The sequence below is a fragment of the Haloechinothrix sp. LS1_15 genome (assembly GCF_033042135.1).
Taxonomy (GTDB): Bacteria; Actinomycetota; Actinomycetes; order Mycobacteriales; family Pseudonocardiaceae; genus Haloechinothrix.
Genome location: NZ_WBXM01000018.1, coordinates 1 through 40,446, shown reverse-complemented (window position 1 = coordinate 40,446; position 40,446 = coordinate 1). Strand labels below are relative to the sequence as shown.

43 protein-coding genes, 1 pseudogene and 1 riboswitch are annotated in these 40,446 nt (G+C 69.1%); of the genes and pseudogenes, 23 read left to right on the top strand and 21 right to left on the bottom strand.

Annotated features, from left to right (window positions below; all coding sequences use genetic code 11):
- Both F8178_RS19515 and F8178_RS19510 read left to right on the top strand, forming a co-directional pair.
- On the top strand, nt 1-196 hold a 196-nt coding region (locus tag F8178_RS19515; protein ID WP_317496308.1), incomplete at its 5' end, for a L,D-transpeptidase.
- A gap of 24 nt (nt 197-220) precedes the next feature.
- Nucleotides 221-1,021 (top strand): hypothetical protein, encoded by an 801-nt coding sequence (locus tag F8178_RS19510; protein WP_317496307.1) that lies wholly within the window; start codon nt 221-223, stop codon nt 1,019-1,021.
- Between the two features lie 261 nt (nt 1,022-1,282).
- Here the strand turns inward: F8178_RS19510 and F8178_RS19505 are convergent, their stop codons facing one another.
- Nucleotides 1,283-2,200 (bottom strand): LysR substrate-binding domain-containing protein, encoded by a 918-nt coding sequence (locus F8178_RS19505; protein WP_317496306.1) that lies wholly within the window; start codon nt 2,198-2,200, stop codon nt 1,283-1,285.
- Between the two features lie 298 nt (nt 2,201-2,498).
- Here F8178_RS19505 and F8178_RS19500 point away from each other — a divergent pair, with 298 nt between their 5' ends.
- The 6 genes from F8178_RS19500 (at nt 2,499) to F8178_RS19475 (ending at nt 8,802) form a co-directional block, all read left to right on the top strand.
- Nucleotides 2,499-3,686 (top strand): Glu/Leu/Phe/Val dehydrogenase dimerization domain-containing protein, encoded by a 1,188-nt coding sequence (locus F8178_RS19500; RefSeq protein WP_317496305.1) that lies wholly within the window; start codon nt 2,499-2,501, stop codon nt 3,684-3,686.
- Between the two features lie 144 nt (nt 3,687-3,830).
- A complete protein-coding gene (locus F8178_RS19495; protein WP_317496304.1) occupies nt 3,831-4,412 on the top strand; it encodes a helix-turn-helix domain-containing protein in 582 nt (193 codons plus the stop codon).
- A gap of 300 nt (nt 4,413-4,712) precedes the next feature.
- The gene (locus tag F8178_RS19490) at nt 4,713-6,056 is read left to right on the top strand and encodes a hemolysin family protein (protein WP_317496303.1); all 1,344 of its coding nucleotides are present in this window, start codon (nt 4,713-4,715) and stop codon (nt 6,054-6,056) included.
- Nucleotides 6,053-7,096, top strand: a complete 1,044-nt coding sequence (locus F8178_RS19485; RefSeq protein WP_317496302.1) for a hemolysin family protein — start codon at nt 6,053-6,055, stop codon at nt 7,094-7,096. Before F8178_RS19490 ends, F8178_RS19485 begins: the two co-directional genes overlap by 4 nt.
- 4 nt (nt 7,097-7,100) lie before the next feature.
- Nucleotides 7,101-8,024, top strand: coding sequence for a 3-methyladenine DNA glycosylase (locus F8178_RS19480; protein ID WP_317496301.1), 924 nt, complete (start codon nt 7,101-7,103; stop codon nt 8,022-8,024).
- A 118-nt stretch (nt 8,025-8,142) separates the two neighbouring features.
- Nucleotides 8,143-8,802: a hypothetical protein gene (locus tag F8178_RS19475; protein WP_317496300.1), complete on the top strand. Its 660-nt coding sequence runs from the start codon at nt 8,143-8,145 to the stop codon at nt 8,800-8,802.
- Between the two features lie 53 nt (nt 8,803-8,855).
- Here the strand turns inward: F8178_RS19475 and F8178_RS19470 are convergent, their stop codons facing one another.
- Nucleotides 8,856-9,689: an aldo/keto reductase gene (locus tag F8178_RS19470; RefSeq protein ID WP_317496299.1), complete on the bottom strand. Its 834-nt coding sequence runs from the start codon at nt 9,687-9,689 to the stop codon at nt 8,856-8,858.
- Nucleotides 9,690-9,841: 152 nt separating this feature from the next.
- Here F8178_RS19470 and F8178_RS19465 point away from each other — a divergent pair, with 152 nt between their 5' ends.
- Nucleotides 9,842-11,095 carry an MFS transporter gene (locus F8178_RS19465; protein WP_317496298.1) on the top strand — a complete coding sequence of 418 codons (1,254 nt, stop codon included), beginning with the start codon at nt 9,842-9,844 and terminating at the stop codon, nt 11,093-11,095.
- 60 nt (nt 11,096-11,155) lie between these two features.
- On the opposite strand, the gene gcvP is transcribed toward F8178_RS19465, so the two are convergent.
- The 8 genes from gcvP to F8178_RS19425 form a co-directional block, all read right to left on the bottom strand.
- Nucleotides 11,156-14,065 carry an aminomethyl-transferring glycine dehydrogenase gene (gene gcvP, locus F8178_RS19460; protein WP_317496297.1) on the bottom strand — a complete coding sequence of 970 codons (2,910 nt, stop codon included), beginning with the start codon at nt 14,063-14,065 and terminating at the stop codon, nt 11,156-11,158.
- Nucleotides 14,066-14,236: 171 nt separating this feature from the next.
- A riboswitch (glycine riboswitch) is annotated at nt 14,237-14,335 on the bottom strand.
- A gap of 48 nt (nt 14,336-14,383) precedes the next feature.
- Nucleotides 14,384-14,950 carry a MerR family transcriptional regulator gene (locus F8178_RS19455; RefSeq protein ID WP_317496296.1) on the bottom strand — a complete coding sequence of 189 codons (567 nt, stop codon included), beginning with the start codon at nt 14,948-14,950 and terminating at the stop codon, nt 14,384-14,386.
- 232 nt (nt 14,951-15,182) lie between these two features.
- A complete protein-coding gene (locus F8178_RS19450) occupies nt 15,183-15,656 on the bottom strand; it encodes a bifunctional nuclease family protein (protein WP_317496295.1) in 474 nt (157 codons plus the stop codon).
- A 261-nt stretch (nt 15,657-15,917) separates the two neighbouring features.
- Nucleotides 15,918-16,658, bottom strand: coding sequence for a MerR family transcriptional regulator (locus F8178_RS19445; protein ID WP_317496294.1), 741 nt, complete (start codon nt 16,656-16,658; stop codon nt 15,918-15,920).
- A 37-nt stretch (nt 16,659-16,695) separates the two neighbouring features.
- Nucleotides 16,696-17,163 carry a glycogen accumulation regulator GarA gene (gene garA / locus F8178_RS19440; protein ID WP_317496293.1) on the bottom strand — a complete coding sequence of 156 codons (468 nt, stop codon included), beginning with the start codon at nt 17,161-17,163 and terminating at the stop codon, nt 16,696-16,698.
- Between the two features lie 260 nt (nt 17,164-17,423).
- A complete protein-coding gene (gcvH, locus tag F8178_RS19435; RefSeq protein ID WP_317496292.1) occupies nt 17,424-17,807 on the bottom strand; it encodes a glycine cleavage system protein GcvH in 384 nt (127 codons plus the stop codon).
- Entirely contained in the window at nt 17,794-18,483 is a 690-nt protein-coding gene (locus F8178_RS19430) for a CDP-alcohol phosphatidyltransferase family protein (RefSeq protein ID WP_317496291.1), read from the bottom strand. Before F8178_RS19430 ends, gcvH begins: the two co-directional genes overlap by 14 nt.
- Before the next feature lie 117 nt (nt 18,484-18,600).
- On the bottom strand, nt 18,601-19,443 hold the full coding sequence (locus tag F8178_RS19425; RefSeq protein ID WP_317496290.1) for a crotonase/enoyl-CoA hydratase family protein: 843 nt from the start codon (nt 19,441-19,443) through the stop codon (nt 18,601-18,603).
- 98 nt (nt 19,444-19,541) lie between these two features.
- Here F8178_RS19425 and F8178_RS19420 point away from each other — a divergent pair, with 98 nt between their 5' ends.
- On the top strand, nt 19,542-20,435 hold the full coding sequence (locus F8178_RS19420) for an alpha/beta fold hydrolase (RefSeq protein ID WP_317496289.1): 894 nt from the start codon (nt 19,542-19,544) through the stop codon (nt 20,433-20,435).
- Here F8178_RS19420 and cobA read toward each other — a convergent pair.
- The 5 genes from cobA to rpmB all read right to left on the bottom strand — a co-directional run bounded on the left by cobA (nt 20,402) and on the right by rpmB (nt 22,712).
- Nucleotides 20,402-21,640: a uroporphyrinogen-III C-methyltransferase gene (gene cobA / locus F8178_RS19415; protein ID WP_317496288.1), complete on the bottom strand. Its 1,239-nt coding sequence runs from the start codon at nt 21,638-21,640 to the stop codon at nt 20,402-20,404. The genes F8178_RS19420 and cobA overlap by 34 nt on opposite strands.
- Before the next feature lie 69 nt (nt 21,641-21,709).
- Nucleotides 21,710-21,961 carry a 30S ribosomal protein S18 gene (gene rpsR / locus F8178_RS19410; protein ID WP_317496287.1) on the bottom strand — a complete coding sequence of 84 codons (252 nt, stop codon included), beginning with the start codon at nt 21,959-21,961 and terminating at the stop codon, nt 21,710-21,712.
- A 44-nt stretch (nt 21,962-22,005) separates the two neighbouring features.
- Complete coding sequence (rpsN, locus tag F8178_RS19405) at nt 22,006-22,311, bottom strand: 30S ribosomal protein S14 (protein WP_317496286.1); 306 nt, start codon at nt 22,309-22,311, stop codon at nt 22,006-22,008.
- A complete protein-coding gene (rpmG, locus tag F8178_RS19400) occupies nt 22,311-22,475 on the bottom strand; it encodes a 50S ribosomal protein L33 (protein ID WP_317496285.1) in 165 nt (54 codons plus the stop codon). Before rpmG ends, rpsN begins: the two co-directional genes overlap by 1 nt.
- On the bottom strand, nt 22,476-22,712 hold the full coding sequence (gene rpmB, locus F8178_RS19395; protein ID WP_317496284.1) for a 50S ribosomal protein L28: 237 nt from the start codon (nt 22,710-22,712) through the stop codon (nt 22,476-22,478). It abuts the gene before it with no gap.
- Nucleotides 22,713-22,845: 133 nt separating this feature from the next.
- On the opposite strand from rpmB, the gene mrf reads away from it, so the two are divergent.
- Genes mrf through F8178_RS19370 form a run of 5 tightly spaced genes read left to right on the top strand, consistent with a single transcriptional unit; the run spans nt 22,846 to nt 26,632 of the window.
- Nucleotides 22,846-24,093 carry a ribosome hibernation factor-recruiting GTPase MRF gene (gene mrf, locus F8178_RS19390; RefSeq protein ID WP_317496283.1) on the top strand — a complete coding sequence of 416 codons (1,248 nt, stop codon included), beginning with the start codon at nt 22,846-22,848 and terminating at the stop codon, nt 24,091-24,093.
- A 26-nt stretch (nt 24,094-24,119) separates the two neighbouring features.
- Nucleotides 24,120-24,380, top strand: a complete 261-nt coding sequence (locus F8178_RS19385) for a type B 50S ribosomal protein L31 (RefSeq protein WP_317496310.1) — start codon at nt 24,120-24,122, stop codon at nt 24,378-24,380.
- 2 nt (nt 24,381-24,382) lie between these two features.
- Nucleotides 24,383-24,547 carry a 50S ribosomal protein L32 gene (rpmF, locus tag F8178_RS19380; RefSeq protein ID WP_317496282.1) on the top strand — a complete coding sequence of 55 codons (165 nt, stop codon included), beginning with the start codon at nt 24,383-24,385 and terminating at the stop codon, nt 24,545-24,547.
- The gene (locus tag F8178_RS19375) at nt 24,544-25,353 is read left to right on the top strand and encodes a class I SAM-dependent methyltransferase (protein ID WP_317496281.1); all 810 of its coding nucleotides are present in this window, start codon (nt 24,544-24,546) and stop codon (nt 25,351-25,353) included. The genes rpmF and F8178_RS19375 overlap by 4 nt, the downstream gene beginning before the upstream one ends.
- Before the next feature lie 19 nt (nt 25,354-25,372).
- Nucleotides 25,373-26,632 carry a GTP-binding protein gene (locus F8178_RS19370; RefSeq protein WP_317496280.1) on the top strand — a complete coding sequence of 420 codons (1,260 nt, stop codon included), beginning with the start codon at nt 25,373-25,375 and terminating at the stop codon, nt 26,630-26,632.
- Nucleotides 26,633-26,715: 83 nt separating this feature from the next.
- On the opposite strand, the gene F8178_RS19365 is transcribed toward F8178_RS19370, so the two are convergent.
- The 3 genes from F8178_RS19365 to F8178_RS19355 form a co-directional block, all read right to left on the bottom strand.
- Nucleotides 26,716-27,630, bottom strand: a complete 915-nt coding sequence (locus tag F8178_RS19365; protein WP_317496279.1) for a cation transporter — start codon at nt 27,628-27,630, stop codon at nt 26,716-26,718.
- Nucleotides 27,631-27,699: 69 nt separating this feature from the next.
- A complete protein-coding gene (locus F8178_RS19360; RefSeq protein ID WP_317496278.1) occupies nt 27,700-28,725 on the bottom strand; it encodes an LLM class F420-dependent oxidoreductase in 1,026 nt (341 codons plus the stop codon).
- Nucleotides 28,726-28,848: 123 nt separating this feature from the next.
- Nucleotides 28,849-29,901: an oxygenase MpaB family protein gene (locus F8178_RS19355; protein WP_317496277.1), complete on the bottom strand. Its 1,053-nt coding sequence runs from the start codon at nt 29,899-29,901 to the stop codon at nt 28,849-28,851.
- A gap of 120 nt (nt 29,902-30,021) precedes the next feature.
- Between F8178_RS19355 and F8178_RS19350 the strand changes: the two genes are divergently transcribed.
- The 8 genes from F8178_RS19350 (at nt 30,022) to F8178_RS19315 (ending at nt 37,838) form a co-directional block, all read left to right on the top strand.
- Nucleotides 30,022-30,657 (top strand): TetR family transcriptional regulator, encoded by a 636-nt coding sequence (locus F8178_RS19350; RefSeq protein ID WP_317496276.1) that lies wholly within the window; start codon nt 30,022-30,024, stop codon nt 30,655-30,657.
- A 376-nt stretch (nt 30,658-31,033) separates the two neighbouring features.
- Complete coding sequence (locus tag F8178_RS19345; RefSeq protein ID WP_317496275.1) at nt 31,034-32,161, top strand: hypothetical protein; 1,128 nt, start codon at nt 31,034-31,036, stop codon at nt 32,159-32,161.
- Nucleotides 32,149-32,418, top strand: coding sequence for a hypothetical protein (locus F8178_RS19340; RefSeq protein ID WP_317496274.1), 270 nt, complete (start codon nt 32,149-32,151; stop codon nt 32,416-32,418). Before F8178_RS19345 ends, F8178_RS19340 begins: the two co-directional genes overlap by 13 nt.
- Nucleotides 32,415-32,855, top strand: a complete 441-nt coding sequence (locus F8178_RS19335) for a hypothetical protein (protein WP_317496273.1) — start codon at nt 32,415-32,417, stop codon at nt 32,853-32,855. The genes F8178_RS19340 and F8178_RS19335 overlap by 4 nt, the downstream gene beginning before the upstream one ends.
- Entirely contained in the window at nt 32,852-34,822 is a 1,971-nt protein-coding gene (locus F8178_RS19330; protein ID WP_317496272.1) for an ABC transporter permease, read from the top strand. The genes F8178_RS19335 and F8178_RS19330 overlap by 4 nt, the downstream gene beginning before the upstream one ends.
- Entirely contained in the window at nt 34,819-35,616 is a 798-nt protein-coding gene (locus tag F8178_RS19325; RefSeq protein ID WP_317496271.1) for an ABC transporter ATP-binding protein, read from the top strand. The genes F8178_RS19330 and F8178_RS19325 overlap by 4 nt, the downstream gene beginning before the upstream one ends.
- Nucleotides 35,616-36,317: an ABC transporter ATP-binding protein gene (locus F8178_RS19320; protein WP_317496309.1), complete on the top strand. Its 702-nt coding sequence runs from the start codon at nt 35,616-35,618 to the stop codon at nt 36,315-36,317. Before F8178_RS19325 ends, F8178_RS19320 begins: the two co-directional genes overlap by 1 nt.
- Before the next feature lie 171 nt (nt 36,318-36,488).
- Nucleotides 36,489-37,838, top strand: coding sequence for an ABC transporter substrate-binding protein (locus F8178_RS19315; protein ID WP_317496270.1), 1,350 nt, complete (start codon nt 36,489-36,491; stop codon nt 37,836-37,838).
- 10 nt (nt 37,839-37,848) lie between these two features.
- Here the strand turns inward: F8178_RS19315 and F8178_RS19310 are convergent, their stop codons facing one another.
- The 3 genes and pseudogenes from F8178_RS19310 to F8178_RS19300 form a co-directional block, all read right to left on the bottom strand.
- On the bottom strand, nt 37,849-38,943 hold the full coding sequence (locus F8178_RS19310) for a PDR/VanB family oxidoreductase (protein ID WP_317496269.1): 1,095 nt from the start codon (nt 38,941-38,943) through the stop codon (nt 37,849-37,851).
- A gap of 17 nt (nt 38,944-38,960) precedes the next feature.
- Nucleotides 38,961-39,854, bottom strand: coding sequence for a metal-dependent hydrolase (locus F8178_RS19305; RefSeq protein ID WP_317496268.1), 894 nt, complete (start codon nt 39,852-39,854; stop codon nt 38,961-38,963).
- Nucleotides 39,855-39,869: 15 nt separating this feature from the next.
- Nucleotides 39,870-40,446 (bottom strand): annotated as a pseudogene (locus F8178_RS19300) (4-hydroxyacetophenone monooxygenase); the annotation flags it as partial.

The window sequence follows — 40,446 nt, the reverse complement described above, 5'->3', positions numbered from 1 at the left end:
TCTCCCGCTGGGATCGCACAGTGACACGCTGGACGATTTCGGCGGTGGGCCGGGGACCGTGGCGATCCACACCTGGCCGACCGAAGACGTCCTCGGGACCGCTACCAGCCACGGCTGCATTCGCGTGCCGCAGGACGCGCTGGAACGCCTCACCGAGGTACCACTCGGGACTGTAGTCCTGGTGGATGAGCAGTAAACACAGAAAGGGACCTAACCAGAGATGAGAAGACGAGCAATAGCCGGTAGCGGTGTTGCGGTCGGTGCGCTGACCGCCGCCACCGCACTCGTGCTCGGCTCCGTGACCGGGCACGCCCAGACCGGAACCTCGGAAGCCTTCGGAATCGAGGGCGAAGGACTTCTCGACTTCGGCCCCACTCCACACGTCGTGTCGGAAGACGGCGAAGAGGTCACGGACAGCACCATCAGCCTGCCCGAAGAGCTCGAAGACCTCATCGAGCTCGACGTTCAGCACGTCATGGCTGGCGACAACGTGGCCGAGGTCAAGCAGGTCGACACCACGATCGTGCGCGACCAGCTCGAACTCGAGGCGACCGTCGAGAACCTCAGGTGTGAAGGCAACTCCAGTACGCTGGATCACGTGTTCGTCGGCCTGGGCGGTGACGAGGTCGTCAACATCCCCGGCCCCGACGAGACCGAGGAGCACGGTATCCCGGGCGTCCTTGAGGTCACTGTCCATCAGCAGGGCACGACCGATGACGGCGACTACACCGCCCAGGGCCTTGTCATCGAGGTTCTCGGTGGAGCCGACGGCGCGATCGAGGATGGTCTCCTGCCGCCGGAGCTGGCCGAGCCGCTGAACGAGCTGGCTGGCCAGACCATCACCATCGGCTCCGTCACCTGCGGTGGCCCGGCGGACGAGCCGAAGGACCCCGAGGACCCGAAGGACCCCGAGGATCCTGAGGATCCTGAGGACCCCGAGGACCCTGAGGACCCCGAGGACCCGAAGCCCACGGCTCCGAAGCCTGACCCGGTCGAGGACGACCTGCCGGTGACCGGCTGAGACTCGCCTCTGGCTGAGTGACGAACACAGTGGCCCCGCCGGGTTCTCCCGGCGGGGCCACTGTTGTCCGGTGACGAAGTCGACTTCACACCTTGGGGCGGTATATGACGGGCGCAGCCACGGTAACGGCTGCGAACTCCCCTGCTACGGACCCATGCCGGCACCGATCGCCAGCGAGTTCATGGCCAACCCTGCCAACAGCCAACCCACCACCCGACGACGGACCACCCTTCAAGCCAGCCGGTGCCCCTCCCCCACTGCTCAAGGGTTGGCCACGGAAAGCCCGAGTTCGACTGCCGTTGCGCGCACGACGTCGATGACGAGATTGAGCGCGGGACGGCGCAACGCGGTGCTACGGTACACAATGGACACCGTGCGGGTGATGGGTACGGTGAGCGCGAGCGCGTCCATGCCAGGCGGTCGTAGCTGTAAGCCCAGATCCGAGACCAGGGTGATCCCCATCCCGGAGGCCACCATGGACATCGCGGTGGCCTGCTCGTCGACCTCGTGAGTGATCGTCAGGTCGAATCCGGCGCGCTGGCAAGCAGCTCGAACCGCCGCACCGAAATGGCTCTTCGGTCCTGACAGGATCCAGGTCTGTTCGGCCAGATCGGACAGTGCGACCGGACCGGCACCGAGGGATCCTGCGGGGACCGCGACATGCAGCCGCTCCACGGCGATCTGCGAGCCGAGTAGGCTGGGGTCGCGCTGCATCGGTGCATCCGGGTAATCGATCACGAAAGCCAGGTCGAGCTCGCCTTCCCGGACGGCCAGCGCGGTCGCCTCCGGTGGCAGCTCCCGCGTCCGCAACTGGAGTCCCGGGTGCCTGCCAGCCAGCGTATCCATCGCGCGCGGCAGCAGACCCGCCGCCACCGTGGCGAACACCCCGGCGCGCAGCCGCACGGTGGCTGCCTCCTGGGCCTCTTCGAGGGCGAGGCTCGCCCGGTCGACCGCGCCCAGGATCTCCTCGGCGTGCTCGGCCAGCAGGCTGCCAAGATCCGTCAGCTGCACTCGTCGACCGATCCGTTCGAACAATCGCGCGCCGACATCGCGCTCCAGCTGCGCGAGCTGTTGCGACACCGCAGAGGCCGTGTAATGCAGCGCCGTCGCGGCTGCCGTCACGGTCCCCCTCCGGTGGAGTTCCCGCAGCATCCTCAGCCGGTGCAGGGAGAGATCCATGAACGAACCATAAACAGCGCACTCCACGATCTCTAACTGGACGCGCGCAACAGACGGCGAGCATGCTGGAAAGTGCGATCGCTCCGTCTGCCCGCGTACAACCTCAGCGTCTCGCCCCCTGCCGAAGGCGGTCCTTCCGAGCCGCCGGGTTCGTGCTGTCCTCATGACGGCACACGTTCGTGCAGTCGAGTGATCCGTACGAGATGTGAGGGCCCGTGCTCGGACGGCTCGGAACTCCTTCGCGGCCGTTCCGATGCACGGTGCTTGGCCGGTGAGTGTGTTTGGAGGTGGTGGACCGATGACCACGCGTGACCCGATGGTTCAGGTGACCTGGACCGATCCGGTGACCGGTAAGCGCGGCTACGTAGTCGTACACAGCCTGGTGTCCGGTCTGGCCACCGGTGGCACACGCATGCGTGCCGGCTGCACCCAGTCCGAAGTCGCGGACCTGGCGCGCGGCATGGACCTCAAGACCGCGGCGTTCAACCTCCCCGTCGGAGGTGCCAAGGGCGGCATCGACTGTGACCCGAAGGACCCCGAGGCACGTGGCGTGCTGGAGCGTTTCTGCCGGGCCATGCGGCCGTGGTTCGACGACCACTGGGTGACCGCCGAGGACCTCGGCGTTCCGCAGCACCTCATCGACGACGTCTTCGCCTCTATCGGACTGGACCAGTCCTACCACGCGGCCATCACGCGCGCTCCGGACCCGCAACGCACCCTGCAGCGCGTGCACGCCGGTCTGCACACACCGGTACCAGGGGGTCTGGCTCTAGGTGACGTCGTCGGCGGTTACGGCGTCGCGCAGGCCTGCCTTGGCGTGGCGAGCGCCTGGGGCTGGGCCGAGCACGAGACCGGGGTCGCCATCCAGGGTGTGGGGACCATGGGAGGAGGTGCCGCCTGGTACCTGCACGAGGCCGGTGTGCCGATCGTGGCCGTGGCCGATGCCGCAGGCACGCTCCACGATCCGGACGGCCTCGACATCCCTCTGCTCCTCGAACTCCGCGACTGCTACGGGGAGATCGACCGGGACAGGGTCCCCTCGCGGGTACGCAGGCTCCCGAGGGAAGCGATCACCTCGATCGCCGCCGACATCCTGGTGCCTGCCGCGATCTCGTATGCGATCACCGAGCGCAACGCCGACGACGTCGCCGCCAAGGTCGTGGTCGAGGCGGCCAACGCTGCCACCACACCGGACGCGGAGGCACACCTCACCGCACGGGACATCCCGGTGATCCCGGACTTCATCGCCAACGCGGGCGCGGCGGCCTGGGCATGGTGGCTGCTGCTGGGCGAGGTCGGCGCCGAGCCCGCCGACTCCTTCCTGCGGCTGCGTAGCGAGATGCAGTCCCGTATCGGGTTGCTGCTGGCCGACTGGGACGCCACACGGGTCTCCCCGAGGCGGACCGGCGTCGCGCTGGCCGAGCGCAACCGGGCGCAGCGTATCGAGGCCGAGGCCAGCGGCGAGGCCACGCTCGCCATCCCGTGACCGGGCACGTGGTGCCGGGCGTTCGGGCGTCCGGCACCACGCAAGACCCGCAACGGTCACCCGGTCGGGCGGCATAGACCAGTACAGATCACAGTACGTACGTACGGATTGCACGAAGACTACCCGTGGTGACAGGATCGCAGGGTGCCACGGGTAAGTCAGGATCATCTCGACGCGCGTCGCAGGCAGATACTGGACGGTGCGCGGGTGTGTTTTGCCCGCTACGGCTACGAAGCGGCGACCGTGCGTCGGCTCGAGGAGACCATCGGCTTGTCCCGTGGTGCCATCTTCCACCATTTCAAGGACAAGGAATCGCTCTTCCTCGCACTGGCAGAGGACGACGCTGCCCGGATGGCTGATGTGGTGGCCGAGCAGGGCCTGGTCCAGGTCATGCGTGACCTGCTCGCCGGTGACAGCGCCCACCCGCCGGACTGGCTCGGTACCCGTCTGGAGGTCTCCCGCAGGCTGCGGACCGATCCGGACTTCCGCGCGCGTTGGGCCGAGCGATCCCGCCAGCTGACCACGGCCACCCGCCAGCGCCTCCTACGGCAGCGGCAGGCGGGCAAGCTCCGCGACGACATCGATGTGGACGTGCTCACTTCTTTCCTCGAGCTGGTGCTGGAAGGACTCGTGTCGCACCTGGCGATGGGCCTCCCGGCGGATGACCTCGGCCCTGTCCTCGACCTCGTCGAGGAAACGGTGCGCAGGCGTCACACCGCCGCCTGACTACTCGCCCCGGCGGCCGGTAGGCGGGTAACCAACGCCACGCGGGCGACCGGCACGCTGACCGCACCGAACTATTCTTGTGACCTGCCGTTCGGGCTATCATCGAAACGTCTACACTTCACTATTCCGCCCTATTGACGCCGTGGACCTGCTACCGAACCACCGCAAGGAGTGACAACACCTCGTGCGCGATGCGCCGTCAGCCGGGGACAGTGAGTTATCCGGCGCACGTCACCGCCCGGGCGCCGCAGACGGGAGCGGAACGGTAGACCGTGACAGTGTCGGACGGGGCGGCCGCTGATGGACGTGTTGCTCACCGTAGGCGGCGTACTGTTCTTCCTGCTACTCACCGTAGGGACCGGGCTCGCGGTGGCCGCGGAGTTCTCGCTGACGGCCCTGGAACGCAGCACCATCGAGACCAACATCCAGCAGCGCGGTGACCGCCGCTCGCGTACCGTGCTGAAGGCGCACCGGACACTGTCGTTCCAGCTCTCCGGAGCCCAGGTAGCCATCACCATCACCACGCTGGTCAGCGGGTTCCTCGCCGAGCCGATCATCGGTGGGCTCGTCCGGCCGGTGTTCGAGTCGCTGGGCGCCACCGAGCGAGCGGCTGGAGCGCTTTCCCTGGCCACCGCCCTGTTCCTGGCCACGGCTCTGTCGATGGTGATCGGTGAGATGGTGCCGAAGAACCTCGCCATCGCTCGCCCGATGGGCACGGCTCGTTTCGTGGCCGGCTACCACTCCACTTTCTCCGCGCTGTTCGCGTGGCTGATTCGGATGCTGAACAACGGCGCGAACCGGATCGTCCAGTCCTTCGGTATCGAACCGCAGGAGGAGTTGCGCTCCGCCCGGTCCCCGCAGGAACTCGGTTCGATCGTGCGGTCGAGCGCGGAACGCGGCACGTTGACCGCCACCACCGCGGAGCTGCTCGGCAGGTCGTTGCGGTTCGGCAACCGCACGGCAGGCGAATTGATGACCCCCCGCATCCGCATCCAGGCGCTGCTCAGTCACCAATCGATCAATGATCTGCTCGCCCTCGCCCGCCACACCGGGTACTCCCGGTTCCCGGTGTGCCACGACGACCTGGACGGTGTGATCGGGGCGGTACACATCAAGCAGGCGTTCACCGTGCCTGCCACCGACCGAGGTTCGGTGCAGGTCCTGTCACTGACCCGCCCGATCCCGACCGTTCCGGAATCCCTCCAGGGAGACGCCCTGCTCAACCGCCTCCGCGAGTCCGGGCTGCAGCTGGCCATCATCGTCGACGAGTACGGCGGCACCGCAGGTCTGGTCACCCTGGAGGACGTGGTCGAAGAGATCATCGGTGACGTACGCGACGAGCACGACCAGGGTGAGGAGCCCGCTGCCCAACGTACCGGCACGCACAGCTGGTTGGTCTCCGGCCAGCTCCGCGGCGACGAGCTCGCCGAGATCACCGGTTTCGTGATGCCGGAAGGGGACTACGAAACCGTCGCCGGGCTCGTGCTCGCCACCCTCGGGGAGATCCCGGAGACCGGCGAATCGATCGTCGTCGACGGGTGGGAGCTCACCGTCACACAGCTCGACCGCCACCGCATCGCCGAGCTCAGTGTGCGGAAGTTGGCGGCTCACGAGAGCGACGATCGCGGTGAGGTGAGGTCATGAACGACTGGCTCGCCCCAGCACTCGTGGTGCTGCTGTTGCTCGCCAACGCTTTCTTCGTCGGCGCGGAGTTCGCCCTCATCTCATCCCGCCGCGACCGGCTGGAGGCGCTACTCGAACAGGGCAAGGCGCGCGCCCGCATCGTGATCAACGCCAGCAAGAACGTCTCGCTGATGCTGGCAGGCGCACAGCTGGGTATCACCATCTGCTCGCTGCTGCTCGGCAGGCTCGGCGAACCCGCCGTGGCCCGGCAGCTCGCCATGCTGCTCGGCGTCACCGAGCTACCCGGCTACATCACCCACGGCATCGCCTTCGCGATCGCCCTCGCGCTGATCACCGTCGCCCACGTGCTGGTCGGTGAGATGGTGCCGAAGAACCTCGCCATCGCCGAGCCCGAACGGCTCGCGCTGTGGCTGGTGCCGGTGCACGTGGTGTGGGTGCGGTTCGCCACCCCGTTCATCTGGACGCTCAACGTGGCGGCGAACCTGATCCTGCGTGCCTTCCGGGTCGTCCCGAAGGACGCGCTGGAGACCGCCTACACGTCACGGGAGCTCGCCGAGCTGTTGAGCCAGTCCCGCAGGGAAGGGCTCATCAAGCACGCCGAGCACCGCAGGCTCAGCCAAACCCTGTCCTCGGTCAACAAGACCGTCGCCGACGTGCTCGTTCCCTCCTCGGCTTTGACCACGCTGCACCAGAAGGCCACCGTCGGTGACGTCGAGCGCGCCGTCGCCGCCACGGGGTTCTCTCGCTTCCCGGTACGCACAGAGGCCGGCGACCTTTCCGGCTACATCCACCTCAAGGACGTGCTCGACCAGATCAACCAGGAAGCCGACACCCCCGTCCCCGCGGCGAAGCTACGCCGCCTCACCCGGCTACCGGCCAACGCCCGGCTCGACGAGGCGCTGACGGCCATGCGGCAGGACGGCAGCCACCTGGCGTGCGCCATCGGCGACGACGGTGCCACACTCGGCGTCGTGGCGCTCGAAGACCTTGTCGAGGAGTACGTCGGAACCGTACGTGACGGCACGCACGTCGGGAGCTGAGCCGATGCGCGAACCGGTAGGCCCCACCGGGGGCGCCGAGGTGCTACCCGAGGAGACCTGGCAGGAGCGCGAGCGCGCCCACGCCGCTCGGATGCGCGAGTGGACGGTGCCCCACCAGCGGCGGCAGCAGCGGGGCGAGCCCCACCCGGTGTGGGACTTCCTGTTCACCTACTACTCGCACCGCCCGTCCCGGCTGCAACGCTGGCAGCCCGGTCCCGGAGTGGTGCTTTCCGGTGTCGACGCGCGACGGTTCCTGGAGCGCACCGGTTACCGCGAGGTGCCAGGCGGCGTCACCCTCGACATGGCCGGGTTCACCCACCGCAGGCAACACACCGCCCGGTTCGTCCTGTCGCTGCTCGAAGCGACACAGTCGCGCACAGCCCGGCTGGACTGCTTCGGCCTGCACGAGTGGGCGATGGTCTACCGCGAGACCGGGGACGGCATCCGGCACTCCCACCTCCCGCTACGTCTCGGTGCGCGCGGTACCGACGCGGCCGTGGAGTCGCTGGACCTGCGCTGCACCCACTACGACGCCTACCGTTTCTTCGCCGAGCCCGCCAAGCCGCGCAACGCCACCGAGCTCAGCCGCGACACGCAGCTCGACACCGAGCAACCGGGTTGCCTCCACGCGAACATGGACTTGTTCAAGTGGGCGTACAAGCTCGATCCGTTCGTTCCCGCCGAACTGCTGGGTGACGCGTTCGAGCTGGCCGCGCACGTCCGCGAGCTGGACATGCGCGCCAGTCCCTATGACCTCAGTGGCTACGGCTTCACCCCCGTGCCGATCGAGACGCCGCACGGGCGCGCCGAGTACGCCCGGGCGCAGGCCGGGCTCGCGCGGCGCGCGGCGTCGATACGCTCGCGCCTGATCGACCACTGCCGGTGGCTGCTGGCGGCCACGCAACACTGCTCCATACGGGCGAAGTGACGGTGCCGGCTCCGGTGGGCGATCACGTTTCGCTCATGGCCACCACGTGGTGGCCTGATAGCATCGAGCGCGGCACACCGTCAGGTATCGATACGGTCACGAAAGGGTCACAGTAACGATGGGGCGACACAGCAAGGTTCGGCCCCGTGCATCCGCCCGTTCCCGGCGCCGCGGTTCCGACGGTCTCGACGCTCCAGACAGCTCCGGCGGCAGCCACCGCAGCGGCGATGGACGTCGGGGCATCGCCGGGTGGGCGATCGCAGGCATGGTGGCGGCGGCGCTCGTCGCGCTGGGCGGCGCTGGCTGGGTCTGGGGCACCAACGTGCTCAACAGCCAGGCCGAGGCGCAGTCGCAGGATTGCGACGCGCACACCACGCTGCACGTTCTGGTGGCAGAATCGCTCGCCGAACCCGCCTCGGGCGTCGCCGAGTCGTGGAACGACACCGACCCGGTGGTGCGTGGCCACTGTCTTACGGCTCAGGTCTCCTCGGCCGACTCCGCGATCGCGGCGGAGTCCCTCGCCGAACCCGACACGGACCGGGATATCCCGGCGATCTGGATTCCTGACTCGGCCGCGCGATACGAGCAACTCGCCGAAGCCAGGCAGGACCGGGTCGCGAACGACCCGACCTCGGTGGTCGACCCCGAGGCCGACAGCTACCCGCTGGTGCGCATCACGGGTCCCGGTGTCGACGACATGCAGCAACGGGCCGCCCAGCAGTTCCAGCAGTTCGCCCTCGACGCCGAACGGCGAACCGCGTGGGAGCCAACGGACTGAATCCGCGACGCTCCCTGTGCCCTGCCGGGCGGAACCCGCCGCCGCGATGACCGTCACAGCCGGTTGAACGTATCCGGATCCGGTCCGATGCGGGCGCCGCTATCCAGCGCGTCGATCCGGGCGAGCTCCTCGGCGGACAGCGCGAAGTCGAACACGTCGATGTTCTCCACGATGCGCTGCCTGGTCACCGACTTCGGGATGACCACGTTGCCGAGCTGGATGTGCCACCGCAGCACGACCTGGGCCGGGGTCTTACCGTGCTGCTGCGCCAGATCCGTCACGACCGGGTCACCGAGCAGGCCACCCTGCGCCAGCGGGCTCCAGGCCTCGGTCACGATGCCGTGCTCGGCGTGGAACTCGCGGAGCCCGCGCTGAGCCAGGTTCGGATGCAGTTCGATCTGGTTCACCGCGGGTACGACCTGGGTCTCGTCCATCAGCCGCTGCAGGTGAGAGATGTGGAAGTTCGACACACCGATCGCCCGCACGCGCCCATCCGCGTGCAGCCGCTCCATCGCGCGCCACGTCGCCACGTAGCGGTCGTGCGCCGGTACCGGCCAGTGAATCAGGTACAGGTCCACGTAGTCGGTGCCGAGTGCGGCGAGGCTGGCGTCGAAGGCGGCCAACGTCGCGTCGTATCCCTGGTCAGCGTTCCACAGCTTGGTGGTGATGAACAGCTCGCCCCGGTCGATGCCGCGTCCCTGCACCGCCTGTACCGCCTTGCCGACCTCGGCTTCGTTACCGTAGATCGCGGCTGTGTCGATGCTGCGGTAACCGGCCTCCAGTGCGGCCTCCACGCAGGGAGCCGTCTCCTCGGCCGCGATCTGGAAGACCCCGTACCCGAGTTGCGGCATCGACACCCCCGGTCGGAGGGTCACCTGTGGAATCATTCGCGCTCCTTTCCCGCAGGCCACATGTGGCGTGACCGACCACACCGAAACTACCGGGGGTCGCGGGTCGTTCGCTTGTCTCACGAGACGATCGGGATTGTGAGCACTCCCACCATGCCGATCCGTCCCCGAACCGCCGAACAACGGGGCTGATGGGATCAGCAGCCGGAACCCACCCGCGGGCGCGCTGGACACCGTTCACCGCGCTGGCACTGCTGCTGTTGGGCACACTCGCGGTGCACGTGGCCATGTTCCTCAACCGGCCAGCGGCCTCGTACCGCGTGCTCGCGCTGGGTGGCGACGCCAACGCCGTCGGCCTGGTCGCCGCCTCCAGCGCGTTGCTGCCCATCTTCCTGGCCATCCCGATGGGTCGCTGGTCGGATCGCGGACGCGCCCCGCTACTACTGCTCGGCGGGGGCATCGTGATGGCCGCCGCTTCCGCCCTGCTGGCACACGCCGGCTCGGTGCTCGCGATGGCGCTGTTCAACGCGGCCCTCGGCATCGGGCAGCTCGCGCTCATGGTCGCCGCGCAGTCCGTGGTGACCGACCTGTCACGGCCTGGGGAGCACGACCGCAACTTCGGGTTGTTCACCGCGGCGGCCTCACTCGGCCAGTTGATCGGGCCGCTACTGGGAGGCTGGGTCATCGACGGCCGCGACAGCGAACTGCTGCGCACCACCACCGGCGCGTTCTGGGTCGGTGCCGGGATCTCCGTGCTGATCGTGCTGTTCTACGGGCTGATGGTGGCTGCCTTGCGGGATCGGACGTTCGGCTCGGCGGATGAGCAGGGCACAACCTCGCAAGCCGGGCGAGGCTCGGCACTTGGCATGCTCGGCAACCCCCAGCTCTCGGTAGCCATCTTCGTCAGCTTCAGCGTGATGGCCACGGTCGACCTGCTGGTCGCCTACATGCCGGTGGTCGGCGAGCACCACGGTCTCTCCCCCACCGTCGTCGGGGCGCTGCTCGCCACCCGCGCGGGATTCTCGTTCCTGTCCCGACTGCTCATCCCGGTACTGCTCCGGCATATCGAACGGTTGCTGCTGCTGACCGTGAACGCCGCCGTCAGCGCCCTGGTGGTGCTCGGCATCGTGGTGATCGGCGATCCCGTCGTGCTGGCCCTGCTGATGACGGTGCTCGGCATGACCCTCGGGCTCGGCCAACCACTGACCATGACTTGGGTCGTGCAGCAGGCACCGAGCACGCTGCGCTCCACCGCGCTCGCGCTGCGCATCACCGGTAACCGCATCGCGCAGGGCGCGGCCCCAGCCGCGGCAGGTGGTCTGTCCGCCGTTGTCGGCATCTCGGGCCCGTTCCTGCTGATGACCACCCTGCTCGCCGCCTCAGCGGTGGCGATCGTACCGCTGCGCGCCAGGCGACGGCGGCACCTACCGGGGGCGGGCACCTGACAGTGCACCCTGACAGAGCCCGGGGTCCCCGCCCCGACCGCGCGGACCCCGGGCCGGGGGCTAGCTCGAGTAAGCCTCGATCGGCGGGCAGGAACACACCAGGTTCCGGTCGCCGCCTGCCTGGTCGATCCTGCGAACCGGTGGCCACACCTTGTGCGCCGGGTTACCCGCGGGGAACACCGCCTCCTCACGGGTGTACGGCCGGTCCCACTCGCCCGCGATGCACCGCGCCGTATGCGGGGCGTTGCGCAACGGGCTGTCGTCGAGCGGCCACTCACCCGAGGCCACCCGATCGATCTCGCCCCGAATGGCGATCATGGCTTCGCAGAATCGGTCCAGCTCCGCGAGGTCCTCGCTCTCGGTTGGCTCGACCATGAGCGTTCCGGCCACCGGGAACGACATGGTCGGCGCGTGCAGCCCGTAGTCGGCGAGCCGCTTGGCGACGTCGTCCACCGTGACACCGGTGTTCTTGCTGATGCCACGCAGATCCAGGATGCACTCGTGGGCGACCAACCCGTCGTTGCCCGAGTACAGCACCGGGTAGTACTCGTGCAGCCTGCGGGCGACGTAGTTCGCCGCGGCCACCGCGGTCAGCGTGGCCTTGGTCAGCCCTTCCCTGCCCATCATGCGGACATACGCCCACGAGATCGGCAGGATCGACGCGCTACCCCAGGGTGCGGCACTGATCGGGCCCACCCCGGTGGCGGGACCGGCCGTTGGCTGCAGCGGGTGGTTAGGCAGGAACGGCGCCAGGTGCGCGCGCACGCCGATCGGGCCGACGCCGGGTCCGCCACCGCCGTGCGGGATGCAGAAGGTTTTGTGCAGGTTCAGGTGGGACACGTCGGCACCGAACTTGCCGAAGCGTGCCAGCCCGATCAGTGCGTTCAGGTTGGCGCCGTCGACGTACACCTGGCCACCCGCGTCGTGCACGATGCCGCACACCTGCTGCACGGTGTCCTCGTACACCCCGTGGGTGGACGGGTAGGTGATCATGATCGCGGCGAGGTCGTCTCGGTGGTCCTCCGCGACCTTACGCAGGTGGTCCAGGTCGATGTTGCCCTGCTCGTCGCACTTGACCACGACCACGCGCATCCCAGCCATCACCGCGCTGGCGGCGTTCGTACCGTGCGCACTCGACGGGATGAGGCACACGTCCCTACCGGGCTCGCCACGCTCGCGGTGGTAAGCACGAATGGCCAGCAATCCGGCGAACTCGCCCTGACTACCGGCGTTCGGCTGCAGTGACACCGCGTCGTAGCCGGTGATCTGTGCCAGCCAGCGCTCCAGGTCCGCGATCACGCGCAGGATGCCCGCCGCGTCCTCGACCGGCGCGAACGGGTGCAACTCGGCGAACTCCGGCCATGTGATCGGTTCCATCTCGGCGGTGGCGTTGAGTTTCATCGTGCACGATCCCAGCGGGATCATGCTGCGATCGAGCGCCACATCCGCATCGGCCAGCCTGCGCAGGTAACGCAGCAGCGCCGTTTCCGAACGGTAGGTGGAAAACACCGGGTGGGTGAGGAACTCGCTGGTGCGTTCCAGCTCGCCGGGCAGCGCGTTGGCGGTTTCCGCGTCCAGCGTGTCCATGTCCGACACCGACAGGCCGAACGCCTTCCACACCAGCGACAGATGGTCGCGGGTGGTGGTCTCGTCGCAGGTGATGCCGACGTGGTCGTCGTCAACCTGCAGGAGGTTGATGCCGAGCCCCCGTGCCGCCTCGACGACCGAGGCCGCTCGACCGGGCACCTTGGCACGCACCGTGTCGAAGAACCGCTGGTGCACCACCTCTACGCCCGCCTCGGTCAGGCCCGCGGCCAGCACGGTGGACATCCGATGCACCCGCGTCGCGATGGCGCGCAGTCCTTCGGGGCCGTGGTACACGGCATAGGCCGAAGCGATCACCGCGAGCAGCACCTGCGCGGTGCAGATGTTGGAGGTGGCCTTCTCCCGCCGGATGTGTTGCTCGCGCGTCTGCAGCGCGAGCCGGTACGCCCGCGAGCCGTCAGCGTCCACGCTGACCCCCACCAGACGTCCCGGCAGGTGCCGCTCCAGGCCGTTGCGCACCGCCATGTACCCGGCGTGCGGCCCACCGAAGCCCATCGGTACCCCGAACCGCTGCGCCGAACCGACCACGACGTCGGCACCCATCTCCCCCGGCGCACGCAACAGCGTCAGCGCCAGCGGGTCCGCGGCGACGACTGTGGCGATCCCCAGCTCGGCCGCCTGGCCGATCACCGCCTCGTCGTTGCGGACCTGCCCGGAAGTCCCGGGGTAAGACAGCAGGACACCGAAGGCATCGTCCGCCCCGGCGGCCTCGAGACCGGCGGACACGTCGGCGAGCACGATCTCGATGCCGAGTGGCTCCGCCCGGGTCTCCAGCACCGCGATCGTCTGCGGGAGCGTGTCGGAATCGATGATGAACCGGTTCGAGCGAGCCTTGCTCGAACGCCGCACCAGGGTCATGGCCTCGGCAGCCGCGGTCGATTCGTCCAGCATCGAGGCGTTCGCGATCGGCAGACCGGTCAGGTCGGCGATCATCGTCTGGAAGTTCAGCAGTGCCTCGAGCCGCCCCTGGGAGATCTCCGGCTGGTACGGCGTGTACGCGGTGTACCAGGCGGGGTTCTCCAGGATATTGCGGCGGATCACCGGCGGAGTGATCGTCCCGTGATAGCCGAGACCGATCATCTGGGTGTTGAGCCGGTTCCGGCCCGCCAGCCCGCGCAGCTCGGCGAGCGCCTGCGCCTCGGTGGCAGGTAGCGGGAGATCCAGTGAATCCGCGGCCGCCTCGCTATCCAGGATCGACTCCGGGACGGCGCGCCGGGTGAGCTCATCGAGCGACCCGACACCGATCACCTCGAGCATGCGCTCGAGCTCCTCGCGGCCGGGTCCGATGTGCCGCTCGGCGAACGGTGTGCCGTGCTCGAGCGCCGACAACGAGATCGGCTGCTGGGGATGACGCTCTGTAGCCATGCATTGCCTCCGGGGATCGGGTTCGCGGCACGGGTGCACTACCTTGCTGCGGCCCTCCCCACTGTCTATGCCCGTCCCACGGGCGCCTGAGAGGTTCACCCGGCGTACCGGGCTTGCACCTTCGGCGGGGTCGACGGGCGGTGCCCGCTATGACCCTCTTTCCAGCGGCAACTCGCACTCGCGGTCCTGGTGCCTGAGAGGTTCCGGGGAGGAGTTGCTCCTTCGGCGCCGGGCGGCGACACGTCGCCCGAACTCTCCCGCGAGGCTACAAGCGTCTGCGGCCTTCCACTCTATCGTGTCCGACAGACGCCCCGTCGTTCAACCGGTACGGCGCGCTTGTCGTCGTTGTGACAGCTCGTCCGGCACCGGGCTCTTGACCTCGCCGCCGTCAGCGCGCTCGGCGGGGAACTCGTGAATCGTACCGGAAATCTCCTGCATGGCCCCGCTGACGGCGATCCCGAAGACACCCTGACCACCCTGCAGCAGGTCCACGATCTCCTCGGGAGAGGTGCACTCGTATACCGTGGTGCCGTCTGAGAACAATGTCACGCGCGCGAGATCGCGCACACCGCGTTCGCGAAGGTGTTCGACCGCGAGCCGGATGTTCTGCAGCGAGATGCCGGTGTCCAGCAGCCGCTTGATGATCTTGAGGACGAGGATGTCCTTGAACGAGTACAGCCGCTGGGACCCGGAGCCGTGCGCGGTGCGGATGCTGGGACCGATCAGTCCGGTCCGAGCCCAGTAGTCGAGTTGGCGGTACGTGATGCCGGCGATCTGGCAGGCGGCGGCACCCCGGTAGCCGACGAGCTCGTCCGGCAGGGATTCGTCCGGGAACAGCTCGCCCTGCTCGTTCCCCGCCCCGTGGCTAGGCCTCTCCTCGACCACGAATACCTCCCCTCGCCCGGCCCGAAGTGGCCGACGAACGAGACCGCCACCCCCGAGGACGAGGCGGGCGGCACCGAATCACACGCACGCGATTCACCTGCTTGCAGAGTATGCCCGCGGGCGAGGACGGTCAACGGGACGCGCGGTTCAACCTCAAGTTCATGTTGAGCCGCACCGGGGATTTCGGGGACCGGAACTGTGCTCGACAAGCTCGGCAGGCACCTGCTGTTCGTCAGGTGTCGGCGCCGCGGAAGTCCTCCGGTGACACCGAGTCGAGGAACTCCCGGAACTTCTCGACCTCGTCCTCCTGCTCGTCCGGGATGAGCAGACCTGCCTCGTCGAGCACCGACTCGGCCGCGTGGATCGGCACTCCCGCACGCAGCGCCAGTGCCACCGAGTCGCTGGGCCGGGCCGACACGCGCACGTCACCGTGGAACACCAGCTCGGCGAAGAAGGTGCCCTCCTTCAGGTCCGTGATCACTACCTGTTCGAGCTGCTTCCCGAGGGCCCCGATGACTTCCTTGAGCAGGTCGTGAGTGAGTGGGCGAGCCGGACGCACCCCCTGCTGCTCCAGCGCGATCGCGGTGGCCTCCACCGACCCGATCCAGATCGGCAGGTAACGCTCCCCCTCGCTCTCGCGCAGCAACAAGATCGGTTGATTATTGGGCAGTTCGACCCGAACACCCACGACGTGCATCTCGCTCATCGGGCCTCGCCTCCCTGTGTCGTGCGCCGGCCGAAGCTCCTATCGCGCGCTTGCCGCACCGCTACCGTCGACGCTACTCGCCATAGCGCCACTAGGCACAGCGTAAGCGCCAAACTCTCCGACATGAAGGGTTCCACCCGGCACGAAACCGCCTGTGTCCTGTTCGATGCTCGATTGTGCCACCGTTGACCGGGATACGGGTGACGGGCACACCGGCCTCGGCGGGACCGTGTCGTACTGAACTTCTGGGCTCCGGTACTTCTAGGCTCCGGTTACCTTCTTGATCCCCGACTTGACCAGCAAGGTGTGCAGCGTGACCGACAGCGCGGCGAGCTCACGTACCACCTCGTCGGCACGTGCCCGCGCCTCGGTGTCCCGGTGCCGCGACACCGGCGTGACAACTTGCTCGAGCAACCCTACCTCGCGATCGGCCGACGAACGGAACGCCCGCAGGTGACGAGGCTCGATCCCGTAGCCCGTCAACGACCTCACCGTCCGCGCGATATGCACGGCGTCCTGGTCGTAGAAACCCGCCATCCCCGGTGTGATCAGACCGTACCGCTCAAGTTCGGCCAGCATCCCCTCATCGATACCCGCCTCCGACAGCAGCTCCTCCTTGGTGAGCCGGACTTCCCTCGGCGAGGCGAAGTCGTCCGCCGTCGGTACCCCGTCACCCTCACCGGGTAGCGAAGCCAGTTGCCGGGGCAGGCGAGGTGTCGGAGTCGACGGTTCCAGGCCACGGTCGATCGCGTCGAGCTGCTCCCTGATGACCCGCAACGGAAGGTAGTGATCCCGCTGGGCGGCGAGCACGAACCGCAACCGCTCCACATCAGCCCCGCTGAACTGCCGGTATCCAGCAGCCGTTCGTGCGGGGCGGACCAGCCCTTCCGACTCAAGGAACCGGATCTTGGAGATCGTGACGTCGGGGAACTCCGGACGCAGCTGGGCCAGAACGGCCCCGATGCTGAGCCCGTCGCGTGCCTGGCCCCCGGCAGCCGTCACGGCTTCCTCCTCCCGCAAGCTCGTCCGCGCTCGGCCGTCACTGACCGGTGTGCCCTCCCGCCGACGCGGCCGTGAGGAACACCAGCCGGAACTTGCCGATCTGCACCTCGTCGCCACCGGCGAGGACGGCCTGGTCGACGGGCTCGCGGTTGACGTAGGTGCCGTTGAGGCTGCCCACGTCGATGACCACGAACTCACCGCCCTCGCGACGGAACTCCGCGTGCCTACGCGAAACCGTGACGTCGTCCAGGAAGATGTCGCTGTCGGGGTGGCGACCGGCGCTGGTGGTGTCCCTGTCGAGCAGGAATCGGGAACCGGCGTTCGGACCGCGCTTGACCACCAGCAGCGCTGCTCCGGCCGGGAGCGCCTCGACTCCCGCGGCCGACGCCTCCTCTTGGGCAGGCTGTTCCTGCCCCTCGGCTTCCGACAGGAAGTCGGCCCGGAAGACGGACGTCCTTTCCGGAGACTGCTCCGGGGGAACGCCGGGGCCGTCGTTCGTACTCACCTGAGGTCTCCTTACACGGTGGTGTCGTCGTGCCTTGCCTCTAGCTTGCCTCGACGGTGCCAGCGGGCCTGCGCGCACCGGACCACGACGGCGCCCGCCGTGGTGTCAGCGCCCGAGCCCGTGGCGCCCGTTTCTCCTCGGGTTCCTGCCAACCTACCGCGTTCGCCTCCATCGTGTGACCGAGACTCCCTGATCGAGTCCGGCCGGTCGGCGAGTACGCAGTGGTTACCCCGGGTGCGCCCCGGGAGAAACCCCCGGGGTCACTCCGAGATCAGTTGCGCGTAGGAGTCGGCGTTGAGCAGGCCGTCGATGCTCGACTGGTCGCTGGGGGTGATCTCGATCAGCCATCCCGTGCCGTACGGATCCTCGTTGATCAGGTCGGGAGAGTCCGAGACCGCCTCGTTGATCGCGGTCACCTCGCCAGCCACCGGCGCGAACAGTTCCGAGACACTCTTGGTCGATTCGACCTCGCCGAACACCTCGCCCGAGCTGAGGGTCTTGCCGACCTCCGGCAGGTCCACGAAGACCACGTCACCGAGCTGCTGCTGGGCGTACTCGGTGATGCCCACGCGTACGACTCCCGAGTCGCGCGTTTCCACCCACTCGTGCTCTTCGGTGTAGTGCAGTTCCTCAGGAACGGACACGTCTCGTTCCCCTTTCTCTTCTCGTTGTGTTCGGCCTGCGTGGCTGCGCCAGTCTCCCACCCCCGCCCGTGGCGCCACGGCGCGCCTGCCGGACCGCGAGGATCGTCTGGAGCACGTACAACACGCCCGACCAGACGTAGAGCACGCCACCCCACATCATGAGCGCGTACGCGACGGGGCGCGCGATCTCCGCGACCACCGAATCTCCCTGGATCAGCAGCAGCAGCGGGAAAGCGTACATCAGCACGAACGTCGCGCCCTTGCCAATGTAGCTGACCCCGGGGAACTGGTAGCCGCGGCTCCTGATCACCAACACCGAAACCGCCACCACGATCTCGCGGCCGACCAGTACCGCGATCACCCACCACGGCAGGATCTCGCGGTACAGGAACGCCAATAGGGTGGCCAGGATATAGAGCCGGTCGGCGGCCGGGTCGAGCAGCTCCCCGAGCCTGCTGGTCTGGTTCAGCCACCGCGCCAGCTTGCCGTCCAGCCAGTCGCTGAAGCCCGCGAACGCCAACACGACGATCGCCAGCTCGTCGTGCCGAGGGCCCAGCAACAGCCAGAGGAACACCGGGACCAGCCCCAGGCGCACGACCGAGAGCGCGTTGGGGACGGTGATCGCCTGGCGAAGCAGGGACGACGCTGCCTGCCCCGTTCCGGGGGACGTGCTCACGCGATCACCATACGATCGTCGACGCCCCCCGGAGAATAGCCGCCCGTGTGATATCGCACGCCCCTGTGGCGAGCGCGATACACGGTGGTGAGCCTCACCGCCGCCGCGGCGGACCGGCTACTCGCCACGGAACTCGGGCGGCCGGCGTTCCAGGAAGGCCTGCACCGCCTCGGCCAGGTCGTTACTCGGCAAGAACGCCGCGTTCCACGCGGACACGTAGCGCAGCCCCGCCGCCACCTGGGACGCGGAGTTTGCGCCGAGTACTTCCTTGGTCCCCTGGACCACCAGTGGCGGGTTCGCCGCGATGTCGGCCGCCAACTCCCTCGCGGCCTCCAGCATCGCGGCCTGATCGGGGTAGACGTCGTTGACCAGGCCGATCCGCTCGGCACGCGCAGCATCGATGTCCTTGCCGGTGAAAGCGAGCTCGCGCGCGTGGCCCTCCCCCACGATGGCCGACAGCCGTTGCAGGGTGCCCAGATCAGCCACGATCGCCACCTTGACTTCCCGCACGCTGAACCGGGCGTCGGCGGAGGCGAGACGCACATCGGTGGCGGTGATCACGTCGATGCCGCCACCGATACACCAGCCGGACACCGCGGCGATCACCGGTTTGCGCGTCTCCGCGATCGCGTTGACCGCGCCCTGCATCCGCCGGATCTCGTCGAGCAGCTGGGTTCGCGGTCCGGCCAGCGCGTCACCGGCGAGGTACGCCGACCACTGGGGCATGATCGCCTGCAAGTCGAGGCCGTAGGAGAAATGTTCACCACTTCCGGTGAGCACGATGGCCCTGACCTCGGGGTCTTCGCCGAGCGCGGTGAACACCTGCGGGAGCTCGCGCCAGAAGTCGGGGCCCATGGCGTTGCCCTTGCCGGGCCCGAGCATGGTGACCTCGGCGACATGCCCGGTCCGCTCCACCCGCAGCGCGACGAGTTCGTCCAGGTTCTCGATCATGTCGACCATCCTCGCGCATCCGGCTACCGGTCGACCAACCCCGTACCATACGTGCGGGCGGAGCAACCGCTATCGGCCAGCGGAGTGGCACGAGAGTGGAGTCGAGCATGCAGGCACTCATCAGTGCGACGGCACCGGAGCGGCCACGACCGGCCAGCCCGGCGGTCGGCGGCCCTTTCGAGCTCGCCGGATCCTTCTATCACGACGGATTCCGGTTGGCCTATACGGAGTACGGCGCGGGTGAATCGCTGGTAGTTCTCACGCACGGCCTGCTGATGAGCCGCAGGATGCACAAGCCGCTCGCCGAGGATCTCGCGGGGCGTGGTTTCCGTGTGGTCACCCTTGACCTGCTCGGGCACGGTGATTCCGACCGCCCTGCGGAATCCTGGCGGTACTCGATGACCACCTACGCGGGCCAGGTACTGGCGCTGCTCGACCATCTCGGCGCGGGCACCGCCGTGGTCGGTGGCACGTCGCTCGGCGCCAACGTGGCGTTGGAGGTCGCGGTGCGGGCGCCGGACCGGTTGCGTGGCCTGGTGGTCGAGATGCCCGTACTGGACAACGCGGTATTCGCGGGCCTGCTGGCGTTTCCCCCGCTACTGTTCGCCGCCCGGTTCACCCCCGCGGTCGTGCGCGCCGTGGCGGGAGTGGCGTCCCTGGTGCCGCACGGCAACCAGTGGGTCGACGTCATCACCGATACGCTCAGCCAGCGACCGGAACCGATGGCGGCGGTGCTGCACGGTCTGATGTTCGGCAGGTTGGCACCGCCGCGCGGCCTACGCCGCGAGATCGCACCACCCACCCTGGTCATCGGGCACGCTGGCGATCCAGTCCATCCCTTCGGCGATGCCGACACGCTGGCTCGTGACATCCCAGCCGCCGAGTTCGTCCAAGCCCGCAGCCCGGTGGAGTTGCGCCTCGATCCGGGCAGGCTCACCGACACGATCGTGAACTTCATCGCCCGGTGCTACTCGGGCGCCGCCTCGCGCATGCCGGTGTAGAGGCCGGCCACCGGCCCGATCACGACGACCGCGGGCGGCCGGATCCCCTCGGCGGCGATGTCATCGGCGACGGCCTTCAGCGTCGAGCGAAGCACCCGCTCGCGGCGGGTGCCGCCCTCCTGCACCACCGCCACGGGGGTGTCATCCGGCCTGCCGCCCGACAGCAGGGCGTCGGCGAACAGCCGGATCCGCTCCACCCCCATCATCAGCACGATCGTGCCCCGCAACCGGGCGAGCGCGTCCCAGTCCGTCAGCGACTGTTCGTCCAAGGGAGCGACGTGGCCGGATACGACCACCACCTCGTGGGCCACCCCGCGGTGAGTCACCGGCACGTCGGCGAAAGCGGGCGCGGAGAACGCGCTGGTGATGCCCGGAACCGTCGAGACAGGCACGCCAGCCTGCGCGCAGGCCAGTATCTCCTCGAAACCCCTGCCGAACACGTACGGGTCGCCGCCCTTGAGGCGCACGACGAACTTGCCCTCCCTCGCCCGCTCGATCAGCGTGGAGTTGATCACATCCTGGCTGGCGGCCCTGCCGTACGGGATCTTGGCCGCATCCATGACCTCGACGTGCGGTGGGAGGTCGTCCAGCAGCTCACGCGGGGCGAGCCGGTCGGCGATCACGACATCGGCGCGGGCGAGCAACTTGCGCCCCGCGACCGTGATCAGCTCCGGGTCACCGGGTCCGCCACCCACGAGCGCGACCGAGCCACGTTCCCCGGTGGGCGCTGGCTCACCCGTATCGGGGATCTTCCCCTCGCGCAACGCCTCGATGACGGCGTCCCGCACCGCGGCCGACCGCAACGGCTCGCCACCGGAGAGCACACCGACCAGCAGGCCGTTGATATCACCGGTGGCGGGCGTCACCGCGCTGCCCCGCTCCCCCGCGTCCGCCCGTACGCAGAACACCCTGGCTTCCTCCGCGTCGGCGCACACCGCCGCATTGATCTCCCCAGCGTCGGTGCACGCCAGCGCGTACCACGCTCCGTCGAGATCACCACGGATGTAGCGGCGCCGGTGCCAGGTGAGCTCCCCTGCCTCGGCCATGGCACTGACCGCAGGCGTGGTCTCGGGTGCGATGAGCTCGACCCTGGCGCCGGCACCGATCAACCGCGGAAGCCGCCGCTGAGCGACCGTTCCCCCGCCGACGACCACGACCCGTCGGCCGGTCAGGTCGAGGCCGGCCAGGTAATGATGCTCTGCCATGCCTTCCAGCATGCAGCGTGAGCCACCGCACGGCACGGCCAGGGTGCCTGGCTGGTCAGGCCCGCGCGCTCACCCCGAGCCGCGTGTGCGGGCCGCCGGGTACGGCAGCAGCGCCATCTCCCTGGCATTCTTGATCGCCGTTGCCACCTGCCGCTGCTGCTGCGGCGTCAACCCGGTGACCCGGCGTGCCCGGATCTTGCCGCGATCGGAGATGAAGGTCCGAAGCAGCTCCACATCCTTCCAGTCCACCCGCGTGATCCCCCGCTGGTGCAGCACGTTGCGCTTGCGCCTGACCGGCCTCCGTGCCGGGTTCGTTGCCATCCTCGCCTCGCTTCCCGTTCTCGTCGCTGTCCCGTGCCCGCGGCTCACCAGCTGGACTTGTGCACCCCGGGCAGCTCGCCCCGGTGGGCCATCTCCCGCAGCCGGATGCGGGACAACCCGAACTTGCGGAGGTGGCCGCGCGGCCTGCCGTCCACCGCGTCACGGCGGCGCAGCCGGGTGGGGCTGGCATCCCGCGGCATCCGCTGCAACTCCGAGACGGCAGCGGCGGTGGCCTCCGGGCTCGACCAGGGCGAGGAGATGATCGCCTTGAGTTCCCTGCGCCGCTCGGCATGGCGGGCTACGATCTCCGCACGCCGGTTGTTGGCGGCGATCTTCGACTTCTTGGCCATCAGCGCTCCTCCTTGAAATCCACGTGCCTGCGCACCACCGGGTCGTACTTGCGAAGAACCATGCGATCCGGGTCGTTGCGCCGGTTCTTGCGGGTCACGTAGGTGACACCGGTGCCAGCCGTGGAACGCAACTTGATCACCGGGCGTACCTCGTTGCGCGCCATCTACACCCTCACTCCCTCGGCGCGGAGCTGAGCCACCACGGCCTCGATCCCGCGTTTGTCGATCGTCTTGATGCCCTTCGCCGACACCCGCAGCCGGATCCACCTGCCCTCGCTGGGCAACCAGTAACGGCGCGACTGGATGTTCGGATCCCAGCGTCGCGAGGTGCGCTTGTGCGAGTGCGAGACCCGCTTGCCGTACCCGGGCTTACGCCCGGTGACTTGACACACGGACGACACGGCCTCCCCTTTCTTGCAATCGACTATCGTTTTCAATAGTGTACATGCCGTGCCGGGTGAGCGATGGGACATCCCGTCACGCCCTTGCCCCAGGCCGCAAGATCTCCGCCGAAGAAGCTCGAAGAAGGATGTCGTGTCCGAACAGATCCGTATCCCCGTGATCCTGATCTCCGGGGCCGCGCCGGATGCCAACGCGCGGCTCGCCGACGCGTTCCGCGTCATGCCCCGTACCGCCGTGATCCATCACAGTCTGCGGGACGTGGACCAGGGAGTCGTCCGCAGAACGCTCCAGCTCGGCTCGCGGGACCGGCTCAGCGTCCTCGAGCTCGCCCACGGTTGCGTGTCGTGCACCCTCCGAGAGGACCTCCTCACACTGCTGTACACGCTCTCGGCCAGGCCGGACGTGTCCCGCATCGTGGTGCGGCTCGACGAGGGAATCGAGCCGGAGCCGGTCTGCTACGCGATCGAGCACGTGCTGGTCAATGACCACCCGGTCAGCGAGCGCGTGTGGATCGAGGGAGTGCTGTCGACCGTGGAGCTGTCCAGCTGGTTGGCCGACGCCACCGGTGACGAGCTACTCGCCGACCGGCACCTCGGGGCAGGCCCCGACGACGAGCGCACGCTGGCGCAAGTGCTGACCGCGCAGGCGGAGTTCGCCGACGTGCTGGTGCAGACCGGCCGGGCACCCGACGCGTGGACCGCGGTCCGTACCGGTGCGGTACTCGATCGCCTCGCTCCCGGCGTGCCCCGCATCGCGCTCGACGGGCTCGACGGCGCGGCGGCGGCCGCCGCAGTGCCCCGCGACGCCCGCCGGGGTGAGCTGGCGGACATGCACGGCCCGGTACTCCGTGGGCAACCACCGCTGGACAGCGATTCCGGCGTGGCCACCGTTCTGTTCACCGATCCCCGCCCGTTCCATCCCGAGCGGTTGCACGAGGCCATCGACGTGCTCCTCGACGGGGTGGTGCGCACGCGAGGCCGAGCGTGGGTCGCCAGCCAACCCGATGTGGCGCTGTGGGTGGAATCGGCGGGTGGTGGCCTCGGCGTCGGCCACGCGGGCGGCTGGATCGCCGCCGAGGACGGCCCCGGGTGGGACGAGGTCGGCGCCGAACGCCGAGCCATGGCCTCGCTGCGCTGGCATCCCCGGTTCGGTGATCGCGCACAGGAGTTGGTGATCATCACCCACCGCGCGGCGCCGGAGGAGATCACCGACGCGCTGACCGGTGCGTTGCTCACCGACGACGAGATCGCCGCCGGCCCCGAGGTCTGGGCGAGCTACCCGGATCCCTTCGGCAGCTGGCACACCGACCCCTGCGAGGACGTCGAGGTCGGCGACAGCCACTCCGAGGCCCAGCAAGGACACCGGCACGAGGAGCCGTGACTACCGCACCAACGGAGGCAGACACGATGAAACCCGGCATTCATCCCGACTACCACCCCGTCGTCTTCCAGGACTCCTCGACGGGCGACGCGTTCCTGACCCGCTCCACGGCCACGTCGGATCGCACGATCACCTGGCACGACGGCAACACCTACCCGCTCATCATCGTCGACGTCAGCGCTGCCTCGCACCCGTTCTGGACCGGTGCTGGCCGTATCGTCGACACCGCGGGACAGGTCGAGAAGTTCCGGCGCCGCTACGGCGCCCGTTCCTCGAAGGAGGACTGATCATGGCGGTGCCGAAGCGCAAGAAGTCGCGGGCCAACACCCGGACGCGGCGGTCGCAGTGGAAAGCCGAAGCTCCGGAGCTGGTGCCCATCACCGTGGACGGCGAGCGCAAGCTCGTTCCCCGCAGGCTGGTGCGCTACTTCCACACCATCGGGCGCGAGCAGTGACACCGCGCGACGTCGGTGCGGTGTTCGACGCGGCAGGTGAGGAATTCGCCGTCTGGTCACCCCGGTTGTGGCGACCACTCGGCGAGATCGCCGTCGCCGTCGGCAGGCCGCGCCCCGGCGAACGCGTGCTCGACGCGTGTTGTGGTTCGGGAGCCTCCGCCCTTCCCGCGGCGCGCGCGGTCGGCGCCCACGGCACCGTGGACGCCGTCGACGTCGCGGAGAAGCTGCTCCAGCAGGGACGCCTCGCTGCGAGCCAGGAGGGCGCGCAGCACCTCCGCTTCGTCAACGCCGATGTCACCGCGTGGCACGGTGACCAGCCGTACGACCTCGTGCAGTGCTGCTACGGCGTGTTCTTCTTCCCCGACACCGACGCAGGCACGCGCCACCTGATCTCCCTGCTCCGACCGGGCGGCAGGCTGGTGGTGACCAGCTGGCTCGCAGGCGGCATGGCCCGCATCGTGCCGGTCGCGCGCGAGGCCATCGCCGCGGTTCGCCCCGATGTCGCCGCCGAGTTCGACCGGCCGAACGCCAGCGAGCGCATCGACACCGAGGCCAAGCTCCGACACTGGCTGGCCGATCTTGGGCTGGGGAACATCACCGTGGACACAGCCGTCTACCGGCAGCCGCTGCACCCCGACGACGCCTGGAGCTTCCTGCGCGGTGCCGCGCTGCGTGGCCTTCTTGAGCGGCTGGATCAAGGCGAGCTCGATGCCGTGGCCCGCCGCTTCCGCCAGGAACTGCACCGCGCAGGGATGCACGAACTCGACGCCAGCTCGATCATCGCCGTCGGCCACAGTGACCGGTAGCCGAGATCGCAGGAGGATTATGACCACCGCCCCTTGGGCACCTGTCGGCACCCGGCAGCAAGCCCGGCACCGGCTGCCCGTCACCGTGCTGTCGGGATTCCTCGGCGCGGGGAAGACCACGATGCTCAACCACGTCTTGCACAACCGCGAGGGTCTCCGGGTCGCGGTGATCGTCAACGACATGAGCGAGATCAATATCGACGCCTCGCTGGTCGCAGGCGGTGCGAGCCTCTCGCGGACCGAGGAGCGGCTCGTCGAGATGACCAACGGCTGTATCTGCTGCACGTTGCGCGACGACCTGCTGGAGGAGGTCGACCGGTTGTGCCGCGCGGGCCGGTTCGACTACCTGCTGATCGAGTCCAGCGGCATCTCCGAGCCCATGCCGGTGGCGGCGACCTTCTCCTTCACCGCTGAGGACGGAACACCCCTGCTGGCACGCGCCGCGCTGGACACCATGGTTACGGTGATCGACGCGGTCAACTTCGGCACCGAGCTCGAGCACGGTGACGCTCTCGCAGAGCGCGCCCTCGATCAGTACCCAGGCGACGAACGCACCATCAGCCACCTGCTCATCGACCAGGTCGAGTTCGCGGACGTACTGGTGGTGAACAAATCCGACCTCGTCGATGCAGACACCCTCGCCCGGCTACGGGCGATGCTGCGCAGGCTCAACCCGGCCGCGACGGTGCTCAGCACCGAGTACGGCAGGATCGACCCGGAAACGATCCTAGGCACCGGCCTGTTCGACGTCGAGCGCGCCCAGCAGGCCCCGGGTTGGGTGGCCGAGCTCAACGGCGATCACGTCCCTGAGACCGAGGAGTACGGCATCTCCAGCCTGACCTTCCGCGCGCAGCGGCCGTTCCACCCGGAACGGCTGTGGCGTTTCGTCACCGAGGACATGGACTCCGGAGCTCTCGGCAGGATCGTGCGCTCCAAGGGGTTCTTCACCCTGGCCTCGCGGCACGCCGTCACCGGGTTGTGGTCCCAGGCGGGAAGCGTCGCTCACTTCGAACCAGCGGAGATGCCGCACGCTCACGCCCACGTGCCGTCCGACGACCCGACCGATGGCGCCGTGCACAGCGGCCTGGCTGGCGGTTCGTACCAGGAGCTGGTCTTCATCGGCACCGGACTCGACCACGACGCGCTGCACGCTGCGTTACAGCACTGCCTGCTGACCACCGACGAGCACGGCGAGGGCCCCGGAGCGTGGCGTGACTACCCCGACCCCTTCCCTGCCTGGGAGCTCCACGGCCACGAGCAGGCCGTATCCCCGCCGTGACCGGTCCCGGCCGGGCGAGCCGAAGGGCCCCTTCGGTGCACATGCTGTACCGAAGGAGTCCTTCGGCTCGCACCCCGGCGCGGCTACTCGGCCCACCGCGGATCGGTGGTGAACGAGGCCGACAGCCACAGCTCGTAGCCAAGATCGGCGAGGTCGTCGGTGATCTCCTGCCGGATCACGTCCAGTGACTCGACGTTCCTGGCCCTGGTCTCGCCGCCCACGATGAAGTCGACCTCCACGACCAGCTGGCCACCCACCTTGGTACTGCGCAGGTAGGAACCGGTGAAGCCGTGACGCCGCTCGACGCCGTCCACGCAGTCCCGTACTCGCTGCTCCAGGTCCGCCGGTGGCGCCATGGTCAAAATCTCCCGGAACCCTTGCAGCAACAGCCGGACCGGCATCGCCAGGAACAGCAGGCACACCAGCGTCACCATCGCGGGATCGATGTAGGCGGCGACCGCGTCGTGCCCGGTTCGTTCCAGCACCACGGCGACGATGAAGCCAACCAGCACGCCTGCACTGAGCACCGTGTCCAGCAGCCATTGCGTGGTCTCGGCTCGCACCAGGTCGGAACGCAGGGTGCGCTGCTTGCGGTACAGGTAGCCGGAGACCAGCCCGCAGCCCACGGTCGCCGCGGCAGCGTAGGCCACCGCCCACCCGGCTGCCACCTCGCGTCCGCCGGTGAGCAGCTCCATCACGGCCACCGTCAGCGCGTACACGCACAGCGAACCGATCGCGACCGCCTTGACGACGATCGTCAACGGCTCCAGCACGTCCCTGCCGAACGGGAAGCGCTTGCTCTGCCCCTTGCGGATGATCCGGTACGCCAGCAGGGACAGCAACGAGAGCAGCACGCTGATCAGCGAATACAACCCGTCGAACACGATCATCTGGGACCCCACGGCGAGGCCCCAGCCGATCGCGAGCAGCGCCCAGAACAGCGCCGCCCACACCGACAGCAGGATCAACCGACCGGCATTCGCGGGTGCGTGAGTCATCGCCGATCACTCTAGCGACGCTGGGTAACCGGCCCGCGAGCGAGCCGGGGCTGCGGCCGGGAGCTCACCTCACGACAGCACGTCCGCGGCGGTGCGCAGCAAGCTGGCGTCGCCGCGCAGCAGCAGGGTGGTGACCACCGTCTCCCGCCAGGCCTGGAGCTCGTCACGGATCTTGGCTGGCGAGCCGATCAGCGCGATGTCCTCCACCAAGCGAGTGGGGATCGCCGCCGCGGCGTCGTCCTTGTGGCCGCTCAGGTACAGCTGCTGTACCTTGTCGGCCGTTTCCTCGTAGCCCATGCGGGCGAACACGTCGCGGTGGAAGTTCATCTGCTTGGCGCCCATCCCGCCGATGTACAGCGCCAGCGAGGGGCGGATGAGATCGGCACACTGCTCCACGTCGTCGTGCACGATCACCGGCACCGATGCGGCGACCTCGAAATCCGACCAGCCACGCCGTGCGGTGGCGCGGCCGAATCCCTCGGCCAGCGCATCGCGGTAGAAAGCGTCGCTCTTCGGCGAGAAGAACATCGGCAGCCACCCGTCCGCGATCTCCGCGGCCAGCGCCACGTTCTTCGGCCCCTCGGCGGCGAGGTAGATCGGCAGGTCGGCACGCAACGGATGCACGGTGGACTTCAGCGGCTTACCGAGCCCGGCCCCGCCCCGGTACGGCAGCTGGAAGAACTCCCCGTCGTACTCGACCGGCGCGTTCCTGGCCAGCACCTGCCGCACGATGTCGAAGTACTCGCGGGTACGCGCCAGCGGCCGGGGATACGGCTGCCCGTACCATCCCTCGACCACCTGCGGCCCGGAGACTCCGAGGCCGAGGACGAACCGGCCGCCGGAGAGGTGGTCGAGCGTGAGCGCGCTCATCGCGGTCGCCGCCGGGGTCCGCGCCGACATCTGCACGATGTTGGTTCCCAACCCGATGCTGGAAGTCGAGGCACCCCACCAGGCCAGCGGCGTGAAGGCGTCCGATCCGTAGGCTTCGGCGCTCCACACCGACGTGAACCCCAGCCGCTCGGCCTCGAGGATCGCCTCAAGGGTCCCGCTTGGCGGGCCGGACGACCAGTATCCGATGTGGTATCCGAGCTTCATGCTGCCTCGCTCACTGCCGATCACCTGTGCGCACCTGTGCCACTGCCGCCGTCAGTACGGCCGGCCCGCCCCATGATCACCCGGAACCGGCGGCGAGGGCATCCCCACACTAAGTGAAACATGTTACACCTTGGGTTGGGAGCGTGACCGCGCGCCGAGCAGCCGGCGCCACCGAGGCGGCGGCACATCGGGCGAGTAGTGCCGCGGGCTAGCCCGTTCCGCCGCAGGCGGCAGGTTGCGGTAAGGCGTCTCTACCGGCTCATCGCCAGCTCCCGCCTTGCCCCGTGCGCGGCGCCACCCCGCCCTGGCACGGGGGTGGTACCGCCACTCGAACGGCAGCAGCTGCCAGCAGGCGTGGCTGATCCGCCCGAGGGCGCGGAAGACCACCTCGTCTCGGCGCCGCCACCGGTACCCCAACCGCTCACGCACCGACGGATGGTAGAGCCCGACGGTCAACCAGGTGAACCCGCGCGCGACCGGAATCCGCACCACCCGCCACACCGGGTCCGGCAACCATCGCAACGACGGCGGCTTGGCCAGCTGACGCAGATCCAGGACATCCCGGGTGGCCTGGTTGACCTCGAGCACACTGGTGCACATGTGCTCCCAGTACCGCTGGAAACTCTCCCAGTCGGGCGGCACCGGCCGCATGCTCATCCCGTACAGCCGGTACCACCGCACGTGCTCGGCGTAGAGCTCGCGCTTGACCCCCTCGGACAGCCGCTCTCCGAGACGGTCGTTGAACACGATCATCCCCATGAAGAACGTGGCGTGCGCCCAGTAATAGGTATCCGGGTCGAGTGCGTGGTAATGCCTGCCGAAACGGTCCGTGCCGCTCACGTCGCGGTGATACCCCCGCACTTGCCTGGCAGTACGCGGAGCCAGGGGACCGTCGTAAACCACGCCGTAGATCGGGTACAGGGAGCGGAACAGCCGCTCGAACCGTTCGGTGAAGAACTGCGAGTGCTGCTCCACCCCGGCACCGAGCTGCGGGTGCATGTTCTGCATGGAGCCAGCCCACAGCGCGAGCAGGATGCCGCGCCAGTCCCCGAAGTACCGCCACGTCAACGAGTCCGGTCCCAGGGGCCGGTCCGTGTGCTGCCCGGTGGCCGGTACTGGTGTGCCCGGGTGGGCGCTGTGGCTCGTCCCGGAGCGCGTCCGCTGCTGATCCGCCATCGGCCTACCTTTCCCCTGCTCACGCTCCGCCGAGCGCAACGCGGGTGCACGAACAAAGTGACTACACCTGTTGTCAGGCTAGGATCGACCGTGCACACCGTCAAGGCGCGAGGAGTACCCATGCCGAGCACCCGCAGCACGGAGCAACGGACCTGGGCAGGCACCACCCTGGCCGACCGGCGCGCCGCCCGACGGCGGCAGCTGCTCGACGCAGGCCTCGAACTGCTCGGTAACGAGGGCGCCGCCGCGGTCTCGGTGCGCGCGGTGTGCCGTACCGCACGGTTGACCGAGCGGTACTTCTACGAGAACTTCGCAGGCAGGGAGGAGTTGCTGGTCGCGGTCTACGAGCACGTCGCGCGGCAGGCCCACGACGTGCTCGTGCGCGCGGTACGCGAGGCCGGACCCACCGAGACCGACCGGGCACGCGCGGCGGTGTCGGCCTTCGTCGAGCTGATTCTCGACGACCCCCGTAAGGGAACCGTACTGATGCTGGTACCGCAGACCGACCCGCTACTCGGCAAGCGGGGGCACGAGTTGCTCCCCACCTTCGCCGAACTGGTCCACGAACAGCTTCCCGGCGGGATCGATCCCGCTAACCGCACGATGGTCGCGCTCGGCCTGGTTGGCGCGCTGGCCAACCTGTTCATCGCCTATCTCAACGGGTCACTGGCGGTGAGCAGGGACCAGCTCGTCGATCACTGCGTGCACCTGGTGCTCAGCTCGGCTTCGCTGTACCCCTCTGATGGCATCTGCTGAATCGGGCCACACCCCGGAACGGGCCCAGCTACGGCAAGCCCGGTCCTCCGAGGTCACAACCCCCGCCAAAACTCCGGAAAAACTACCTCACAGTAACTAGAACCTGTTTCTCTAGTGTCTCGTTGAGACCCGTGACGGGCAACGCAACGAGGAGAGAAGGTCGTGCTGTTGAGCGATTTTCTCACGGAACTAGAGGTGTGACATGGCGTCACCACGGTCTAGAACTAGTTACTTTTTTTCCCTCGGGGGTCGGCGTGGTGTCGCCGTGTCCTGCATGGTGGCCGGTGCTATGGTGCTCGGCCATCCAGCCGCGGCTGGAGCTGCCGAGAGTCCGGGCGATGGCTGCCCCGTCGTAGCCGCCGCCCGGGGTGTCCAGGTGACCGCGACCGCCAGCGACAACATCCTGCTGGCGACGCCAACGGGTGCGGGCGTTCCCGTCGCGCAGTCCTGCGTGGACCACGGCTTGCAGGATTCCTCGGCCTACGCGGGCAACCCCTACCCCGGTGAGACGGTGCTGGCACTACCGGGGATGCTCAGGACAGACAGCGGCCAGGACATTCCCGACTACCCCGCCCACGTCGCCTCGCGCCACCCCGCCGAGCAGGAGTCGCGGGTCGACGAGCAAGGGTACAGCTTGCGGGCAAGCAGCGACGCCAACTCGAGCGATGCCTCGGCTCGTTCCGGTTTGGACAGCGACGCGGCGCGGGCGGTAGTCACTCTGGCCGAGTCCGGTTCACGGGTGGACCCCGATGAGGGTTCCGCCACCGCCACCGCGCGCTCGGACACCCAGCCACTCGCCATCGACGACGTCCTCCAGCTCGGCCGCGTCCGCGCCACCGCATCGGCCTCCGTAGACGGCACGGGTGACCGCGAACGTGAGTCCTCCCTGGACATCGGCCGCACCACCGTCGCGGGTGAGGCCGTGACGATCACCGGCGACGGCGTGCGGGCAACAGGCGACGGTATCGCCCTGCCGGAAACGGACCCGGCCGAAGCGCTCGAGGCCGCGGGTATCCACGTGGGCTATCTCGAGGAAAGCCACACCCCGCACGGCGTGCTGTCGGCGGGCATCGAGATCGTCGCCGAGCAGCAGCATCCGGATACCGGCGCCACCTACCAGGTGCGGTACGTCCTTGGCCGCGCGTTCGCCGCCGCGGGTGAGGTAAGCGACACCGCCGTGGGCGGTGGTCCCGCACTCGACGGAGCCGCCGCTGGCACAGCGGCAGAGCGACGCGCCGCGGCTGGGGCAGGCGGGACGGGACCGAACGGCGACTCCCCCACCGCCGACGGCGCGCCGGGCGATCCCGGCGAGGCCACCGCCCCGGAAGGTGCCGAGGCACCCGAGCAAGCGCTGGCCGCTCCCGAGGAGGGCGAGCTGCTCAGCCATCCCGTGGACATGGGGATGAGGGGGACGTACCTGGTGACCGTTCTCGCCGCGCTGGTCATGCTCACCAGCGCGACCCTGCTGCGCGTGTTGGGAGTGAGAGCCCGATGGACCTCGTGACGAAGCTACGGAGCCAATGGGATCGCCTGCTGGCCGTGGCCACCGCGATCGCCGCGGCAGGCACCCTCGTCGCCGGCTGGTTCGGTGTCAGCGGCACACCGTACCCCGCCGAGCAGCTCCCCTACCTCATCAGCGGCGGTGTCGGAGGGCTCTTCCTGCTCGGTATCTCCGCCGCGCTGTGGCTGTCCGCCGACCTCCAGGACGAATGGCGCAAGCTGGACCGCATCGAGCGCGCCATCCGGGAGCGTGCGTCATGACGGCGCGGTACGGGTCGGCCCACCGCCCGTGGCGGGACGGGGACGTGGTGATGGTCTGCCTCTCGGCGGTCGGCGGCGTCGTGGCGATCGCCATCGCTTGGTACGGCGCGGACCGGTCGGCGGTGCTGCATCACGCGACGGGGTGGCTCAACCTCGCGGTGGCGGGCTTCGCCGTCACGGCGATCGGGATCGCGCTGTGGTTGCTACGCGGGCGTCGTGCCGTCGGCGAACGCCGCACCACCCTCGTCTCGCTGGATCCCGGCGAGACGGAACCCGCGGGCGAGGCATCCCGCCCCGCGGTGGACGACACGCCCGAGCTGGTGCGGGCTGTCGGGATGCAGCGGGTGCACCGCCCGGAGTGCCCGCTGGTGGCGGGTAAGCAGCTCGAAACGGTGGATCAGGAAGACGGGCAAGCGTGCGGGGTGTGCCTGGTATGACCGATATCCTCCCGTTCCTGATCATCGGCCTGACCACCGGCTCGATCTACGGGCTCGCCGCCATGGGGCTGGTGCTGACCTACAAGACCTCGGGCATCTTCAACTTCGCCCACGGTGCGATCGCCGCCTTGGCGGCCTACGCCTTCTACGACCTGCACGCGATGCGGGGGCTGCCGTGGCCGCTGGCGCTGCTGCTGGCGGCCGGGGTGCTGCCCGCACTACTGGCCGTCCTGCTGGAACGGATGGCACGCAGGCTGGCGGACGCCACGGTGACCATGAAGATCGTCGCCACCGTGGGCCTCCAGCTGGCCATCACCGGCGCGCTGCTGGCCCATTACGGTGCGGCCGGGCTGCCGTTCCCTGACTTCCTCCCGGTCGCGACCGTCACCGTGGTCGGCCTCCACCTTGGACTGGACCAGCTGATCTCGGCCGGGATCGCCGCGGCGGCAGCGGTGGCCTTCTTCCTGTTCTTCCGCCTTTCCCGACTCGGTGTGCGGATGCGGGCGGTCGTCGGCGACCCGGACCTGCTCGAGCTCGCAGGCACCAGCGCCGTCGCGATCCGGAGCTGGTCCTGGCTGATCGGTTCGTGGTTCGCCGCGGTGTCGGGGATCCTGCTCGCCCCGCAGATCGGCCTCGATGCCCTGCTGCTCACGCTGCTCGTGGTGCAGGCCTACGGCGCCGCGGCGATCGGGTTGTTCTCGAGCTTGCCGCTGACCTACGCGGGCGGTCTGGTCATCGGTGTCCTCACGGCGCTTGCCACCTCCCTCGTCGCGGGGTCCGAGGCACTGGCCGGGCTGCCACCGGCGCTGCCGTTCCTGGTGCTGTTCCTGGTGCTGCTCGTCGCCGGGCGCAGGCTCGTCGAGGTCGGTTCCCACCGGCCTGCGCCACCGTCGGCTCCGCTGCTACGCCCGCGCGCCTCGCGCGTGCTGGCCGTCGCCGCGCTCGCCGTCGCGGCGACCGTGCCGCTGTTCGCCGGTGCCCGCCTTCCGGTGTATGCCAACGCGCTGGTGTTCCTGCTCATCTTCGCCTCACTCCACCTGCTGGTCCGCGTCTCCGGGCAGGTGTCGCTCGCGCATGCCGGCCTGGTCGCCGTCGGGGCGGCGGCGTTCTCCCACCTCGCCGTGGGGACGGGATTGCCGTGGCTGCTCGCGGTGCTGCTGGCTGGAGCCGTCGCGGTACCGGTCGGCGCCGCGGTGGCCGTGCCAGCCATCCGGCTGTCCGGGCTGTTCCTGGCACTGGGAACGTTCGGATTCGGGTTGCTGCTGGAACGGGTGATGTACCGCTCCGAGTTCATGTTCGGTACCACCGGCACACTGCCCGCACCGCGCCCCGAAGCGCTGTCCTCCGACACGGCTTTCTACTACGTCCTACTGGCGTTCGCCGCCTGCGGCATGGTGTTGATCGCCCTGATCACCCGCAGCAGGCTCGGCAGGTTGCTCCGGGCGATGGCTGACTCGCCGACCACGCTGTCGACGCTCGGGCTGGGGATCAACGTCACCAGGGTCACGGTCTTCTGCCTCTCGGCGTTCATCGCGGGCGTGGCCGGTGCACTGTACGCGTCGACAGGACAGTCGGCCACCGGCGCACCCTTCACCGCGTACGCCTCACTGACCTGGCTGGCTGTGCTCGTGCTCTTCTCACCCGCCCGCTCGGCCGCTCCGGTACTGGCCGCGCTGTTGGTGACGGTCGTACCCGCCTACGGCGCGGGCGACGCCGCGGTCGACTGGATGCCCGTGGTATTCGGGCTCGGCGCGATGCTGGTGGCCCTGCACCAGTCGGCGGCCGACCGCGCGGCACCCGGCAATGCCGCCACCGGTAACACCGGACGGGCGCGCGAGCGCATCGGCGCAGCCAGCGCCGCTCAGGAACGGCTGCACCGCACCGCCAACAGGGCAGCCGTCGCCGCTGCCCCCACCGGTGACCGGCTGCGCATCACCGCAGGAGACGGGGAGGGAACCGAGCGATGACAGCGATGACAGCTCAGGCCCCGCCCTCGGAGGACGCCGGCTTGCAGATCACGGACCTGACGATCGCGTTCGGCGGCAACACAGCTGTCGACGGGGTGTCGCTCACGGCACCACGACACCGCATCACCGGGCTGATCGGGCCCAACGGCGCGGGCAAGACCACCACGTTCAACGCGTGTTCCGGGCTACTCCGCCCGGGGCGGGGCAGCGTGCACCTGTTCGGGCGCGACGTCACGGCCCGGGGGCCCGCCTCCCGCGCGCGGCTCGGGCTCGGCCGAACTTTCCAGCGTATGGAGCTGTTCGACTCGCTGACCGTCGAGCGCAACGTCGCGCTCGGGCTCGAGGCGAGGCTGGCTGGCAGTCACCCGCTCAAGCAGCTCCTCAGCCCCCGGCCGGATCGCACGGCCGTGCGGGCCGCCACCGAGGAGTCGCTCGAACTGTGTGGGCTCGGCGGGAGACGCCACGACCCCGCTGGGGCGCTACCCACCGGTCAGCGCCGCCTGGTAGACCTGGCCAGGGTGTTGACAGGCGGTTTCGACCTGCTGCTGCTCGACGAACCGTCCTCCGGGCTGGACACGTCGGAAACCCGGCGATTCGGCGCCATCGTCGCGAACGTCGTCGCCGAACGCGGCTGCGGGGTGCTGCTCGTCGAGCACGACATGTCGCTGGTCATGTCGATCTGCGAGCACCTGTACGTGCTCGATTTCGGACGGCTGGTCTTCGAGGGGTCGCCTGAGGGCGTGCGCGGCAGCGAGGCCGTGCGCGCGGCCTACCTCGGATCGGAGGCCGCGTGATGCTCGCGCTCGGCGATATCACCGCGGGATACGGCGAGACCACCGTGCTGCGCGAGGTGTCGTTGTGGGTACCGCCCGCCTCCGTGGTGGCCCTGCTCGGCGCCAACGGCGCGGGCAAGACCACGCTGTTGCGGGTGGCCTCCGGACTGTGCAGACCACGGTCCGGGACGGTGCGCATGGACGGCGCGGACGTCACCGGGCACCGGCCACACGTCACCGCACGGCGCGGGATGTGCCACATCCCGGAAGGGCGAGGCGTCTTCCCGCACCTCTCGGTGCGGGAGAACCTGGCGATACACGCGGCCGGTGGCGACGCCGACGAGACCGTCGACCGCGCCGTGTCCGCGTTTCCCGTCCTCGGTAGCAAGCTCGGTCAGCAGGCTGGCGCGCTGTCCGGGGGCCAGCAGCAGATGCTGGCGCTGAGCAGAGCTTACCTCACCGATCCGTGCTACGTGCTGCTCGACGAGGTCTCCATGGGGCTGGCACCGGTGGTCGTCGACGAGATCTTCGAGTTCCTGACCGGGCTTCGCAGGCAGGGCTGCGCGCTGCTGCTGGTGGAACAGTACGTCACACGGGCACTCGCGGTGGCCGACTACGTCTACCTGCTGTCCCGCGGCCGGGTCGAGTTCGCAGGCGAGCCGGGGGAACTGGATGCCGAGCAACTCACGGCGCGCTACCTCGGCACAGATCACGGTAACTGATGACACCGCAGAGACCGGCACCGTACCGAGAAGGAAGGACGCCCGATGATGTCACCCCCGATGACACCGGTGAGGACGGCGAGACCAGACACGGTGCGACCGCGACAGCACCCTGCGACAGCGGGGAGCCAGCGCACACGGCGCGGCACGCTGACCGTAACCCTGCTGGCGGTGGCCAGCCTGATCGTCGCCGCATGCGGCACCAGGCTGGACCACGACACCATCGCCGAGGCCGCGCTCGCGCCGCAGGCCGAGCAGGACGCGGCCGACGGCGCGCTGCCAGGCGGCAGCCGCGGCTTGCTGGATGATCCCGACGGCGACCCGGCGGATCAGTCCGGTCAGGATGGTGAGCGATCAGGGTCCGGCAACGGCGAGCGAAGCGGCAACGGCGAGGCCAACTCGGGCGCTGACGGTAACGGCGAGACCACGACCTCGGGCGTGCCGATCGTGATCGGCACCGTCGGCACCTACTCCGGCCCGGGAGGCACCGCGTTCGCGCAGGGAGCTCGCGCCTTGCAAGCATGGGCGGCGCACGTCAACGACGGTGGCGGGATCGAAGGCAGGCCGGTCGAGGTGATCGTCGCCGACGACGGTGGCGACGCGAGCCGCGCGCGCAGCCAGATGCAGGAGCTGGTCGAGCAACACGACGTGGTGGCTGTGGTCGCCGCGATGACGATCACGGAAACACTCGACTCGTGGCGGGACTACGTCGCCGAGCACGAGGTCCCCGTGGTGGGCGGCGACTGCGGGCCACAATGGTCGGACAGTCCCGTGCTCTTCCGGCAGTGCCCCTCGTCGTCCGATGCGGTGTTCGGTACCGCCCGTATCGGCGCCCAGCACGGCGACGGCACCCGGTTCGGCGCGCTGTTTTGCACTGAGAGCGATTCCTGCGCCCGGGTGGAGGATCAGCTCTTCGACCAGGGAGACGCCGAGCGTGCCGGGCTCGATCCCCGGTACCGCGCCAGAATCTCGCTCACCCAGCCGGATTACACCGCCGAGTGCATGCAGGCACGCAACGCCGGGGTCGAGCTGCTGATGGTCACCGGCGACCCCGGAACGGTGGCCCGGGTCGCCGCATCCTGCCAGCGGCAGGACTACGATCCGCAGTTCCTGCAGATCTCCTCGACCGTGGCCGCCGACACGGTCACCGAGCCGGGCCTCGGCGACGTTCTCGTGGGCATGCCGGTGTTCCCCTTCGCGGGACTGGACACGGCGGCATTCGAGGAGTTCGACACCGCCTGGAACCGTTACGGCGGGGAGGCCGCCGCCGGGCCTGCCGCGGCGCTCGGCTGGTCGGCTGCCGCGGTGTTCGGTGCCGCTGCCGAGGCCGCGGGCGAGGAGATCAGCAGGGAGACCGTGCTGGAAACGTTGCGCGGCGTCGACGGCGAGCGGTTCGGCGGGTTGACTGTCCCGCTGACATTCGGGCAGGCAGGCACGACCGACACGTCCTGCGTGTTCACCATGCGCGGCTCGGACGGCGAGTGGACGGCACCCGGCGGCGACGACCCGGACTGCTGGTGAAGCGCCGTGCTCACAGGTCGAGCACCACCCGGTCCGGCGAGCGCGATACACAGATCATCATGGTGCGCTCGCGCTCGGCCTCGGTGAGCACGCTGTCGCGGTGATCGACGGTGCCTGCGCGCAGCCCGACCGCGCACGTGCCGCAGTGGCCCTGGCGGCACGAGTAGGCCACATCCGGCACGACCTCGCGGATCGCCTCGAGGGCGCTCCGGTCGGCAGGCACGATCACCGTGCGCCCGCTGCGGGCCAGTTCCACCTCGAACGGCGCCCCGTCGACGATCGGTGGCGGGGCGAACCGCTCGAAGTGCAGCGAACCGACCCGGCTGCCTTGCCGGTCCAGCCGCAGGCTGGTGATCATCGGGTTCGGGCCGCAGCAGTAGGCGGCCGCTCCGGCAGGCGCGCGCTCGAGCAGCTCCGCACCCGATGCCGGCATGCCGTACTCCGTATCCGGACGGATCCAGATCCGGCCATCGTCCAGCGCGGACAGCTCATCGAGGAACGGCATCGCGGCCAGTGTCCGTCCGGTATAGACCAGCCGCCACTCGGCTCCGGCAGCCTCCGCGGCACGCACCATCGGCAGGATCGGGGTAATCCCGACACCGCCCGCGACGAATAGGTACGAGTCCGCGGTCGCCAGCGGGAACGCGTTACGTGGTCCCCGTACCGTCACCCGCGACCCCGGCCGCAGTTCGTCGTGCACCTCGCGCGATGCCGTGCCGCCCTGCAGCAGGCGTACCGCGACGCGGTATGCGGTGGCGTCCGCGGGATCACCGCACAGCGAGTACTGGCGCATTCGCCCGGATGGCAGCACCAGGTCGATATGCGCTCCTGGCCGCCAGCGGGGCAGCACGTTGCCGTCCCGTCCACCACCCTGCTCGCGCGGCACTACCAGGCGCAGGCTCACCACGTCCTCGGCCTCGGTACGGACCTGGTCCACTACCAGCTCCCGCTCCCGCGTGACCGGCGTGACCGGAGGGCGCCGCCTCCCGCTGAAGACGCTGATGCGCCGGTAAGCGGATACCACGGTCCCCAGTGCCGACAGCAGGCGGTCGGTCCCGGGCCGTCCCCAGAGGTCGCCAGGAACGTCCTCGCTGCCTCGGATCATCGGTTCCGGCGCACGGGTCACTGTCCGGCCTCGGCCGCCTGCGCCGCGGGCGAGGTGGCCAGGTAGTCGATCGCCTGCTCGGTCGAGCAGTACTGCGACGGGTGAAAACCCCGCCGGAAGTAGGGGCGTACTTCGCCGAGCACGCCACGCAGCGTCGGCAGGGTGCCCCGCCTGCCTGCGGCGAGGAACGCGCGGGCACGGAACCGGCGGCCGCCTGCGAGCTCCGGGTCGCGGTGCAGCAGGAACCGGGTACCGCGCACGAACAACCACAGCATGACCGGCGCCACCACCGACATGGCCCGCACCCGCCGCAGGTAACGGCCGTCCAGGTGCTGGTAGAGGTCGTAGGCCACGCTTCGGTGCTCGACCTCTTCGGCACCGTGCCAGCGCAGCAGGTCCAGCATCGTGGCGTCCGCGCCTGCGCGATCCAGGCTGGAGGCGTCCAGGATCCATTGCCCGAGGAAGGCGGTGAAGTGCTCGATCGCGGCGATGATCGCTACCCGTTCGATCAGCCATTCCCGAGCCGCCGCACCGGACAGCTCGCGGTCGCCCAGCATCCGGCGGAACATCCACTCCGCCTGGCTGGTGAACGGCCAGGCGTCCACCCCGTGCGCGGCGAGGTGGTCGGCGATGCCGCTGTGCGCCTCGGCGTGCAAGGCTTCCTGGCCGATGAAGCCGAGGACATCGGAGCGCAGTCGCTCATCGTGGATCAGTGGAAGCGCCTGCTTGAACACCCGCACGAACCACCGCTCCCCTTCGGGAAGCAACAGATGCAGCACGTTGATGGTGTGGGTGGTCTGCGGTTCGCCAGGCACCCAGTGCAGCGGCAGGCTCGCCCAATCGAAGCTCACCGGCCGGGGGTGCAGCACGAGCTGTTCGTCTTCGCGCTGCTCATGCCTATCGCTTGCCATGGCACCTCCTGGCAACTACCGGGCAGCGGGCTCCGGCTGCCGGTTCGGCCGACGCCGCAGGGTCAGCTCGTACTCGCTGGGATCGACCGAGCGCGCGGTCAGCCAGTATCGCCAGGTGAAGCCGGGCCAGATCGTGCGGTTGACCCCCTTGGAGTCCAGGTACCAGCTGGTGCAGCCCCCGGTGGTCCACACACCCTTGCGCAGCTTGCGCTGGATACGCTCCTGGAAACGCTGCTGCACGTCCTCTCGCACGTCCAGCGCGGCCGCGCCGCGGGAATCCGCGAGCGTGATCGCATCGACCACGTACTTGGCCTGCTGCTCGATCATGAACACCACCGAATTGTGGCCGAGCCCGGTGTTCGGGCCGAGCAGGAAGAACAGGTTCGGGAAACCTGCCACGCTGACGCCCTTGTGCGTCTGCATCCCCTCGTCCCGCCAGTACTTCGCGAGTTCCCGCCCGTCCCGGCCGGTGATGTCGAGGTAGTCGAAGGCGTCGGTGACGTGGAACCCTGTGCCGTAGATGATGGCGTCCACCTCGTGCTCGACCCCGGCGGTGTCCACGATGCTGTGCTCGCGCACCTCGGCGATGCCG

Excerpts from the sequence above, each read along its gene's own strand:
- F8178_RS19510 (WP_317496307.1), top strand. The coding sequence starts at position 221 with ATGAGAAGACGAGCAATAGCCGGTAGCGGTGTTGCGGTCGGTGCGCTG.
- F8178_RS19505 (WP_317496306.1), bottom strand. The coding sequence starts at position 2,200 with ATGGATCTCTCCCTGCACCGGCTGAGGATGCTGCGGGAACTCCACCGG.
- F8178_RS19500 (WP_317496305.1), top strand. The coding sequence starts at position 2,499 with ATGACCACGCGTGACCCGATGGTTCAGGTGACCTGGACCGATCCGGTG.
- F8178_RS19490 (WP_317496303.1), top strand. The coding sequence starts at position 4,713 with ATGGACGTGTTGCTCACCGTAGGCGGCGTACTGTTCTTCCTGCTACTC.
- F8178_RS19485 (WP_317496302.1), top strand. The coding sequence starts at position 6,053 with ATGAACGACTGGCTCGCCCCAGCACTCGTGGTGCTGCTGTTGCTCGCC.
- F8178_RS19480 (WP_317496301.1), top strand. The coding sequence starts at position 7,101 with ATGCGCGAACCGGTAGGCCCCACCGGGGGCGCCGAGGTGCTACCCGAG.
- F8178_RS19475 (WP_317496300.1), top strand. The coding sequence starts at position 8,143 with ATGGGGCGACACAGCAAGGTTCGGCCCCGTGCATCCGCCCGTTCCCGG.
- F8178_RS19470 (WP_317496299.1), bottom strand. The coding sequence starts at position 9,689 with ATGATTCCACAGGTGACCCTCCGACCGGGGGTGTCGATGCCGCAACTC.
- F8178_RS19465 (WP_317496298.1), top strand. The coding sequence starts at position 9,842 with ATGGGATCAGCAGCCGGAACCCACCCGCGGGCGCGCTGGACACCGTTC.
- gcvP (WP_317496297.1), bottom strand. The coding sequence starts at position 14,065 with ATGGCTACAGAGCGTCATCCCCAGCAGCCGATCTCGTTGTCGGCGCTC.
- F8178_RS19450 (WP_317496295.1), bottom strand. The coding sequence starts at position 15,656 with ATGAGCGAGATGCACGTCGTGGGTGTTCGGGTCGAACTGCCCAATAAT.
- F8178_RS19425 (WP_317496290.1), bottom strand. The coding sequence starts at position 19,443 with ATGGTCGACATGATCGAGAACCTGGACGAACTCGTCGCGCTGCGGGTG.
- F8178_RS19420 (WP_317496289.1), top strand. The coding sequence starts at position 19,542 with ATGCAGGCACTCATCAGTGCGACGGCACCGGAGCGGCCACGACCGGCC.
- cobA (WP_317496288.1), bottom strand. The coding sequence starts at position 21,640 with ATGGCAGAGCATCATTACCTGGCCGGCCTCGACCTGACCGGCCGACGG.
- rpsR (WP_317496287.1), bottom strand. The coding sequence starts at position 21,961 with ATGGCAACGAACCCGGCACGGAGGCCGGTCAGGCGCAAGCGCAACGTG.
- rpsN (WP_317496286.1), bottom strand. The coding sequence starts at position 22,311 with ATGGCCAAGAAGTCGAAGATCGCCGCCAACAACCGGCGTGCGGAGATC.
- rpmG (WP_317496285.1), bottom strand. The coding sequence starts at position 22,475 with ATGGCGCGCAACGAGGTACGCCCGGTGATCAAGTTGCGTTCCACGGCT.
- F8178_RS19385 (WP_317496310.1), top strand. The coding sequence starts at position 24,120 with ATGAAACCCGGCATTCATCCCGACTACCACCCCGTCGTCTTCCAGGAC.
- rpmF (WP_317496282.1), top strand. The coding sequence starts at position 24,383 with ATGGCGGTGCCGAAGCGCAAGAAGTCGCGGGCCAACACCCGGACGCGG.
- F8178_RS19370 (WP_317496280.1), top strand. The coding sequence starts at position 25,373 with ATGACCACCGCCCCTTGGGCACCTGTCGGCACCCGGCAGCAAGCCCGG.
- F8178_RS19365 (WP_317496279.1), bottom strand. The coding sequence starts at position 27,630 with ATGACTCACGCACCCGCGAATGCCGGTCGGTTGATCCTGCTGTCGGTG.
- F8178_RS19360 (WP_317496278.1), bottom strand. The coding sequence starts at position 28,725 with ATGAAGCTCGGATACCACATCGGATACTGGTCGTCCGGCCCGCCAAGC.
- F8178_RS19355 (WP_317496277.1), bottom strand. The coding sequence starts at position 29,901 with ATGGCGGATCAGCAGCGGACGCGCTCCGGGACGAGCCACAGCGCCCAC.
- F8178_RS19350 (WP_317496276.1), top strand. The coding sequence starts at position 30,022 with ATGCCGAGCACCCGCAGCACGGAGCAACGGACCTGGGCAGGCACCACC.
- F8178_RS19340 (WP_317496274.1), top strand. The coding sequence starts at position 32,149 with ATGGACCTCGTGACGAAGCTACGGAGCCAATGGGATCGCCTGCTGGCC.
- F8178_RS19335 (WP_317496273.1), top strand. The coding sequence starts at position 32,415 with ATGACGGCGCGGTACGGGTCGGCCCACCGCCCGTGGCGGGACGGGGAC.
- F8178_RS19330 (WP_317496272.1), top strand. The coding sequence starts at position 32,852 with ATGACCGATATCCTCCCGTTCCTGATCATCGGCCTGACCACCGGCTCG.
- F8178_RS19325 (WP_317496271.1), top strand. The coding sequence starts at position 34,819 with ATGACAGCGATGACAGCTCAGGCCCCGCCCTCGGAGGACGCCGGCTTG.
- F8178_RS19320 (WP_317496309.1), top strand. The coding sequence starts at position 35,616 with ATGCTCGCGCTCGGCGATATCACCGCGGGATACGGCGAGACCACCGTG.
- F8178_RS19310 (WP_317496269.1), bottom strand. The coding sequence starts at position 38,943 with ATGATCCGAGGCAGCGAGGACGTTCCTGGCGACCTCTGGGGACGGCCC.
- F8178_RS19305 (WP_317496268.1), bottom strand. The coding sequence starts at position 39,854 with ATGGCAAGCGATAGGCATGAGCAGCGCGAAGACGAACAGCTCGTGCTG.